This window comes from Kitasatospora sp. NPDC096140, from assembly GCF_040303045.1.
In the GTDB taxonomy this organism is placed as follows: domain Bacteria; phylum Actinomycetota; class Actinomycetes; order Streptomycetales; family Streptomycetaceae; genus Kitasatospora.
In genome coordinates this window covers 47481-105151 of sequence record NZ_JBEOUW010000022.1, presented here as the reverse complement: position 1 = coordinate 105151, position 57671 = coordinate 47481, and the positions used below count along the sequence as shown (strand labels likewise).

The 57671-nt window shown below is 74.3% G+C and carries 42 protein-coding genes and 1 pseudogene (1 of these 43 only partly in view); 36 read left to right on the top strand and 7 right to left on the bottom strand.

The features are described 5' to 3' along the window. The 5 genes from miaA to hflX all read left to right on the top strand — a co-directional run. A protein-coding gene (miaA, locus tag ABT048_RS23310) for a tRNA (adenosine(37)-N6)-dimethylallyltransferase MiaA (RefSeq protein WP_350523384.1) crosses the window boundary here: on the top strand, positions 1 to 235 show its 3' portion. It extends 710 nt beyond the left edge of the window; 235 of the gene's 945 nt are visible here — the last part of the coding sequence; its start codon lies beyond the left edge, outside the window; the stop codon is at positions 233 to 235. A gap of 227 nt (positions 236 to 462) precedes the next feature. Beyond that, complete coding sequence (locus tag ABT048_RS23305; protein ID WP_350523383.1) at positions 463 to 975, top strand: hypothetical protein; 513 nt, start codon at positions 463 to 465, stop codon at positions 973 to 975. Between the two features lie 32 nt (positions 976 to 1007). Then, positions 1008 to 1919, top strand: coding sequence for a diaminopimelate epimerase (gene dapF, locus ABT048_RS23300; protein WP_350523382.1), 912 nt, complete (start codon positions 1008 to 1010; stop codon positions 1917 to 1919). 192 nt (positions 1920 to 2111) lie between these two features. Next, positions 2112 to 4292, top strand: a complete 2181-nt coding sequence (locus tag ABT048_RS23295; protein ID WP_350523381.1) for a RelA/SpoT family protein — start codon at positions 2112 to 2114, stop codon at positions 4290 to 4292. Between the two features lie 271 nt (positions 4293 to 4563). Continuing rightward, a complete protein-coding gene (gene hflX / locus ABT048_RS23290; RefSeq protein ID WP_350523380.1) occupies positions 4564 to 6066 on the top strand; it encodes a GTPase HflX in 1503 nt (500 codons plus the stop codon). A 132-nt stretch (positions 6067 to 6198) separates the two neighbouring features. Here hflX and ABT048_RS23285 read toward each other — a convergent pair whose 3' ends face one another. Continuing rightward, entirely contained in the window at positions 6199 to 7317 is a 1119-nt protein-coding gene (locus ABT048_RS23285; RefSeq protein ID WP_350523379.1) for a trypsin-like serine peptidase, read from the bottom strand. 54 nt (positions 7318 to 7371) lie between these two features. Then, positions 7372 to 8574: a trypsin-like serine peptidase gene (locus tag ABT048_RS23280; RefSeq protein WP_350523378.1), complete on the bottom strand. Its 1203-nt coding sequence runs from the start codon at positions 8572 to 8574 to the stop codon at positions 7372 to 7374. 463 nt (positions 8575 to 9037) lie between these two features. Between ABT048_RS23280 and ABT048_RS23275 the strand changes: the two genes are divergently transcribed. The 5 genes from ABT048_RS23275 to ABT048_RS23255 all read left to right on the top strand — a co-directional run bounded on the left by ABT048_RS23275 (position 9038) and on the right by ABT048_RS23255 (position 16945). Continuing rightward, complete coding sequence (locus ABT048_RS23275) at positions 9038 to 10864, top strand: IucA/IucC family protein (protein WP_350523377.1); 1827 nt, start codon at positions 9038 to 9040, stop codon at positions 10862 to 10864. Further along, positions 10756 to 11427, top strand: a complete 672-nt coding sequence (locus tag ABT048_RS23270; protein WP_502894067.1) for a GNAT family N-acetyltransferase — start codon at positions 10756 to 10758, stop codon at positions 11425 to 11427. The genes ABT048_RS23275 and ABT048_RS23270 overlap by 109 nt, the downstream gene beginning before the upstream one ends. Before the next feature lie 153 nt (positions 11428 to 11580). Next, positions 11581 to 13002 carry a lysine N(6)-hydroxylase/L-ornithine N(5)-oxygenase family protein gene (locus ABT048_RS23265; RefSeq protein ID WP_350523376.1) on the top strand — a complete coding sequence of 474 codons (1422 nt, stop codon included), beginning with the start codon at positions 11581 to 11583 and terminating at the stop codon, positions 13000 to 13002. Beyond that, positions 12980 to 14803, top strand: a complete 1824-nt coding sequence (locus ABT048_RS23260) for an IucA/IucC family protein (RefSeq protein WP_350523375.1) — start codon at positions 12980 to 12982, stop codon at positions 14801 to 14803. Before ABT048_RS23265 ends, ABT048_RS23260 begins: the two co-directional genes overlap by 23 nt. Before the next feature lie 12 nt (positions 14804 to 14815). Continuing rightward, positions 14816 to 16945 (top strand): ATP-dependent DNA helicase, encoded by a 2130-nt coding sequence (locus ABT048_RS23255; protein ID WP_350523374.1) that lies wholly within the window; start codon positions 14816 to 14818, stop codon positions 16943 to 16945. A gap of 259 nt (positions 16946 to 17204) precedes the next feature. On the opposite strand, the gene lexA is transcribed toward ABT048_RS23255, so the two are convergent. Beyond that, entirely contained in the window at positions 17205 to 17900 is a 696-nt protein-coding gene (lexA, locus tag ABT048_RS23250) for a transcriptional repressor LexA (RefSeq protein ID WP_270150969.1), read from the bottom strand. A gap of 528 nt (positions 17901 to 18428) precedes the next feature. Between lexA and nrdR the strand changes: the two genes are divergently transcribed. The 15 genes and pseudogenes from nrdR to ABT048_RS23175 all read left to right on the top strand — a co-directional run bounded on the left by nrdR (position 18429) and on the right by ABT048_RS23175 (position 36135). Next, the gene (gene nrdR / locus ABT048_RS23245) at positions 18429 to 18929 is read left to right on the top strand and encodes a transcriptional regulator NrdR (protein WP_350523372.1); all 501 of its coding nucleotides are present in this window, start codon (positions 18429 to 18431) and stop codon (positions 18927 to 18929) included. A gap of 209 nt (positions 18930 to 19138) precedes the next feature. Beyond that, on the top strand, positions 19139 to 22012 hold the full coding sequence (locus ABT048_RS23240; RefSeq protein ID WP_350523371.1) for a vitamin B12-dependent ribonucleotide reductase: 2874 nt from the start codon (positions 19139 to 19141) through the stop codon (positions 22010 to 22012). Between the two features lie 162 nt (positions 22013 to 22174). Then, positions 22175 to 22942: an SDR family oxidoreductase gene (locus ABT048_RS23235; protein ID WP_350523370.1), complete on the top strand. Its 768-nt coding sequence runs from the start codon at positions 22175 to 22177 to the stop codon at positions 22940 to 22942. Positions 22943 to 23047: 105 nt separating this feature from the next. Continuing rightward, positions 23048 to 23284, top strand: coding sequence for an RNA polymerase subunit sigma-70 (locus tag ABT048_RS23230; protein WP_350523369.1), 237 nt, complete (start codon positions 23048 to 23050; stop codon positions 23282 to 23284). Between the two features lie 3 nt (positions 23285 to 23287). Beyond that, positions 23288 to 23854, top strand: coding sequence for a Clp protease N-terminal domain-containing protein (locus tag ABT048_RS23225; protein WP_350523368.1), 567 nt, complete (start codon positions 23288 to 23290; stop codon positions 23852 to 23854). Between the two features lie 277 nt (positions 23855 to 24131). After that, positions 24132 to 25949, top strand: a complete 1818-nt coding sequence (locus tag ABT048_RS23220; protein ID WP_350523367.1) for a sensor histidine kinase — start codon at positions 24132 to 24134, stop codon at positions 25947 to 25949. Further along, complete coding sequence (locus ABT048_RS23215; protein ID WP_350523366.1) at positions 25949 to 26401, top strand: roadblock/LC7 domain-containing protein; 453 nt, start codon at positions 25949 to 25951, stop codon at positions 26399 to 26401. Before ABT048_RS23220 ends, ABT048_RS23215 begins: the two co-directional genes overlap by 1 nt. Continuing rightward, on the top strand, positions 26398 to 26766 hold the full coding sequence (locus ABT048_RS23210) for a DUF742 domain-containing protein (protein ID WP_350523365.1): 369 nt from the start codon (positions 26398 to 26400) through the stop codon (positions 26764 to 26766). Before ABT048_RS23215 ends, ABT048_RS23210 begins: the two co-directional genes overlap by 4 nt. Beyond that, positions 26747 to 27385: pseudogene (locus ABT048_RS23205) on the top strand (GTP-binding protein); the annotation flags it as partial. The gene ABT048_RS23210 and the pseudogene ABT048_RS23205, both read left to right, overlap by 20 nt. 191 nt (positions 27386 to 27576) lie before the next feature. Continuing rightward, positions 27577 to 28821, top strand: a complete 1245-nt coding sequence (locus ABT048_RS23200) for a cytochrome P450 (protein ID WP_350523364.1) — start codon at positions 27577 to 27579, stop codon at positions 28819 to 28821. 139 nt (positions 28822 to 28960) lie between these two features. Continuing rightward, the gene (locus ABT048_RS23195) at positions 28961 to 30175 is read left to right on the top strand and encodes a cytochrome P450 family protein (RefSeq protein ID WP_350523363.1); all 1215 of its coding nucleotides are present in this window, start codon (positions 28961 to 28963) and stop codon (positions 30173 to 30175) included. A 322-nt stretch (positions 30176 to 30497) separates the two neighbouring features. Next, a complete protein-coding gene (locus ABT048_RS23190; RefSeq protein ID WP_350523362.1) occupies positions 30498 to 31889 on the top strand; it encodes an ABC transporter substrate-binding protein in 1392 nt (463 codons plus the stop codon). 303 nt (positions 31890 to 32192) lie between these two features. Continuing rightward, on the top strand, positions 32193 to 33230 hold the full coding sequence (locus tag ABT048_RS23185) for a carbohydrate ABC transporter permease (RefSeq protein ID WP_350523361.1): 1038 nt from the start codon (positions 32193 to 32195) through the stop codon (positions 33228 to 33230). 116 nt (positions 33231 to 33346) lie between these two features. Beyond that, the gene (locus tag ABT048_RS23180; protein ID WP_350523360.1) at positions 33347 to 34261 is read left to right on the top strand and encodes a carbohydrate ABC transporter permease; all 915 of its coding nucleotides are present in this window, start codon (positions 33347 to 33349) and stop codon (positions 34259 to 34261) included. A gap of 233 nt (positions 34262 to 34494) precedes the next feature. Continuing rightward, the gene (locus ABT048_RS23175) at positions 34495 to 36135 is read left to right on the top strand and encodes a DUF4153 domain-containing protein (RefSeq protein ID WP_350523359.1); all 1641 of its coding nucleotides are present in this window, start codon (positions 34495 to 34497) and stop codon (positions 36133 to 36135) included. Between the two features lie 248 nt (positions 36136 to 36383). Here the strand turns inward: ABT048_RS23175 and ABT048_RS23170 are convergent, their stop codons facing one another. Further along, positions 36384 to 37931 carry an MFS transporter gene (locus tag ABT048_RS23170; protein WP_350523358.1) on the bottom strand — a complete coding sequence of 516 codons (1548 nt, stop codon included), beginning with the start codon at positions 37929 to 37931 and terminating at the stop codon, positions 36384 to 36386. 434 nt (positions 37932 to 38365) lie between these two features. Between ABT048_RS23170 and ABT048_RS23165 the strand changes: the two genes are divergently transcribed. The 3 genes from ABT048_RS23165 (at position 38366) to ABT048_RS23155 (ending at position 40592) form a co-directional block, all read left to right on the top strand. Then, positions 38366 to 38917, top strand: coding sequence for a TetR/AcrR family transcriptional regulator (locus ABT048_RS23165; protein WP_350523357.1), 552 nt, complete (start codon positions 38366 to 38368; stop codon positions 38915 to 38917). Positions 38918 to 39099: 182 nt separating this feature from the next. Beyond that, positions 39100 to 39798: a ribonuclease HII gene (gene rnhB, locus ABT048_RS23160; protein WP_350523356.1), complete on the top strand. Its 699-nt coding sequence runs from the start codon at positions 39100 to 39102 to the stop codon at positions 39796 to 39798. A gap of 101 nt (positions 39799 to 39899) precedes the next feature. After that, positions 39900 to 40592, top strand: coding sequence for a hypothetical protein (locus tag ABT048_RS23155; protein ID WP_350523355.1), 693 nt, complete (start codon positions 39900 to 39902; stop codon positions 40590 to 40592). Positions 40593 to 40830: 238 nt separating this feature from the next. On the opposite strand, the gene ABT048_RS23150 is transcribed toward ABT048_RS23155, so the two are convergent. Both ABT048_RS23150 and ABT048_RS23145 read right to left on the bottom strand, forming a co-directional pair. After that, positions 40831 to 41535, bottom strand: a complete 705-nt coding sequence (locus tag ABT048_RS23150; protein WP_502894065.1) for a hypothetical protein — start codon at positions 41533 to 41535, stop codon at positions 40831 to 40833. A gap of 378 nt (positions 41536 to 41913) precedes the next feature. Beyond that, positions 41914 to 44109 (bottom strand): RecQ family ATP-dependent DNA helicase, encoded by a 2196-nt coding sequence (locus ABT048_RS23145; RefSeq protein ID WP_350523353.1) that lies wholly within the window; start codon positions 44107 to 44109, stop codon positions 41914 to 41916. A gap of 228 nt (positions 44110 to 44337) precedes the next feature. Between ABT048_RS23145 and ABT048_RS23140 the strand changes: the two genes are divergently transcribed. Further along, complete coding sequence (locus ABT048_RS23140; protein WP_350523352.1) at positions 44338 to 45858, top strand: DUF4192 domain-containing protein; 1521 nt, start codon at positions 44338 to 44340, stop codon at positions 45856 to 45858. Positions 45859 to 45889: 31 nt separating this feature from the next. Here ABT048_RS23140 and ABT048_RS23135 read toward each other — a convergent pair whose 3' ends face one another. Next, positions 45890 to 47203 (bottom strand): alpha/beta fold hydrolase, encoded by a 1314-nt coding sequence (locus ABT048_RS23135; RefSeq protein WP_350523351.1) that lies wholly within the window; start codon positions 47201 to 47203, stop codon positions 45890 to 45892. 677 nt (positions 47204 to 47880) lie between these two features. Between ABT048_RS23135 and ABT048_RS23130 the strand changes: the two genes are divergently transcribed. From ABT048_RS23130 to ABT048_RS23100, 7 genes are all read left to right on the top strand, one after another. Continuing rightward, entirely contained in the window at positions 47881 to 50004 is a 2124-nt protein-coding gene (locus tag ABT048_RS23130; protein WP_350523411.1) for an amylo-alpha-1,6-glucosidase, read from the top strand. 210 nt (positions 50005 to 50214) lie between these two features. Further along, entirely contained in the window at positions 50215 to 50973 is a 759-nt protein-coding gene (locus ABT048_RS23125; RefSeq protein WP_350523350.1) for an NUDIX hydrolase, read from the top strand. Between the two features lie 210 nt (positions 50974 to 51183). Continuing rightward, complete coding sequence (locus tag ABT048_RS23120; protein WP_350523349.1) at positions 51184 to 51462, top strand: hypothetical protein; 279 nt, start codon at positions 51184 to 51186, stop codon at positions 51460 to 51462. A gap of 265 nt (positions 51463 to 51727) precedes the next feature. Beyond that, positions 51728 to 53263, top strand: a complete 1536-nt coding sequence (locus ABT048_RS23115) for an ATP-binding cassette domain-containing protein (protein ID WP_350523348.1) — start codon at positions 51728 to 51730, stop codon at positions 53261 to 53263. 4 nt (positions 53264 to 53267) lie between these two features. After that, positions 53268 to 54173 carry a hypothetical protein gene (locus ABT048_RS23110; RefSeq protein WP_350523347.1) on the top strand — a complete coding sequence of 302 codons (906 nt, stop codon included), beginning with the start codon at positions 53268 to 53270 and terminating at the stop codon, positions 54171 to 54173. A 127-nt stretch (positions 54174 to 54300) separates the two neighbouring features. Beyond that, on the top strand, positions 54301 to 55233 hold the full coding sequence (locus tag ABT048_RS23105) for a FadR/GntR family transcriptional regulator (RefSeq protein ID WP_350523346.1): 933 nt from the start codon (positions 54301 to 54303) through the stop codon (positions 55231 to 55233). Between the two features lie 681 nt (positions 55234 to 55914). Then, a complete protein-coding gene (locus tag ABT048_RS23100; RefSeq protein WP_350523345.1) occupies positions 55915 to 57558 on the top strand; it encodes an RNA polymerase sigma factor in 1644 nt (547 codons plus the stop codon). Positions 57559 to 57671: the final 113 nt, after the last annotated feature.

The window sequence follows — 57671 nt, the reverse complement described above, 5'->3', positions numbered from 1 at the left end:
CTCCCGGGCGCTCGGCTACCAGCAGGTGCTCGACCACTTCGCCGGCGAGTGCACCGAGGACGAGGCGCGGGCCGAGACCGTCCGGGCCACCAAGCGCTTCGCCCGCCGCCAGGAGTCCTGGTTCCGCCGGGACGACCGGATCAACTGGCTCTCCCGACCGGCCGGCACCGACCCCTCGGAGCTGCTCGGGCGCTCCCTCGAACTGATCGAGCGTCAGGGAGTTCCGGCCGTCTAGGACGGGTTCCGGCCAATTCGGCGGTGCACCTGCGCGCGCAGGTGGGCGTGCAGGACGAACCGGCGGTCACGGCCCGATCACGTGATGGCCACGGATCACCCGCCGACCCCGGTCAGGCCCGGAACGCCCCCCTGGACATGCCATCATCGATGCCATAGGGGTCGGCCGAACGGGCCGACCGTGCCCGGCCGCGAGTCCGCTCGTGTCGAACAGTCAGGGGAGGCCGTGTGTCGACGGGTACCGGCCCCGAGCCCGGTCAGAGCGGGAGCGTCACCGCGCCGGCCGAGGAGTTCGACGAGTCGACGATGGGCGACCTCCCCGTGCTGACCGGACTGGAGGCGCCGACCTCGTACGCGGCCGCGGTGCCCGCCCTGGACACCCGCACCCCGCCCGGCGGCGCGGTGCACGAGCGGGAGATCCGCCCGCTGCGCCGACTGCGCTGGTGGCAGACGCTGCCGATCGCCCTGATGGGCACCCTCGGCTCGCTGATGTTCGCCTTCCCGCTCGCCTTCGGCTCGGCCGGCGCGCGCGCCACCATGGTCGGGATGCTCGGGCTGCTGCTCACCGCCGCCTCGGTCGGCTGGGGCGCGATGGCCGCCCGGCACGCGGGCTACACGTGGCCCGGGCTGCCGCGCCGGGGCTCCGGGCAGCGGGCCGGCTGGAAGGCGATCGTGGTCTACACCCTGATCGCGCTGACCGCGTGCGCGCTCGCGGTCTGGCGGGTCGCCTACCTGCGCTGAGCGCCTCCGCCCGGCTCAGTACCATCGGGAGGGTGAGCACATCCTCTCCCCGGCACGACGGCATCCCCTTCTTCAAGGGGCACGGCACCCAGAACGACTTCGTCATCATCCCGGACCCGGACGGCGCGCTGGAGATCGGTCCCGAGACCGTCGCCGCGCTGTGCGACCGGCGGGCCGGCATCGGCGGGGACGGGCTGCTGCGCGTGGTGCGCTCGGCCGCCGACCCGGCCGCCAGGGGGATGGCCGACCGGGCCGAGTGGTTCATGGACTACCGCAACTCCGACGGCAGCATCGCCGAGATGTGCGGCAACGGCCTGCGGGTCTTCGCCCGCTTCCTGGTCGAGGCCGGCCTGGCCAAGCCCGGCGAGCTGGCCGTCGCGACCCGCTCCGGGGTGCTCACCGCGACGGTCGCGGAGGCCGCCGAGGACGGCACGCCCGGCGACGTCACCATCGACATGGGCCGCGCCCGGCTGCCCGGGCCGGACGGCATCGAGGTCACGGTCGGCGAGCGGCGCTGGCCGGCGCTGAACGTCAACATGGGCAACCCGCACGCGGTGGCCTTCGTGGAGAGCCTCGACCACGCCGGGAAGCTGGTCGACGCGCCGCTCACCAGCCCGGAGGGCGTCTACCCGGAGGGCGTCAACGTCGAGTTCGTGGTGGACCGCGGGCCGCGGCACGTCGCGATGCGGGTGCACGAGCGCGGCTCGGGCGAGACCCGCTCCTGCGGCACCGGGGCCTGCGCGGTCGCGGTGGCCGCCATCCGCCGGGACGGCGTCGACCCGGCCGTCACCGGCGAGTCCGTCGCGTACACCGTGGACGTGCTGGGCGGCCGACTGGTCATCACCGAGCACCCGGACGGCGGGGTGCAGATGGCCGGGCCGGCGGTGATCGTGGCCGAGGGACGGCTGGACGGGCGCTGGTGGGAGTCCGTGCACCGCGGCTGACGGCCCGGTTTGCCCAATTCGTGCGGTGACGAATCCCCCCGATCGGGTGATACCGGTCGCGGACGGGAACCACGGCGTCGCGGAACGTGCTCTGCTCGGTAGCATGGACCACCGGGTCGATCACCCCTGGGAGGGGTAGCAGGATCACCCCCTCTGGAGGGGCCGCGCCCGGCGACGTTGCCGGAGGTGCCGATGACCATCGAAGCCGGGCAGTCCCTGACGGGGCAGCCGACGACCGTACGGCAGGCCGGGGCCAGGAGGCCCCTCGGAGAGCTCGGCCGGGCAGCCCTCGGCCGGGCCGGCCGGGCCGCGTTACTGGCCACCGGGCGGCCGCCCGTGCCGGACGCCCTGGAACCGCTCGTCCGGGTGCACCGCCGGCACCACCCGCAGGCCGACCTCGGCCTGCTCGCCCGGGCGTACCGGCTCGCCGAGGCCAGCCACCGCGGCCAGAAGCGCAAGAGCGGCGAGCCGTACATCACCCACCCGCTGGCCGTCACCATGATCCTGGCCCAACTCGGCGCCGGGACCACCACCCTGGTCGCCTCGCTGCTCCACGACACCGTCGAGGACACCGAGTTGACCCTGGACCAGGTGGGCGCGAGCTTCGGGCCCGAAGTCGCCTACCTGGTCGACGGGGTGACGAAGCTGGAGAAGGTCGACTTCGGCGCCGCCGCCGAGGCGGAGACCTTCCGCAAGATGCTGGTCGCCACCGGGGACGATGTCCGGGTGATGGTGATCAAGCTGGCCGACCGGCTGCACAACATGCGCACCATCCGGCACATGAAGCCGGCCAGCCAGGTGCGGATCGCCAAGGTCACCCGGGACGTGCTGATCCCGCTGGCCGAACGGCTCGGCATCCAGGTGCTCAAGGCGGAGCTGGAGGACATCGTCTTCGCCACCCTGCACCCCGAGGAGCACGCCCGCACCCGCGCCCTGATGGCCGGTCACGAGGCGGGGTCGGACACCGTGCTGGAGCCCTTCGCCCGGCAGCTGGCCCGCCAGCTGGCCGAGGCCGGGGTGGCCGCCGAGGTGACCGTCCGGCCCCGGCACTGCGTCTCGCTGCACCGGGTGCTGCTCGGACGGACCGGCGCGCCCGGACCGGACGGCCGGCCGCAGGGCCCGCGGCCGGCCGACTTCGGGCGGCTGCTGGTGGTGGTCGAGGAGAACGCGGACTGCTACGCCGTGCTCGGCGAACTCCACACTTGCTGGACGCCGCTGCCCGGGGAGTTCAAGGACTTCGTCGCCGCGCCCAAGTTCAACCTCTACCAGTCGCTGCACACCGCCGTGGCGCTGAGCGGCGGCGCGGTGGTCGAGGTGCTGGTCCGCACCCGCCGGATGCACGACGTCGCCGAGACCGGGGTGGTCGCGCTGGGCGACCCCTCCCCGGCCGCCACCGCCCAGGACGCCGACGAACTGGACCGCACCGACCCGGCCCGGCCGGGCTGGCTCAGCCGACTGCTGGAGTGGCAGCAGGAGACGCCCGACCCGGACGCCTTCTGGTCCGCGCTCACCGCCGACCTGGCCGGCGACCGCGAGATCACCGTGGTGACGGAAGGCGGCGAAACGCTTCAGCTGAGGGCCGGCGCCACCTGCGTGGACGCGGCCTACCTGCTCGGCGAGGAGACCGGCCACCGATGTATCGGGGTCCGGGTCAACGGGCGGCTCAGCGCGCTCTCCACCGTGCTGGAGGACGGCGACCTGATCGCGGTGCTCACCGAGACCCTGCCGGCGGGCGGCGGCCAGCCCTCCGGCCCCGCCCCCGAATGGCTGGCGCACGCCCGCACCCCCGCCGCCCGGCTGGCCATCGAGCGCTGGCTGGCCGACCCGCCGGCCCGGCCGCCGGCCGTCCGCACCGGCCCGGCCGCGGCCCAGCCCGCCCCGCCCGGCCGGCGCACCGCCGAGAAGCGGGCCGCCCCGGTCGCGGTGGCCGGACGGCCCGGGGCGACCGTACGGCTGGCACGCTGCTGCACGCCCGTCCCGCCGGACGAGGTGGCCGGCTACCCGATCCGCGGCGGCGCGGTGGCCGTGCACCGCACCGGTTGCCCGGCGGGGGAGCGGATGCGGGCCGACGGACGGGTCGCGCTGGAGGTCCGCTGGCAGCCGCAGGACGCCCCGGCGGCCGGGCACCGGGCCACCCTGCGGGCCGAGGCGCTGAACCGGCCCCGGCTGCTGGCCGACCTCACGGCGGCGATCTCCGCCCAGGGGGTCGGCATCGTGTCGGCCGAGGTCGAGCCGCCGCAGGAGTCGCGGGTCCGGCACACCTACACCGTCGAACTGCCCGCGCCGGGCGCCCTGCCGGGGCTGATGCGGGCGATGCTGCGGGTCTCCGGGGTGTTCGACGTCAGCCGTCCGCACGGCCCGGCGGGAGGGTAGGCGCCGGCCCGGGGGCACGGCGGGTCGGGCCGGGCCGACCCGCCGCGCTCCGGTGAAATGGGGATGACCCGCCCGCGCCGGGCGTGCGACCATCATGGGGAATTCACGGCCGGTCCGCGGCGTTCCCAGGGCACAGGAGCCCCGGGTGTCACCCGAGGACCCGAGGGGTAGCTCACCCCGCCCGGACGGTAGCCGGGGCGGCAGCTGGGCAGACTCCTGAGGGGACCGTCCGGTCCCCCGAGCCACCCGTACCAGCGAGCCAAAGGACAGAATGACCTCCACGTTCGACACCCGCGACCACGCCGACGCTCCGCGCCGCTTCGACGGTCTGCGGGCGGAAGCCCTCATGGACGAGGACCTCGCGGCCATCGACGAGGACCTCGGCCACCACTACGACGGCGACCAGTACGACCGCAGCGAGCGCGCCGCCCTGCGCCGGGTCGCCGGCCTCTCCACCGAACTCGAAGACGTCACCGAGGTCGAGTACCGCCAGCTCCGCCTGGAGCGCGTGGTGCTCGTCGGCGTCTGGACCGACGGCACCCTGGAGGAGGCGGAGAACTCCATGGCGGAGCTCGCCGCGCTCGCCGAGACCGCCGGCTCCGAGGTGCTGGACGGCGTCATCCAGCGCCGCGACAAGCCCGACGCGGCCACCTACATCGGCTCCGGCAAGGCGAAGGAGCTGCGCGACATCGTCGCCTCCAGCGGCGCCGACACCGTGGTCTGCGACGGTGAGCTCACCCCCGGCCAGCTGATCCACCTGGAGGACGTGGTCAAGGTCAAGGTCGTCGACCGGACGGCCCTGATCCTGGACATCTTCGCCCAGCACGCCAAGTCCCGGGAGGGCAAGGCGCAGGTCTCGCTCGCGCAGATGCAGTACATGCTGCCGCGGCTGCGAGGCTGGGGTCAGTCGCTGTCCCGGCAGATGGGTGGTGGCGGCTCCGGCTCGTCCGGCGGCGGCATGGCCACCCGTGGTCCCGGTGAGACCAAGATCGAGACCGACCGGCGCCGGATCCGCGAGAAGATGGCGAAGCTCCGCAGGGAGATCGCCGACATGAAGAAGGGCCGCGACACCAAGCGCCAGGAGCGCAAGCGCCACCAGGTGCCGTCGGTGGCCATCGCCGGGTACACCAACGCCGGCAAGTCCTCCCTGCTCAACCGGCTCACCGGCGCGGGCGTGCTGGTGGAGAACGCGCTGTTCGCCACCCTGGACCCGACGGTCCGCCGGGCCCAGACCCCGAGCGGGCGGGTCTACACCCTGGCCGACACCGTCGGCTTCGTCCGGCACCTGCCGCACCACCTGGTCGAGGCCTTCCGCTCGACCATGGAGGAGGTCGCCGACGCGGACCTCATCCTGCACGTGGTGGACGGCTCGCACCCCGAGCCGGAGACGCAGCTGGCCGCCGTCCGCGAGGTCATCGTCTCGGTCGACGCACAGAACGTGCCGGAGATCGTGGTGATCAACAAGGCGGACGCCGCCGACCCGCACGTGCTGCAGCGCCTGCTGCGCCGCGAGCCGCACGCCATCGTGGTGTCGGCCCGCAGCGGCGCGGGCATCGAGGAGCTGCTCAAGCTCATCGACGACGAGCTGCCGCGACCGGCCGTCGAGGTGCGGGCCCTGGTGCCCTACACCCAGGGCGCGCTGGTCTCCCGGGTGCACGCGGAGGGCGAGCTGCTCTCCACCGAGCACACCGGCGAGGGCACGCTGCTGCACGCCAAGGTGGCGGCCGAGCTGGCCGCTGAGCTGGAGCACTTCGCGGTGGCCCTGCAGGGCTGACGCGCGAGCGCACGGAGGGCCCCGGACCACAGCGGTCCGGGGCCCTCCGCGTGCTCGCGCGGGTCGTAGGCCGGGGGCCCGTCGGCCGGGGACCGTCGACCGGGGGCTCGCTGACGGGGCCGGCGGACGGGGCTAGCGGACGTTCTTGGCGAAGAAGTCGAAGGCCTGCTTCGCCTGGTCCTGCAGCGAAGGGCCGGCCTGGTACCCGGCCGGACCGCGGTCGCCGATCGCGCCGACGCTGATCAGGTTGGGTTTGCCGTCCCTGGTGACGAACCAGCCGCCGCCACTCGACCCGGCGGTCATGGCGCAGCCGATCACGTACATCGGCGGGCGGGTCGGGTCGAAGGAGAGGCGGCCGGGCGGGACCGGGGAGTCGCAGTGGTCCAGCTCCGTGCCGTCGAAGGGCCGCTCGGCCGGGTAGCCGTAGGCCGCGGCCGCGGTGATCCGGTCGCGCGGGGCGTTGAACCAGACCGGGACCGAGCCGCCGACCGTCTCCTCCAGGGACGCGCCGGAGCCGTTCTCGGCGCGCACCCGCAGGATCCCGTAGTCGAACTGGTTGTGGGCGCCGACGCCGCTCTCCTGGAGCCAGGTCGGCGACACCAGCGCGCGCACCGCCGTCCACCGGCCGTACGGGGCGCTCTGCGCGTCGGAGTGCGGCTTGCCGCGGGCCGCCTGGCCGTCCCGGTTGAAGCCGGGCACGAACACCAGGTTCTTCTGCCAGCCGCCGCCCTTGCCGTCGTGCAGGCAGTGCGCGGCGGTGTAGACGAGGTTGCTGCGCCCGGGGTTGAGCGGGTCGGCGACCACGGTGGCGGAGCAGGCCGCGTCGCCCTGCGGCGTGGTCATGAAGAGCCGGCCGACCACGGCGGTGGCCTGGCCGTACGGGTGCGGCTGGGGCTGGGCCGGGACGGCGGCGGGCGGGCCGTCCCGTTCGACGCCGGCGGCGGCTGGGGCGGTGAGCGAGTACTCCGGGGTGGGCCGGGGCTTGGCGGCGTCCATCCGGGCGGCCGACCAGAAGCCCGCCGCCGTCTCGTTGGCGAACCTGCTGTCGGCGACGTACTTCGTCCAGTCCTCCAGCTTCCAGCCCGTCAGGTCGCCCAGGCTGGTGGGCGCGGAGGTGGGGAGGGCGGGGGGCGGGGCGACCGGCCGGGCGGGACCGTCCGGGCCGCAGCCGGCCGCGGCCAGGGCGGCCGCGGCGAGCAGCGCGGCGACGGCCGTCCTGGCGCGGCGCGCCCGGCTGGTGTTCGTCGGCATGCTGGATCGTCCCCCGTGCTGTGCTGGTGTTTCCGTTCCGCCCCCCGGTGGCGGCTACTGCTTCCTGGAGATCCAGTCCAGGGCCTGCTTGGCGACCGTCTCCAGGTACGGGCCGCTGAGCGAGGTGTGGTCCTGGGTGCCGATCGAGGTGTTGCTGACCAGGGCGGTCTTCCCGTCGGGCATGGTGGCGAACCAGCCGCCGCCGCTGGAGCCCTGGGTCATGTTGCAGCCGATCGTGAGCATCGTCGGGCGCTTGGCGTCGAAGGAGAGCCGGGTCGGCTTGCCGCCGTCGCACTTGTACAGCTCCTGGCCGTCGAACGGCTTGAGCAGCGGGTAGCCGGCGGCCGAGACGTTCAGCTTGTCGCGCGGGGCGTCGAACCACACTGGGACGGCCGAACCGACCGTCTCCTCCAGGGACTTGCCGGTGTCGTTCTGGTTGTGCACGCGCATGACGGCGAAGTCGTACTGGTTGGCGGCGTCGCCGGTGCCGCCGCCCTCGACCATCCACTGCGGCGAGGTGGTGACCTGGTCGGCCCACCAGGTGCCGAGCGGGGCCAGTTCGGACAGCGGTGCGCGCTTGCCGCCGCTGGAGGCGCCCGAGTTGTTGTAGGCGGGCACGAACACCAGGTCCTTGTAGAAGCTGCCGCCCTTGCCCTCGTGCACGCAGTGGCCGGCCGTCCAGACCAGGTTGCTCCGGCCCGGGTGCTGCGGGTCGGCGATCACCGTCGCCGAGCAGTTGCCGCGGCCCCCCTTGGCGGAGAAGAACACCTTGCCGGAGGGCTGCTTGGTGTACGGGCGGGGCAGCGCGACGGCGTTGACCACCGGCGGTTCGGGGTCGGTCACGCCGTCGTCGGTGGCGGGCGCGGGGGTGGCCGGGGCGGGCTTGGTGGCCGGCGGGGCCGGCTCGGCGGGCTTGGAGTCGCCCATCGTGTCCGGGTCCCAGAAGTCCTTCACCACCGGGTTGTCGAAGACGTGCTTGGACGCCCACTTGTCCCAGTCCTCGAACTTCCACTTCTTCAGGTCGTCCCAGCTCCTCGGCAGGCCCTCCAGCAGGCTGGTCGGCAGACCGGAGGGGAGGGTGATCCCGCCGATCACGCCACCCCCGCCGCTGCCGCCGGTCGCCGCGGCCGAGGACGGCGGCGGCGCGGCGCTGCCCGGGCCGTCACCCGCCGGGCCGTCCGGCCCGCAGGCGCTCGCGGCGAGCAGGGTTCCGGCGACCACGGCGGCGGCCAGGGCTGATCGGTGGATCGTAGGCATCTGTGCGCTTCCCCCTGTGCTCGGTCGGTTCTGTGCTGGGTCGGTCTGTTCCGGGCCGGTCTTCGCATGGTCGTGCCGGGCCCGGCCGGTGTCGGCCTGCCCGGTGACGGCCCGGCCGGTGTCGGCCCGTCCGGTGACGGGTCGTCCGTGCGCGGCCGGTCCGCCGTGGGCGGGCCCGCCGTCCTGGAGTCTTCCATCGCGGACGAGGACGACCGTGTCCGCCCCCCGGTTGCGGGCCCGTCAGGAGGTCGCCGGTCCGTGACGCGGGACCGTCGGCTCGTTGGCACAGCAGGGCATTTCGCCCCGATGGTGGACAATCCCCGATCTTCACCCGGACGAGTGAGCCGTCCTTGTGATCACCCCTCAGGGATAGGTAACCCTTACCTGACGCGACGGTGAGAGCGCTCGCCGACCCCTCCACCACAGTGCGCGTCCGCACCCCCACGCGCCCCAAGGAGCAGCCTTGAGCACCGCCCTCACCGGAGCCCCGCCCGAACCGCCGCAGCCGGCGGAGCCCGTGCGCGAGGAGCACCAGCCCGGGCCCGACCCGCTGCTGCACCCCGACCCCGCCGTCGCCGCCGAACAGGCCGCCGTGGAAGCCCTGTTGCGCTGCTGGACGCGGGAGACCGGGGCCCGGCCCGGCCCGGACGGCCGGCTGCGGATCGCCGTCCTCGGCGGCGCCGCCCGGCTCACCGCCCCGGTCCGCTACTGGTCGCCCGGCGGCTGGCACCGCTTCGGTCCGGCCACCCTCGCGGCCGGCGCGGGCGGCGTCGTGGCGGAGGGGGCCGACGCCCCGGTGGACGCCGTCACCGCCGCCGCGCTGCTCGCCGCCGCGGCCGCCGAGCGACCCGACCCCGGACAGGTCGCCGACCTCGCCGCCCGGGTCGCCGACTCGGTCGTCCGCACCGCCGAGATCCTCGCGCACCGCCGCACCGCCGCCGTGCCCGGCGGACCGGAGCGCTCGCACTTCCTCGCCGCCGAGCAGTCCCTGCTCCTGGGCCACCCGCTGCACCCCACCCCGAAGAGCCGCGACGGGCTCGGCCCCGCGCAGAGCGCCGCCTACTCGCCCGAACTGCACGGCTCCTTCCAACTCCACTGGTACGCCGTGGACCGCGAGCTGCTCGCCGCGGGATCCGCCGTCGCCGAGAGCGCCGACCGGCTCACCGCCGGGCTGCTCGACGGCCGCCTCGCCCTGCCGCCCGGCACCGCAGCCCTGCCCCTGCACCCCTGGCAGGCCCGCGAGCTCGCCCACCGCCCGGCCGTCGCCGCGCTGCTCGCCGACGGACTGCTGCACGACCTCGGCCCGGCCGGCGAACCCTGGCACCCCACCTCCTCGGTGCGCACCGTCTACCGGCCCGGCACCCCCTGGATGCTCAAGCTCTCGCTCGGCCTGCGGATCACCAACTCCCGCCGGGAGAACCTGCGCAAGGAACTGCACCGCGGCCTGGAGATGCACCGGCTGCTGGAGAGCGGCCTGGCCGCCGAGTGGCGGGCCGCCCACCCCGGCTTCGACATCGTCCGCGACCCGGCCTGGATCGGCGTCGACCACCCGGCGCTCGGCGACCCGGGCGGCCTGGACACCGTGCTGCGCGCCCAGCCCTTCGCCCCCGCCGAGCGCGCGCTGTGCGTCGCCGGACTGGTCGCCGAACAACCGCTCGGCACCGGCGACACCGTGCCCTCCCGGCTCGGCGACACCCTGCGGACGCTCGCCGCGCGCTGCGGCCGCCCGCTGCCGACGGTGACGGCCGAATGGTTCCTGCGCTACCTGGACGCCGTGGTGCTCCCCATCCTGTGGCTGGACGGCCGGGGCGGCATCGCCCTGGAGGCGCACCAGCAGAACAGCCTCGTCCTGCTGGACGCCGACGGCTGGCCGAGCGGCGGCCGCTACCGCGACAACCAGGGCTACTACTACCGGGAGAGCGCCGCCGAACGGCTCACCGCCCGGCTGCCCGGCCTCGGCGCCGACAGCGACACCTTCCTGCCGGACCCGGTCATCGACCACCACTTCGCCTACTACCTCGGGATCAACCACGTCCTCGGCCTGATCGGCGCCCTCGGCTCCCAGCGGCTGGCCGACGAGACGGTGCTGCTGGCCGCGCTGCGCCGGTTCCTGGCCGGACCGCGGGTCGCCGCCACCGGCTCGGCGCTGCCCGCCCTGCTGCTGGACGCGCCCACGCTGCCCTGCAAGGCCAACCTGCTCACCCGGATCAACGGCATGGACGAACTGGTCGGCCCGGTCGCCAGCCAGTCCGTCTACGTGGACATCCCCAACCCGGTGGCGGGTGGCTGATGCTGGACGACCTGCCCGGGTGGGGCGCGATCCCCACCCCGGCCGGCGAGTTCCGGCTCAGCCCGGTCCGGCTGCCCGCCGACCTGGAGCTGCTCGCCGGATGGATGAACGACCCCGAGGTCGCGGCCTTCTGGGAGCTCGCCGGGCCGGCGGAGGCCACCGGCCGGCACGTCCGGGCGCAGCTGGACGGCGACGGCCGCAGCGTCCCCTGCCTCGGCCTGCTCGACGGCGAGCCGATGAGCTACTGGGAGGTCTACCGCGCCGACCTCGACCCGCTGGCCGCGCACTACCCGGCCCGGCCGCACGACACCGGCGTCCACCTGCTGCTCGGCCCCGCCGCCAGCCGCGGCCGGGGGCTCGGGGCCGTCCTGCTGGCCGCGCTCGCCGAACGGATCCTGCGCCGCCGCCCGGCCTGCGAGCGGGTCGTCGCGGAACCGGACGTCCGCAACCGGCGCTCGGTCCGGGCCTTCGAACGGGCCGGGTTCCGGGCGGCCGGCGAACTCGACCTGCCCGACAAGCGCGCCGCCCTGATGGTGCGGGCCCGGGCTCCCCGCGCCGTGTAGCCCCGACCCGCGGGGCCCGGGCAGCACCCGACCCGCCCGGGCCGACCACGCCCCGCCCCGACCCCTCCCGGCCCCGACCGATCCGCCCGGCCCGACCGATCCGCCCCCGGCCCCGGCCGATCCGCCCGGCCCCGACCCCGCCTAGGACACCCCGTGGACACCCCAGCACCGCCGCCGCCGTACGACCTGCTCGGCGTCGGCATCGGCCCGTTCAACCTCTCGCTCGCCGCGCTCGCCCAGCCCGTCCCCGGCCTGCGCACGCTCTTCTGCGACCAGCGCCCGGAGTTCCGCTGGCACCACGGGATGCTGGTGGACGGGGCCCGGATGCAGGTGCCGTTCCTCGCCGACCTGGTCTCGCTGGTGGACCCGACCAGCCCGTGGTCCTTCCTCAACTACCTGCGCGAACAGGACCGGCTGTTCCCGTTCTACTTCGCCGAGCGCTTCCAGCTGCCGCGCCGCGAGTACGACCACTACTGCCGCTGGGCCGCCGAGCGGCTGGCCAACTGCCGCTTCGGCACCGAGGTCACCGCCCTGCACTGGGCCGCCGCACCGGGGGAGGAGCCCTGCTACCGGGTCGAGCTGACCGACACCGCGACCGGCCGGCGGTCCACCGTACGGGCCCGCAACCTGGCCCTCGGCGTCGGCACCCGCCCGGTCCTGCCCGACGCCTTCGCCGGCCTCGCCGACCACCCGCGGGCCTTCCACTCCGCCGACTACCTGGACCGCCGCGCCGACCTGGCCGGCGCCCGGGACATCACCGTGATCGGCAGCGGGCAGTCCGGGGCGGAGGTCTTCCTCGACCTGCTCCGCCGCCACGGGGACGACGGCGTCCGGCTGCGCTGGCTCACCCGCACCCGGGCCCTCGCACCCATGGAGTACTCCAAGCTCGGCCTGGAGCACTTCACCCCCGACTACACCCGCTACTTCCACGGCCTGCCCGGACCCGTCCGGGACGCCCTGGTCACCGCCCAGTGGCAGCTCCACAAGGCCGCCAGCGCCGAGACCCTCGCCGAGATCCACGACCACCTCTACGAGCGCACCATCGGCCGCCCGATCGACGACGCGCCGGTCGAGATCACCCCCGGCACCGCCGTCACCGGCACCCGCCCCGGCCCCTGCGGCGGCCTCGAACTGCACTGCCGGCACACCGACTCCGGCGCCGAGCACCTCCTGCGCACCGACGCCGTCGTGCTCGCCACCGGCTACCGGGCCGCCCGCCCGGCCGCGCTCGAACCGCTCGCCGACCTCATCGACTGGGACGAGGCCGGGCGCTACCGCGTCGACCTGGACCACCGGGTCGCCACCCGGCCCGGGCTCACCGGCGGCCTCTACGTCCAGAACGCCGAACTGCACACCCACGGCGTCGGCACCCCCGACCTGGGACTCGGCGCCCACCGCGCCGCCGTGATCCTCAACGCCGTCACCGGGCGGACCGTCCACCGGCTGCCCGACCGCACCGCCTGGACCGGCTTCGCGCCGTCCGTCCCGGCACCGCCCGTCAGCGCACCCCTCGAACAGACCCCCGTCCTCCCCCGCCCCCAGGAGCTGACCCGTGCCGCAACCGTCGGCCGCTGAACCGCCGCTCTACCTGCCCCCGCACCTCACCGCCGGGCACTGGCAGCGGGCCGGCCGCGCCCTGCTCGCCAAGATGCTCGGCGAGTTCGCCTACGAGGAACTGCTCAAACCCGCGCCCGGGGCCCTCGACGGCGAGTACCTGCTGAAGCTGCCCGAGGTCGAGTACCGCTTCACCGCCCGGCGCGGCGCCTACGACGGCTGGCAGGTCGAGCCCGAGTCGATCACCTGCTCCCGCCCCGACGGACTGGACCCGCTGCGCTTCCTGCCGTACGCCCGGCAGACCCTCGGCATGCGCGGCGAGACCACCGCCCACCTGATCCGCGAACTCTCCGCCACCCTGACCTCCGACGCCCGCCAGCTCGCCACCGCGCTCACCGCCGCCGAACTCGCCGAGCTCGACCACACCGCGCTGGAGGGCCGGCAGGGCGGCCACCCCTGGATCGTCCCCAACAAGGGCCGGATCGGCTTCTCGGCCGGCGACGCCGCCCGCTGGACCCCGGAGGCCCGCAGCCCGCGCCCACTGCCCTGGATCGCCGTCCACCGCCGGCTCGCCGAGTACCGGGGCGTGCCCGGCCTGGAACACCCGGAGCAGCTGTACGCCCGCGAGCTGGACGACGTCGGGGCACTGCGCGCCGCCCTCGGCCCGGACGCCGACGACTACCTGCTGCTGCCCGTCCACCCCTGGCAGTGGGAGGAGACGGTCCTGCCCCTGTTCGCGCCCTGGATCGCCTCCGGCGAGATCGTCCCGCTGCCCTCGGACGGCGACCCACGGCTGCCCCAGCAGTCCATCCGCTCCTTCTTCAACACCGCCCACCCCGAGCGCTGCACCGTCAAGCTGCCCCTGTCCATCCTCAACACCCTGGTCTGGCGCGGCCTGCCCACCGAACGCACCCTGGCCGCGCCCGCCGTCACCGCCTGGCTGCACGGCCTGCGCGACGCCGACCCGTTCCTGCGCGACGAGTGCCGGGTGATCCTCCTCGGCGAGATCGCCTCCGTCACCGTCGACCACCCCGTCTACGGCGCGATGCCCGAGGCCCCGTACCAGTACAAGGAACTGCTCGGCGCGATCTGGCGCGAACCGCTCGGCCCCTTCCTGGACGGCGGCGAGCGCGCCCGCACCCTGGCCGCCCTGCTGCAGACCGGCTCCGATGGGCGGGCCCTCGCCGCCGAGCTGATCGCCCGCTCCGGCCTCACCCCGGCCGAGTGGACCGGCCGGCTGTTCGCCGCGATGCTGCCGCCCCTGCTGCACTTCCTCTACCGGTACGGGCTGGTCTTCTCCCCGCACGGCGAGAACGCCATCGTGGTCTTCGACGAGCGCGACACCCCGACCCGGCTCGCGGTCAAGGACTTCGTGGACGACGTCAACCTCAGCTCGCAGGACCTGCCCGAGCTGCGCGACCTGCCCGCCGAGGTCGCCGACGTGCTGCTGCGGGAGGGGGCGCAGGGGCTCTGCCAGTTCATCCACTCCGGGCTGTTCATCGGCGTCTTCCGCTACCTCGCCCCGCTGCTGGAGGCGCAGACCGGACTGCCCGAGACCGAGTTCTGGGCCCTGCTGCGCGCCGAGGTCCTGCGCCACCAGGACCGCTTCCCCGAGCTGCGCGAGCGCTTCGAGCTGTTCGACCTGTTCCGGCCCCGGATCGACCGGCTCTGCCTCAACCGCAACCGGCTGCTTCTCGACGGCTACCAGGACCGCCCGCACCGCCCGCACGCCGCCCGGTTCGGGACCGTGCCGAACGCGTTGGTGGCGGTGGACGTGCGGCTGCCCGCGCAACGGGACCGGATTGTCACCCCCGCCCCGTAGGGTGGGAGGGTCATGACGAACGACTCCGAATCCCACGACTCCGAATCCCAGCGGGCGGCGGACCTCGGCGACGACGCCGGGGAAGCCGTGGCCGTCCCGCGCTCGCGGATCCCCGAGCTGCTGCACGCCGCGGTGGCGGCCGTCGGCGGCGTCGAACGCCCCGGCCAGGTCCGGATGGCCGAGGCCGTCGCCGACGCCGTCGACCACGGCGAGCACCTGCTCGTCCAGGCCGGCACCGGCACCGGGAAGTCCCTGGCCTACCTGGTGCCCGCGCTCGCCCACGGGGACCGCGTGGTGGTCGCCACCGCCACCCTGGCGCTGCAACGCCAGCTGGTGGAGCGGGACTTGCCGCGCACCGTCGAGGCAATGCACCCGGTGCTGCGCCGCCGCCCGCTGTTCGCGATGCTCAAGGGCCGCTCCAACTACCTGTGCCTGCACCGGGCCAACGAGGGCACCCCGAGCGACGAGGGCGAGGGCCTGTTCGACCCGGTGGACGCGCTCGGCGGGCCCACCGGCAAGCTCGGGCAGGACGTGCTGCGGCTGCGCGACTGGGCCGAGGAGACCGAGACCGGGGACCGGGACGACATGAGCCCCGGCGTCTCCGACAGGGCCTGGGCCCAGCTGTCGGTCACCTCCAAGGAGTGCCTGGGCGCCACCCGCTGCCCGTACGGGCAGGAGTGCTTCGCCGAGAAGGCGCGGGAGCGGGCCAAGCTGGCGGACGTCGTGGTCACCAACCACGCGATGCTCGCGATCGACGCGATCGAGGGCGCTCCGGTGCTGCCCGAACACGGGCTGCTGATCGTGGACGAGGCGCACGAGCTGGTCAACCGGGTCACCGGTGCGGCCACCGCCGAGCTGACCGTCGGCGCGGTCAACCGGGCCGTGAAGCGGGCCGCCCGGCTCGCCAACGAGAAGGCCGTGGACGCCCTGCAGGCCGCGGCCGAGAACTACCACGGCCTGATGGAGACCGCCCAGCCCGGCCGGGTCGAGGAACTGCCCGAGTACCTGGCGTACGCGGTCACCGCGATCCGGGACGCCGCCCGCCAGGTGATCAGCTCGCTCGGCGAGACCAGGGACAAGGGGCTCAGCGACGAGGACGCCGTCCGCAAGCAGGCGATGGCCTCGGCCGAGACCCTGCACGAGACCGCCGAGCGGTTGCTGGAGGACTCCGAGTACGACGTGGTCTGGATCGAGCGCAGCGACCGCTACGGGCTGGGCACCGCCTCGCTGCGGGTCGCCCCGCTGAGCGTCTCCGGGCTGCTGCGCGAGGGGCTGTACAAGGAGCGCTCGGTCGTCCTCACCTCGGCCACGCTCAAGCTCGGCGGGGACTTCAACGGTGTCGCCGCCTCCGTCGGCCTGCCGTCCGAGACCCGGCTGCCGGACGTCCGGACAGCCGGGGACAACCCCGAGCCCGGCCCCGGTTTCGGCGAGGACGCGGTGCCGCACTGGCGCGGGATCGACGTCGGCTCCCCGTTCAAGTACCCCAAGCAGGGCATCCTGTACGTCGCCAAGCACCTGGCCGACCCCGGGCGCGATCCCGAACGGCCCGACATGCTGGACGAGTTGGCCGAGCTGATCGGCGCGGCCGGCGGTCGGACACTGGGCCTGTTCTCCTCGATGCGCGGCGCCCAGGCCGCCGCCGAGGCGATGCGGGAACGGCTCGACCAGCGGATCCTGCTCCAGGGGGAGGACACCCTCGGCGAGTTGATCCGCGAGTTCGCCTCGGACGCGTCCACCTGCCTGTTCGGCACGCTCTCGCTCTGGCAGGGCGTGGACGTGCCCGGTTCGGCCTGCCAGCTGGTCGTGATGGACCGCATCCCGTTCCCCCGGCCCGACGACCCGCTGATGAGCGCCCGCCAGAAGGACGTCGAACAGCGCGGCGGCAACGGCTTCATGGCGGTCGCGGCGACGCACGCGGCGCTGCTGATGGCGCAGGGCGCGGGTCGGCTGGTGCGCGCGGCGGACGACCGCGGCGTGGTGGCGGTGCTCGACCCGCGGGTGGAGACCAAGCGGTACGGGGGCTTCTTCCGCTCCTCGATGCCCGAGTTCTGGTACACCACGGACCGCAACCAGGTCCGCCGCTCGCTGGCGGCGATCGACGCCTCGGCGGCTCCGGTGCGGCCGGTGGTGAAGCGGGGCTGATCGCCGACTGACCGTCCCGGGCCGTGATGCGCCGGCCACTCGTGGTGCTCCGGCCGGCGTTCCCGGGCGGTGCGGGCCCAGGCGGCACGGCCCCGGTCGGTGCGGGCCCGGGAGGTGCGGGTCCAGGCGGCACGGCCCCGGTCGGTGCGGGCCCGGGAGGGAACGACGGAGGGGCTCCCCGCGGATCGCGGTGGAGCCCCTTCCCGTTGCCGTGGGCCGCCGGAGGGTGTCCGGGGGTCTCCGAGGGCGCCGGAGGGCGTCAGAGGCGGCGCAGCACCGCGACGACCTTGCCCAGGATGGTCGCGTTGTCGCCGTTGATCGGCTCGTACGCGGGGTTGTGCGGCATCAGCCAGATCCGGCCGTCCTCGCGCTTGAGCCGCTTGACCGTGGCCTCGCCGTCGATCATCGCGGCCACGATGTCGCCGTTCTCGGCGACCGGCTGGCGGCGCACGGTGACCCAGTCGCCGTCGCAGATGGCCGCCTCGATCATCGAGTCGCCGCGCACGGTGAGCGCGAACAGCTCCCCCTCGCCGACCAGTTGGCGGGGCAGCGGGAAGACATCCTCGACCGTCTGCTCGGCCAGGATGGGCCCGCCGGCGGCGATCCGGCCGACCAGCGGCACGTAGGAGGTGGACGGGCGGCCCGCCGTCTCGGCGGTGTTGGGGCGCGCCACCTCGACGCCGCGGACCTCGTACGCCCGCGGACGGTGCGGATCCCGGCGCAGGAAGCCCTTGCGCTCCAGGGCCATCAGCTGGTGCGCCACCGAGGAGGTGCTGGAGAGGCCGACGGCCTGGCCGATCTCGCGCATGGACGGCGGGTAGCCCCGGCGCTGGACGGAGTCCCGGATGACCTCGATCACCCGGCGCTGGCGCTCGGTGAGCCCGGCCTCGTCGGTGCGGATGCCGGGCGGGCGGCCCGGCATCGCGCGGGCGGGCGAGGAGTGGGTGTCGTCCATCGCCGAGGAGTGTTCGATCGGCTGGTCGGGCACGCGGTTGGAGCCGGAAAGGGCCGTGCCGGAGAGCCGGTGGTCTTCGCTGCGGTCCATGCTGATGTCCACGCTCTGCTGATTCGTGGTGCGCTGCCCCACCTTGAACTGGGAGTGTTCCTGCACCGGGATGGTGTTGCTTTCGATCGTGTTCACGGCGGCCCCTCTCGACGGCTGTCCTCTCCCTTTTCCAGCCCAACGCACCTCCTATCGAAAGGTTGCGCCAAACACACGTTCGAGTGAATTATTCGGGAGTTGGCTGACTCGATCAAGGCTTTGTTGTACATCGAGTAAATGTTCGACCGGAACCCGACTCCGGCAGTCTAATCGGCGTCGACACGCCAGGGGTGTCACTTCCCCCGAAGGCCTAGATGTAGTGGCTACAGTCCTCTCCGTGCCCAGTACTAGTGGTCGCCGCGCATGATCAGCTTGCCGAGGCCGGGGGCGCATCGCATAGACTCGACTGGTCCGCACGATCTGCCAGGGAGGGATCCCGAGGTGCACTGCCCCTTCTGCCGGCATTCCGACAGCCGCGTTGTCGACAGCCGGACCACCGAGGACGGCAGCTGCATCCGCCGCCGTCGGCAGTGCCCGGACTGCGGCCGCCGCTTCACCACGGTGGAGACGGCCGCGCTGATGGTCATCAAGCGCAGCGGCGTCACCGAGCCGTTCTCCCGGCAGAAGGTCATCACCGGCGTCCGCAAGGCCTGCCAGGGCCGACCGGTCACCGAGGACGCGCTGGCCCAGCTCGGCCAGCGGGTCGAGGAGTGCGTGCGCGCCAGCGGCAGCGCCGAGCTGACCACCCACGACGTGGGGCTGGCCATACTCGGCCCGCTCAAGGAGCTCGACGTGGTCGCCTACCTGCGCTTCGCCAGCGTGTACCAGGCCTACGACGGACTGGAAGACTTCGAGGCCGCCATCGCGGAACTCCGCGCCGAACGGCCCCGCACCCCGGAGACGGACGACGCCCGCGTGTCCGTCTCCGCCGCCGCGCCCTAGGAGGCGCCGGCGTCACCGGCCCCAGTCGGGGCTCGGCCGCATCACAAGGCCCCACGGGGCCCCGGCGTGCCCGGAAACGGGGCGCAGAACACTACAAACCGTGCGAAGGCAGGCAGCGTCCCCGCCTGCCCGCACACCGGAAGAACGAACCAGCGGTGCCCGGACTTTTCAGGGCACTTCGGGCGTTTGCCCAGGAGGAGGAGCGAGAAGTGACAGACACCACGAGCGGTTCCGCACGCGGGTCGAAGTCCGAGAAGGCCGCGGCCAAGGGCGCCAAGGCCCCGAAGGGCGGTCTGCGGATGGAGCGCATCCACACCACTCCTGGCGTGCACCCGTACGACGCGGTCCGCTGGGAGCGGCGTGACGTCGTCATGACCAACTGGCGTGACGGGTCGATCAACTTCGAGCAGCGCGGCGTCGAGTTCCCCGACTTCTGGTCGGTCAACGCCGTCAACATCGTCACGTCCAAGTACTTCCGCGGCGCCGTCGGCACCCCGCAGCGCGAGTGGAGCCTCAAGCAGATCATCGACCGCGTGGTGCTCACCTATCGCGCCGCCGGCGAGAAGCACGGCTACTTCGCCACCGCGGACGACGCCGAGATCTTCGAGCACGAGCTGACCCACGCCCTCCTCCACCAGGTGTTCAGCTTCAACTCGCCGGTCTGGTTCAACGTCGGGACCAAGCAGCCCCAGCAGGTCAGCGCCTGCTTCATCCTGGCCGTCGACGACTCCATGGAGTCGATCCTCGACTGGTACAAGGAAGAGGGCATGATCTTCAAGGGCGGCTCCGGCGCCGGCCTCAACCTCTCCCGGATCCGCTCCTCCAAGGAGCTGCTGTCCTCCGGCGGCAACGCCTCCGGCCCGGTCTCCTTCATGCGCGGAGCCGACGCCTCCGCCGGCACCATCAAGTCCGGCGGCGCCACCCGCCGCGCGGCCAAGATGGTCGTGCTCGACGTCGACCACCCGGACGTCGAGGCCTTCATCGAGACCAAGGTGAAGGAGGAGGAGAAGATCCGCGCCCTGCGCGACGCGGGCTTCGACATGGACCTCGGCGGGGACGACATCACCTCCGTCCAGTACCAGAACGCCAACAACTCGGTCCGCGTCTCCGACGAATTCATGACCGCCGTCGAGAACGGCACCGAGTTCGGCCTGCGCGCCCGGATGACCGGCGAGGTCATCGAGACCGTCGACGCGAAGAAGCTGTTCCGCAAGATGGCCGAGGCCGCCTGGGCCTGCGCCGACCCGGGCATCCAGTACGACTCCACCATCAACCACTGGCACACCTGCCCGGAGTCCGGCCGCATCAACGCGTCCAACCCCTGCTCCGAGTACATGCACCTGGACAACTCCAGCTGCAACCTCGCCTCGCTCAACCTGATGAAGTTCCTGCGGGACGATGACTCCTTCGACGCCGAGCGCTTCGCCAAGGTCGTCGAGCTGGTCATCACCGCGATGGACATCTCCATCTGCTTCGCCGACTTCCCGACCGAGAAGATCGGCGAGACCACCCGCGCCTACCGCCAGCTCGGCATCGGCTACGCGAACCTCGGCGCCCTGCTGATGGCCACCGGCCACGCCTACGACAGCGAGGGCGGCCGCGCCCTGGCCGGCGCCATCACCTCCCTGATGACCGGCACCGCCTACCGCCGCGGCGCCGAACTCGCAGGCGTGGTGGGCCCGTACGACGGCTACGCCCGCAACGCGGTCGCGCACCGGCAGGTCATGAAGCAGCACGCGGACGCCTCGCTCGACGCCGTCTCGGTGGACGAGCTGGACGCCCCGGTCTGGCTGGCGGCCAACAAGACCTGGCAGGACGTCGTGCGCATCGGCGCGGAGAACGGCTTCCGCAACGCCCAGGCCTCGGTCCTCGCCCCGACCGGCACCATCGGCCTGATGATGGACTGCGACACCACCGGCGTCGAGCCCGACCTGGCCCTGGTCAAGTTCAAGAAGCTCGTCGGCGGCGGCTCGATGCAGATCGTCAACGGCACCGTCCCGCGCGCCCTGGGGCGCCTCGGGTACCAGGACGAGCAGATCGAGGCGATCGTCGCCCACATCGCCGAGCACGGCAACGTGGTGGACGCGCCGGGCCTCAAGTCCGAGCACTACGAGGTGTTCGACTGCGCGATGGGCGAGCGGGTCATCTCCGCGATGGGGCACGTGCGGATGATGGCCGCGATCCAGCCGTGGATCTCCGGTGCCATCTCCAAGACCGTGAACATGCCCGAGTCCGCCACCGTCGAGGAGATCGAGGAGATCTACTTCGAGGCGTGGAAGATGGGCGTCAAGGCGCTTGCCATCTACCGTGACAACTGCAAGGTCGGCCAGCCGCTGTCGGCCAAGAAGAAGGACTCCGAGACCAAGGCCGACGAGGCCACGGCCCCCGCCGTGGTCGAGAAGGTCGTCGAGTACCGCCCGGTCCGCAAGCGTTTGCCCAAGGGCCGTCCGGGCATCACCACCTCCTTCACGGTCGGTGGCGCCGAGGGCTACATGACCGCCAACTCCTACCCGGACGACGGCCTGGGCGAGGTCTTCCTGAAGATGTCCAAGCAGGGCTCGACCCTCGCGGGCATGATGGACGCCTTCTCGATCGCCGTCTCGGTCGGCCTGCAGTACGGCGTGCCGCTGGAGACGTACGTCTCGAAGTTCACCAACATGCGCTTCGAGCCGGCCGGTCTGACCGACGACCCGGACGTGCGGATGGCGCAGTCGATCGTCGACTACATCTTCCGCCGCCTGGCGCTGGACTTCCTGCCGTTCGAGACCCGCTCGGCGCTCGGCATCCACTCCGTCGAGGAGCGCACGCGCCACCTGGAGACCGGCTCCTACGAGCCGCTGGAGGCCGAGGAGCTCGACACCGAGTCGCTCGCCCAGTCGGCCCCGGTGGCCGCCAAGCCGGCCCCGGCGGTCGAGGCGCCCAAGGCGGCCCCGAAGCAGGCCCACAACTCCACGGAGCTGATGGAGATCCAGCTCGGCCTCAACGCCGACGCCCCGCTCTGCTTCTCCTGCGGCACCAAGATGCGCCGCGCCGGCAGCTGCTACCTCTGCGAGGGCTGCGGCTCCACCAGCGGCTGCAGCTGATCGTGATCGACCCCGGTTCCACCCGATGAGGTGAAACCCGAGGCGGGGCGAGGACTTCGTGTCCTCGCCCCGCCTCTTTTCGTGCTCCGAATCCGCCGATGTCACGGATCGGGGCCGTGTCCGGTCCCTAGGGGGAAGGCAGTCGACGAGAGGAGCGGTGTGGTGAACGGGACTGTGCTGGTGACCGGGGCGACGGGGACGTTGGGACGGGAGGTGGTGCGGCTGCTGGTGGCGCGCGGGGCCGCGGTGCGGGGGTTGAGCCGGCGGGCGCGGAGCGGGGACGACGGGGTCGAGTGGGTGGTCGGGGACCTGGTGAGCGGGGCCGGGATCGCCGGGGCGATGGCCGGGGTCGAGGTGGTGGTCGACTGTGCGACCACGCAGAGGAAGGCGGACGTGGCGGCGGTCCGCACGCTGGTGGCGCAGGCGCGGGAGGCCGGCGTCCGGCACCTGCTGTACGTGTCGATCGTGGGGATCGACCGGGTGCCGATGGCGTACTACAACACGAAGCTCGCCTGTGAGCAGGTGGTCCGGGAGTCGGGGCTGGGGTGGACGGTGCTGCGGGCGACGCAGTTCCACGACCTGCTGCTGAGGTTCTTCGACGCCTCGGTGAAGCTGCCGGTGTTCCCCGTGCTCGGCGGGGCGCGGTTCCAGCCGGTGGACGTCCGGGAGGTGGCCGCGGCGGTCGTCGCCCTGGTGGGGGAGGAGCCCGCGGGGTTCGCGCCGGAGGTGGGCGGGCCGCAGGTGCGGACGTACCGGGAGCTGGCCGGGGCGTACCTGCGGGCGGCGGGCAAGCGGCGGGTGCTGCTGCCGTTGCGGGTGCCGGGGGCGGCGGGCCGCGGGCTGCGGGCGGGCGGGAACCTGGCGCCGGAGCGGGCGGTGGGCCGGGGGACCTTCGAGGAGGCGCTGGAGCGTCGGTTCGGCGGCCGCTGAGGCCCGGGTCGTCGGCCGGGTCGCCGGCGGAGTCGCCGACGGAGCCCTCGGCGGAGTTGTCAACCGGGGTTGACATCCGCGCGAGCGTCAACCAAAGTTGACAGCATGAGCGAGAGCGGAGAACTCGCGGCCGCGGCGAGCAGCCGTGACCCGGCCGTGGGGCTCCGGGCGGTCCGCGCCCTGCGCGATCTGGCGGACCGCCTGGAGGCCCTGCAGGTGGGCAACGCCCGGTCGCAGGGCTGGTCCTGGCAGGACATCGCGGTCTGCCTCGGGGTGACCAGGCAGGCGGTGCACAAGAAGTACGCCCGGCGAGGAACCGGCGGGGACCAGGACGGAGGCTGAGGGATGTTCGAGCGATTCACCGAGTCGGCGCGGCAGGTCGTGGTCGCCGCGCAGCAGGAGGCGCGGGAGCTGCGGCACGGCTACGTCGGCACGGAGCACCTCCTGCTGGCGGTCCTGGGCCGGTCGGAGGACCCGGCCGCCGGGGTGCTGACGGAGGCCGGCCTGGACCACGGGACGGCTCGGCAGGCGGTGCGCCGCCTGCTGGGGGAGACCGGCCAGGCGCAGGCGCTCGCCTCGATCGGGGTCGATCTGGACGCGGTGCGGGAGGCGGTCGAGTCGGTCTTCGGGGAGGGCGCGCTGGACGCCCCGCCCGAGGAGGCCCCGAAGCGTCGGGGCTGGTTCCGCTCCGGCGGCGCGAGGGGCGGGCACATCCCGTTCACGGCGCGGGCGAGGAAGGCGGTGGAGCTGTCGCTGCGGGAGTCGCTGCGGCTGAAGTCGGGGGAGATCGGGGTCGGGCACCTGCTGCTCGGCGTGCTCCGCGAGGGGGAGGGCCTGGGGGTGCGGGTGGTCGTCGACCACGGGCTGGATCCGAAGGCCGTCCGGCAGGCGGTCGAGCGGACGCTGGAGTGAAGCCCCGGTTGTGAACCGGGCCGCTCGGTCGTGCGGCGGTTGCGTCGTGAATCGGTGTACGGGTCGTGGATGGAGGAGACTGCCCGTCAACTGGCCGCTTGAGGCCAATGTCTGAATCGATATGATCGGCCGACAAGCGTGAACCGATCAGCCGCCCGGAGACGTTTCGCGACGTCGCCGGGCGGTCTGGTATGCGCCCCACCAGCTGTCGGCGGTCGCGACCGTCGCCGATCCGCCGCCGTGCCGCCGCCCGCCGACGTTGCCGAGGACCGCACCGATGAGAGAAGCCACCAGCCCCGACGGCCGGCCGCGCCGACGGCCCGCACCCCGTACCGTCGCCCTGACGGCGGCCGCCGTCCTGCTGGCGCTGGTCGCCGCACCGGTCGGCGTCAGCCGGGCGTTGGGCGCGCACCAGCCGCTCACCGCCCTCGCGGTGGGCGCCGTCACCGTCCTGTGGCTGATAGCCGTCGGCCTCGCCGCGACCGGCACCGAGCGCTCCCACAGGCTGGCCGAGGACGTGGAGGACCGGCACCAGGAGGCGATGACGGCGCTGGTCGTGGCCGGCGCCGCCCGGCAGGCCGAGGCGGCGGCCAAGGGCCGCACCGCAGCTGCGGAGGCCGAGCGGGACGCCGCTCGGGCCGAGCAGGCCCGGGCGGAGTCGGACGTCTCCGCCGCGCACGCCGAGCTGGCCCGGGTGCGGGCCGAGCTGGACGCCGAGCTGGCCGGGGTGCGGGCCGAGCTGGCGGCCGAGCGGGCCGGCCTGGAGACGGAGCGGGCGCGGGCCGAGGCCGAGCGCGCCGAGCTGGACCTGATCGCCGAGGGCGTCCTGCCCGAGGTGGTGAAGAAGCTGCGCGCCGGCGCCGCCGTGGACAGCGCGCTGGCCGCCCACCGCAAGCACCCGCAGTACGCGCTGCTGCGCGCCGTCGGTGAGGAGATCGGCCGGGGCGAGCGGCTGCGGGCCGCCGCGCTCGCGGTCTGCGCGACCGCCGCCGGGCGGGTCCAGGCGCTGGCCACGAGCATGCACGCCGAGCTTCGCGAGATGCAGCACCGGCACGACGAGGAGGTGCTCGGCGACCTGCTGAGCCTGGACCACTCGACCGCCCAGGCGGGCCGGATGGCCGACAGCATCGCGGTGCTCACCGGGGCCCGCTCGGGCCGCCGCTGGGCCAAGCCGATCGCGGTGGAGTCGGTGCTGCGCGGTGCGCTGGGCCGGATCGGCGCCTACCAGCGGGTGCGGCTGCACAACGCCAGCACCGCCGCGGTCGCCGGGTACGCCGCCGAGGGCGTCATGCACGCGCTGGCCGAGCTGCTGGACAACGCCACCAACTTCTCCGCCCCGCCGGCCGAGGTGCACGTCTACGTCGAGGAGGTGCCGGCCGGGCTGGTGGTCACCGTCGAGGACAGCGGGCTCGGCCTGAGCGACAGCTGGTTGCGCCGGGCCGAACGGGCCGTCTCCCCCGAGCCACTGGACCTGACGATGCTGTCCGCCGGTACCCGGCTGGGCCTCGCGGTGGTCGGTGCGCTGGCCCGCAAGCACGGGCTGCAGATCTCCTTCCGGCCGTCGGCGCGCGGCGGTACGGGGGTGGTGATGCTGATCCCGCAGCAGTTGGTCTCGCACCCCGCTCCGGCGCCCACCCCGGCGGCCGTCCCGACGCAGGCACCGGTCGCCGAGGCCGCGCGCCCGGCGCTCACCCCCGCACGCCCGGCCCCCACCCCCCTGCCGCCGGCGCCCGCCGCACCGACCGCGCTCACCACACCGACCGCACTGGCCGCCCCGACCGTACGCACCGCCCCGACCGCACTCACTGCCCCGGCCGCACCCGTCACCGCCGCCCCGCTCCCGCCCGCACCCGCCCGCGTGACCGACAGCGGCCTGCCGCAGCGTCGGCGCGGGCAGACGCTGGCCACCGCTCCGGCGGCGGACCGGGCCGCGAAGCCCGTCCGCACCGACGCGGCGAGCGCGGCCGCCCGGTTCGGCGCGTTCCGCCGGGCCGCCGCCCGTCCGGTGGAGGGCGAGCAGCACTCCACCGGGACGCCGACCACGGACACCGACACCACGCCCGACGCTTCCCCCGTCACCGAGAAGGACACCTGATGAGCAGCGCCCCCGACCGCGACCTCGACTGGCTGTTGGAAAACCTGCTGGCGGCAACCCCCGGCACCCGGCACGCCCTGGTTCTCTCCGCCGACGGCCTCAAGCTCTGTCACACCGCCGGGCTCGGCAACGACCAGGCCGACCAGCTGGCCGCGATCGCGTCCGGCCTGCAGAGCCTGGCGCACGGCGCCTCGATCGAGTTCGGCGACGGCAGCGGCGGAGTCCGGCAGTCGATGACCGAGTTCCACGGCGGCATCCTGTGCATCGTGGCGGCCGGCGAGGGCGCGCACCTCGCGGTGGTCACGGACGACGACGCGGACGTCGGCGTGGTCGGCCACAACATGCACGGCCTGATCGAGCAGATCGGCATCCACCTCAGCGCCCCGGCCCGCAGCACGGAGGACGGGGCGGCGGACGGGAGCGCCGCCACACCGGAGGGCACGGGGATATGACCGACGGGTCGGTGCTGCCGGGCCGTGACGACGACCCGGACCGCCTCTACACCATCACCAAGGGCCGCAGCCGCGCCCCGGAGAACGCCTTCGACCTGGTCACCCTGATCGTCGCCGAACGGCAGCCGACGCCCGGGATGCAGTCGGAGCACGTCCGGATCCTGCGGATGTGCGAGGCCCCGACCGCCGTCGTGGAGGTGGCGGCGGAGCTGGCGCTGCCCATCTCGGTGGTGAAGATCCTGCTCGGCGACCTGCTGGAGTCCGGGGCGGTCACCGCCCGCCACCCCCGGTTCGCGCCGAACAAGGCCCGGCTGCCCGACCTCGACACGCTGAAGCAGGTGCTGCATGGCCTCCAACGGCTCTGACGTCCGGCCCGCCGGGCGCACTCCGCTGCGGGCGACCGCCGACAACGCGCTGAAGATCGTCGTGGTCGGCGGCTTCGGCGTGGGCAAGACCACCCTGGTCGGCTCGGTCAGCGAGATCCGCCCGCTGAACACCGAGGAGGTGATGACCCGGGCGGGGGAGGGCATCGACCCGGCCGGTTCCTGGGGCAAGCGCTCCACCACGGTCGCCTTCGACTTCGGCCGGATCACCCTCTCCGAGCGCCAGGTGCTGTACCTGTTCGGTGCGCCCGGGCAGGAGCGCTTCTGGTTTCTCTGGGACCGGCTGTTCAGCGGCGCCCTGGGCGCGGTCGTCCTGGTCGACACCCGGCGGCTGGAGGACTCCTGGTACGCGATCGACCGGCTGGAGCACCACGGCACCCCGTTCATCGTGGCCCGCAACAACTTCGGCGAGCCGAGCCACACCCTGGAGCAGGTCCGGGAGGCGCTCGACCTGCCGGCCGAGGTGCCGCTGGTGGACTGCGACGCGCGTGACCGCGAGTCCGGCAAGCGGGTGCTGATCGAACTGGTCCACCACCTGGCGGCCCTGGCCGGTGCCGACGAGGCCTACCTGGCCGAGGCCGTCGAGGCAGTCGAGGCCGCCGGTGTCGCCGGTGTCGCCGGTGCCTACCCGGCTGGTGCCTACCCGGCTGGTGCCTACCCGGCTGGTGCCGACCCGGCCGGTGCCGACGCGGCCGGCCACCCAGCCGGTGCCCCTGCAGTCGACCCGACCGGCTCCGAAGAGGCTGCCGCCCCGGCAGCGGCCCCCACCGCGATGTACGAGGAGAGCACCCCGTGACCGAGCCCGCCGTCACCCCGCCGCCGGGCTGCCCGGCGCACGCCGGCGCCACGCCGCTGTACGGGCCGCGCTTCCAGACCGACCCGGCCCAGCTCTACCGCGAGCTGCGGGCCGCGCACGGCCCGGTCGCCCCGGTCGAGCTGGCCGGCGGCGTGCCCGCCTGGCTGGTCATCGGCTACCGCGAGCTGCAGCTGGTGACCGGTCAGCCGCAGCTGTTCGGCCGTGACTCCAGCCGGTGGAACGCCTGGGAGACGCTGCCCGCCGACTGGCCGCTCAAGCCGATGATGGCGCCCGTCCCCTCGATCCTGTACGCCGAGGGCGAGGAGCACGTCCGGCGTTCGCGCGCGGTCACCGACGCACTGGCCGGGATCGACCCGTACGAGCTGCGCAAGCACTCCGAGGAGATCGCCGACGGGCTGATCGACGAGTTCGCCGGCCGCGGCGAGGCGGACCTGGTCGCCGAGTACGCGCACCGGATGCCGCTGCTGGTGCTGTGCCGGGTGCTCGGCCTGGACGAGGAGCAGGCGCCGCAGTTGATCGCGGCGCTGCTGTCGATGCTGGACGGCGGTCCGGACGCGCCGGCCGGCGCCCAGCGGCTGCTGGAGCTGATGCTCGCCCTGGTCGAGGAGAAGGCCGAGCACCCGGGCGCCGACGTCGCCTCGCGGATGCTGGCGCACGAGGCCGGGCTGAACCACGACGAGGTGATGCGCGACCTGCGGGTGCTGCTGATCGCCGGCCACCAGCCGTCCTCGTACTGGATCTCCAACGCGCTGCGGCTGATGCTGACCGACGAGCGGTTCGCCGCCTCGCTGGCGGGCGGTCGGCGCAGCATCAGCCAGGCGCTGAACGAGGCGCTCTGGGAGGACACCCCGACGCAGATCTTCGCCGGGCGCTGGGCGGTCCGGGACACCCAGCTGGGCGGCCAGCGGATCGGTGCGGGCGACATGGTGCTGCTGGGCTTCGCCGGGGCGAACGCGGACCCGTCGGTGCGGCAGGCCGACGGCCGTCCGGCCGAGGGCAACCGGGCGCACATGAGCTACTCCTACGGCGAGCACGGCTGCCCGTTCCCGGCCCAGGAGGCGGCCGAGGTGATCGCGACGACCGCGATCGAGGTGCTGCTGGACCGGCTGCCGGATCTCCGGCTGGCGGTCGCCGAGCACGCGCTGGTGTGGCGGCCGTCGGCCTGGGTGCGCGGGCTGGTGGCGCTGCCGGTCTCGTTCACCCCGGGCCACCCGGCCTGATCCGTCGAACCCGTCGAACCCGTCGACACCCGTTGTCCGTCGTCGTCCGTCGCCGACTGTCGCCCATCGGTGCCGATCGTCTGCCGACCGTCGGCGGGTCCGGCCCCGTCGACACCCCGTCGTCCGAAAGAGAGTTGCGATGACCGCTGCCCAGGCCCCGATCGTCCTCGACCCGCTGGCCCGTGACAACGCGGCCGAGGGCGCCCTGCTGCGGGCCGCCGGCCCGGTGGTGCCGGTCGAGCTGCCCGGCGGCGTGGCCGCCTGGGCGGTGACCCGGCACGCGGCGGCGCGCGAGCTGCTGACGGACGCCCGGCTGGTGAAGGACGCCGCGCACTGGGGCGCCTACCAGCGCGGCGAGGTGCCGAAGACCTGGCCGCTGATCGGCCTGGCGGTGCCCGGCCCGAGCATGGTGACCACGGACGGCGCCGAGCACCGCCGGCTGCGGGCGCTGGTGGCGCAGGCCTTCACCCCGCGCCGGGTGGAGCTGATGCGCCCGCGCGTCGAGGAGATCACCCACGCGCTGCTGGACGCCCTGGCGGCGGGGGAGTCGGAGGTCGACCTGAAGACGGCCTTCGCCTTCCCGCTGCCGATGACGGTGATCTGCTCGCTGCTGGGCGTGCCGGAGTCGGACCACGGGGTGCTGCGCGACCTGTACGAGCGGTTCTTCGGCATCAAGCCGGACCCGGCGGGCATCCAGGCGACCATCGCCGGACTGAACGCCTTCGTCAACGACCTGGTGGCGCAGCGCCGTTCCGCCCCGGGCGAGGACCTGGCGAGCGTGCTGCTGGCGGCCGACACCGAGGGCGGGGCGCTGACCGACGCGGAGGCGGCGGCCACCCTGCGGGTGATCATCGCGGCCGGTCACGAGACCACCGTGAACCTGATCGGCAACGCGGTGCGGGCGTTGCTGGCGCACCCGGATCAGCTGGAGCTGGTGCGCTCGGGGCAGGTGTCCTGGGACGCGGTGGTGGAGGAGTCGCTCCGCTGGACGCCGCCGACCAGCAACTTCCTGTTCCGCTTCACCGCCGCGGACATCCCGGTCGGCGACGTGGTGATCCCGGCGGGCGAGCCGGTGCTGGTCTCGTACAACGCGATCGGCCGGGACCCGCTGCAGCACGGGGTGACGGCGGAGCTGTTCGACGTTACCCGGGACCCGACCCGGCACCTTTCCTTCGGCCACGGGCCGCACGTCTGCCCGGGTTCGCCGCTGGCCCGGCTGGAGGCGGGCGTCGCGCTGCCGGCGCTGTTCGAGCGGTTCCCGAAGCTGTCGCTCGCGGTGCCGGACGCCGATCTCCGGCCGAGTCCGTCGCTGGTGGTGAACAGTCTGCTGGATCTGCCGATCCGGCTGTTCTGACACCTCCCACATCTCTGACGCCTCTGACACCTCTGGCCTCTGACTGATCTGATGAGACGTCACTGAATGTGCCCCGTCCGGGTTTCCGGGCGGGGCCTTCGACTTCTGGTGGCGGTGGTTCGGATTCCGGCTGGTCGCGGGTCACGGTCGGGACACCGCCTTGTGAAGGTCGAACGTGGACCTTGGCGCCGGGCGGCTGCTGCGTTAACGTCTTCGATCAGTTCGGCCGCCGTCCGCCCGCGATCCCTGTAGGCCCGTCTCCGGTACAGCGCAATGTCGTTCAGCCACCGTCGGCAGCAATGCCCTGGCGAGGAGGACCGCATTGACCCTCAACCCGACCGCGCCGCAACCGAGTTCCCGCCGTCGGCGGCTGGCCGCCGTACCCGCCCTGGTGGCGGCACTGGCGCTGACCGCGGCGTGCTCCAACAGCTCCGGCGGTTCGGGTGACGGCGGGGGCGGCGCGACCCAGTCGCTGTCCGGCGACTGCGCCAAGTACCAGCCGTACGCCGGGCATTCGGGCACGACCGTGACGATGTTCGCCTCCATCCTGAGCCCGGAGTCGGACAACCTGGAGAAGTCCTGGTCCGAGTTCAGCAAGTGCACCGGGATCAAGATCAGTTACGAGGGCTCGAACGACTTCGAGTCGCAGCTCCCGGTGCGGGTGGCCGGCGGCAACGCCCCGGACTTCGCGATCATCCCGCAGCCGGGTCTGCTGGCGCAGATGGTGAAGAGCGGCAAGGTGGTGAAGCCGCCCGCCCAGACCGTCGCGAACCAGGACAAGTGGAGCCCGATCTGGAAGACCTACGGCTCGGTCAACGGCACCTTCTACGCGGCGCCGATGAGCGCCAACATGAAGTCGCTGGTCTGGTACTCGCCGAAGGCCTTCAAGGCGGCCGGCTACGAGGCGCCGAAGACGTGGGCGGACCTGATGGCGCTCAGCGACCGGATCGCCAGGGCGGGCGGCCCCAGGCCGTGGTGCGGCGGCATCGCCTCCGGTACGGCCACCGGCTGGCCGGCCACCGACTGGCTGGAGGAGGTGGTGCTGGGCAGCTACGGCGGCGAGGTGTACGACCAGTGGGTCGGCCACCAGGTGAAGTTCTCCGACGAGAAGATCACCACGGCGATGAAGACGGTCGCCGACTGGATGCAGAACCCGGCCTGGGTCAACGCGGGCTTCGGCGACGTGAAGTCGATCGCCACCACGACCTTCCAGGACGCGGGCACGCCGGTGCTGAGCGGCAAGTGCATGATGCTGCAGCAGGCCTCGTTCTACGAGGCGCAGTGGCCCAAGGGCACCAAGGTCGGCCCGGACGGGGACGTCTTCGCCTTCCACCTGCCCGCGGTGAACCCGTCCGTCGCGAACCCGGTCGAGGGCGGCGGTGAGTTCCTGGCGGCCTTCGCCGGCCGGCCTGAGGTGCAGGCGGTGCAGAACTACCTCTCCAGCTCGGACTGGGCGAGCAGCCGGGTGCGGACCGCGAGCGGCTGGGTCTCGGCGAACCAGGGCGTGGACAAGAGCCTGTACACCGACCCGATCGACAAGCTGTCGGCCGAGGCGCTGACCGACCCCGGGGCCACCTTCCGGTTCGACGGCTCCGACCTGATGCCGGCCGCGGTCGGCGCCGGGCAGGAGTGGAAGTCGCTGACCGCCTGGTTCGCCGAGGGGCAGTCGATCCAGAAGACCGCCGCCGACATCGACGCCGCCTGGCCGCAGTAACCGGCCCGCGGGCCCGTTCCGGCGCCGCGTCGCGGCAGGGCCGGAGCAGGGCGCACCCGAGGACCACCTGTCGAGGGGGGGGGGGGGGGCCCCCCCCCCCCCCCCCCCCCCCCCCCCCCCCCCCCCCCCCCCGCCCCGCCCCCCCGCCCCCCCCCCCGCCCCCGCCGGCGGCGCGCGCGCGGCGGGCGCGGCGGCGGGGGGGGGGCGGCGGGCCCCCCGCGCCCCCCCCCGGGGGGGGCGGGCCCCCCCCCCCCCCCCGCCCCCCCCGCCCCCTTCCCACCGCACCCGAAGGGACGCGCAGCCATGTCCGTACCCGGATCCCTGTCACCCGTCGCCGGGCCGGCCGCCGAGAGACTGGCGGTCGGCTCCTGGGGCGACGCGGCGGTCAAGTTCGGCAACACCTTCGGCGCCGTGGCGGGATTCCTCGGCATCCTGCTGGTGGTCTTCCTGGTCGCCGGGCGGGCCCGCGGCCGGCTGGCCCGTCCGCTGGCCGTCGCGGTGTTCCTCGGCCCGGCGGTGCTGCTGCTGGCGGTCGGCCTGGTGGTGCCGTTGATCCGCACGGTGTACCTGAGCCTGCTGAACGACGACGGCACCCGGTTCGTCGGCGGTGAGAACTTCGGCTGGGCCCTGACCACGGACTCGGTCCAGGAGGTCCTGGTCAACACCCTGTTGTGGCTGGTCGTCGCACCGCTGGTGGCGACCGGGCTGGGGCTGGTGCTGGCGCTGCTGGTGGACCGGATGCGCGGGCAGTCGGTCTACAAGTCGCTGATCTTCATGCCGATGGCGATCTCGCTGGTCGGCGCGTCGATCATCTTCAAGTTCGTCTACGAGTCGCGCGGGCCCGGGCAGCCGCAGATCGGCCTGCTCAGCCGGCTCGCCGTCGCGGTGGGCTGGGACGCCCCGCCGAACTGGATGCTCTCGCAGCCGCTGAACACCTTCCTGCTGATGGTGGTGATGGTCTGGGTGCAGACCGGCTTCGCGATGGTGGTGCTGTCGGCGGCCATCAAGGCGATCCCGGACGAGGTGGTGGAGGCGGCCAGGCTGGACGGCGCGAGCGGGGTGCGGCTGTTCTGGTACGTCACCGTGCCGATGATCCGCACCACGGTGATGGTGGTGCTGACCACCGTCATGATCATCACGCTGAAGGCCTTCGACCTCGTCCGCACCATGACGGGCGGGAACTTCGGCACCCAGGTGCTGGCCAACGAGATGTACTCGCAGTCCTTCGTGCAGTTCAACTCCGGGCGGGGCAGCGCCCTCGCGGTGATCCTCTTCCTCGCGGTCCTGCCGCTGGTGGCCTACAACATCGTCCAGCTGCGGAAGGAGCGTGAGGTGCGGTGACCTCGCTGCGGAAGTCCTCCGGCCCGAAGGTGTCCGTTTCGAAGGGGTCCGGCTCGACGACGTCGGCCCCGGAGGGGTCCGGCTCGAAGGCGTCCGTCCCGAAGGGGGCCCCGCGGGTGGCCGGCGGCCCCGGCAGTCCGGTCCGCAAGGCCTTCAGCAGTCCGTCGGCCTCGGTGTTCGTGATCGCGATGACGGTGCTCTGGACGATCCCGACGCTGGGTCTGCTGGTGACCTCGCTGCGGCCCAAGCAGGACGTGACCACCAGCGGCTGGTGGAGCGCGCTGCTCCACCCGGACTTCGGCCTCGGCAACTACCACTCGGTGCTGTTCGAGGGCGGCTCCGGCGCCTCCACCGGGCTGATGCCCTTCCTGGTGAACTCGCTGGCGATCAGCGTGCCGGCGACCGTCTTCCCGCTGGTGCTGGCGGCGATGGCGGCGTACGCGCTGGCCTGGGTGCGGTTCCGGGGCAGCGACGCGGTGTTCTTCACCGTGTTCGCGCTGCAGGTGGTGCCGCTCCAGATGGCGCTGATCCCGCTGCTGCGGCTGTTCTCCAGTGGCGCGCACCTGGGCCCGCTGACGCTGATCCCCGCAGTGGACCTGAAGGGCAGCTACGCGCCGGTCTGGCTGGCGCACACGATGTTCGCGATGCCGCTCGCGGTGTTCCTGCTGCACAACTTCATCGCCCAGCTGCCGCGCGACCTGATGGAGGCAGCCGTGGTGGACGGCGCCTCGCACTTCAAGATCTTCCGCTCGATCGTGCTGCCGTTGAGCGCCCCGGCGCTCGCCTCCTTCGCGATCTTCCAGTTCCTGTGGGTCTGGAACGACCTGCTGGTCGCACTGACCTTCGCGGGCGGCACACCGGAGGTGGCGCCGATGACGGTGCGGCTGGCGCAGCTGTCGGGCTCGCTCGGCGGCCGCTGGGAGCTGCTGACGGCCGGGGCGTTCCTGTCGATCATCGTGCCGCTGGTCGTCTTCTTCAGCCTGCAGCGGTACTTCGTCCGGGGGCTGCTGGCCGGGTCGGTGAAGGGGTAGTGGGTGGGGCGTCGAGGGGGCGGTAGGTGGAACGGTGGTTCTGAACGCGTTCAGAACCGATTTTTGAACCTGTTCAGAATGGTCTACAGTCGGCGGTGCGGCGCCCGGCGCGCCCGTCGGCGGACTGCCCCGAGGGCGGCTTCCGCATGCCTGTAGACCACTGAGGGGGACCCATGTCCGGTCTGTCCACGCCTGCCTCGGCCGATCCGCCACCAGCTCCGGAGCCGGGGACGATGCCGGGGTCGCCGGAGCCGGGCGGGCCGTACGGCTCCTGGGACCTGTACGACCCGGCCAGGCCCTGGCGCGCACCCGGCGCGCCCGGCACGCCCGGCACCTCTGTCGCGCCGCCGCCGAAGCGAGCGAGCCGCCTGCGAGCGAGCGACCCCGAGCGGCGGGTCGGGGCCACGCCCCGGGTCGTCCTGGCCGCCCTGCTCACCGGTTTGCTGACGGCCTGGCTGTTCTACGACGGCCTGGGAACCAACCTGCTGATCTGCGGGGGCGCGACCGCGGCCGGGGCGGGGTTCGCCGCCCGGGCGGCGGGCCGTCGGATCCGGCCCTGGACGGTCGCGTGGAGTCTGCTCGCGCTCGCCCTGCTGGCCGTCCCGGCCGTGTGGAGCGCCGCCTGGCCAGGCCTGTTGGCGATCGGGGGTGCACTCGCCCTGGCCTCACTGGCCGTGCACGGCGGCCGCCGTTGGACGGGTGTCCTGCTCGCCCTGCCCGGCATCCTCTGGCAGCCGGTGCCCGCCGTGCGGTGGGCCCGGCTCAGCATGCAGGGGCGCTCGCTGCGCGGCCGCGACCGGATCGTCCCGGTGCTCAAGGCGCTCGCGGTCGCCGCCGTCCTGCTGACCGTCTTCGGCCTGCTGTTCGCCAGCGCCGACGCCGCCATGGCGGACCTGCTGGGCGGCCTCAGCCCCGACCTCGACCTCGCCCAGCTCCCCGGGCGCGGAGTGCTGTTCGCGCTCGGGACGCTGACCGCTCTGGGCTTCGCGCACATCGCGGCCGGCCCGCGCCGCTGGGACCGGACCGAGGTCCCGCCCGGCCGGGAGCGGCGACGGCTGGAGTGGGCGCTGCCGCTGGCCGCGCTCAACCTGATGTTCGGCGTCTTCGCGGCGCTCCAGGCCGTGGTGGTGCTCGGCGGTGCGGACGCCGTACTGCGCAACACCGGGATGAGCCGCTCCGCGTACGCCCGGCAGGGCTTCTGGCAGCTCAGCGTGATCACCGTGCTGACCCTGGTCGTGGTGGCGGTCGCCAAGCGCTGGGCCCCGCGCACCACCGTCGCCGACCGCCGCCTGGCGCGGATCCTGCTCGGGTTGCTCTGCGTGCTGGCGCTGGCCGTGGTCGCCTCGGCGCTCGGCCGGATGTGGTTCTACGTGGACGCCTCCGGGCTCACCCGGCTGCGGCTCTGGGTGCTCGTGGTCGAGGTCTGGCTGGGCGTCGTCTTCCTGCTGCTGGTCGCCTCCGGGCTGACCCGCCGCACCGGCTGGCTGCCGCGCGTCGTCCTCCTCAGCGGGGTGCTCACCGTCGCGGTGTACGGCCTGATGGGACCGGACGCGATCGTCGCCGACCAGAACGTCACCCGCTACGAGCAGGCCCTGCGGACCGACCCGCACACCGCGGCCATCGACCTGCGCAACGTCCGGGACCTGTCGGCGGACGCGGTACCCGCCCTGGACCGGCTCCCCGAGCCGCAGCGCAGCTGTGCGCTGCAGCTGATCGCGCAGGACCTGCGCGGGGAGGCGCAGCCCTGGTACGCGACCGACCTCGCGGTCGCCCGGGCCCGGCGGATCCTCGCGGAGCGGCCGCCGGTGGACGACTCGCCGCGGGTCGGCCACCGGGCCTGCGACCGGGCGGGGTTCGAGGACAGGGACTGGTAGGAGCCGGCCGGGGTCGGTGCTGGTGCTGGTGCTGGGACGGGGGCGGGGCGGGGCGGGGCGGGGCCGGGACGGGGGCCGGCCCGGTCCCGGGTCGGGCCGGGGTCGGGACGGAAAGCGCCGGAACGCGCCGGAAGCGCGAAGGGCCGACCGGGAGCGTGCTGCTCCCGGTCGGCCCTTCGCGTCGTGCCGACTCGGTGCCGGCGTCGTGCCGACTCGCTGCCGACGTCGTACCGGCGTCCGTACCGGTGTCAGTGCATCGCGACGGCGGTGTCGCCGCTCGGCAGGTCGCCGGCCTTGGCCTTGATCGCGAAGACCGCGACCACCAGGGCGACCGCCGCGAGTGCGGCACCCACGATGAAGCCGTGCGAAATGCCCTGGGTGAGCACGGTGTTGGCGGCGTCCGTGCCCGGCGGGAACTCGTGGTGCTGCTGGAGGTAGGCCAGCTGGTCCGGGTTCGCGCTCTGCATGAACTTCGGCAGCTGCACGGCGGCCTCGGCCGTGGCGTAGTGGGCGAAGACCGTGGTCAGGATCGACAGACCGAGCGAACCGCCGATCTGCTGCATCGAGTTGAGCAGGCCGGAGGCGGCGCCGGTCTCCTCGCCCGGGACACCCGCGACGGAGAGCAGCATCACCGGGACGAAGATCATGCCCATGCCGAGGCCGAACACCACCGTGGGGCCGAGCACGCCGTCCAGGTAGCCGCTGTCCTTGCCCATCTGGGTCAGCCAGCTGAGGCCGACGGTCACCAGCAGCGCGCCGCCCGCCATGAACGGCTTCGGGCCGTACTTGGCCTGGAAGGTGGACGCGATCTGCGCGGCGATGATGATCGAGACGCTGATCGGCAGGAAGGACACGCCGGCCATCAGCGGGCTGTAGCCGAGCGGGCCCTGCACGAACAGCACCACGTAGAAGAAGATGCCGAACATGGCCGCGGCCAGGCAGAGCATCATCACCAGGCCGCCGGTGCGGTTGCGGTCGGCGAACAGGTGCATCGGGGTGATCGGCTGATCGGTGCGGCTCTCGATCACGAGGAAGGCGGCCAGCAGGATCGCCCCGGCCGCGAAGGAGCCGAGCGTGACACTGTCGGACCAGCCGTCCGAGGCGGCCCGGATGAACCCGTAGACCAGGCCGACCAGGCCGAGCGTCGAGGTGAACGCGCCGGGCAGGTCGAAACGGCCCGGGTGACGCTCGGACTCGGCGATGTAGCGCGGCGCGGCGATCGCGATCAGCACGGCGATCGGCACGTTGACGAAGAACACCCAGCGCCAGTTCAGGTACTCGGTGAGCAGACCGCCCGCGAGCAGGCCGATCGCGGCGCCCGAGCCGGCCACCGCCGAGAACACGCCGAACGCCTTGTTGCGCGCCGGCCCTTCCTCGAAGTTGGTGGCGATCAGGGCGAAGGCCGTCGGTGAACAGATCGCGCCGCCGATGCCCTGGAGGGCGCGGGCGGCCAGCAGCAGGGTGCTGTCCTGCGCGAAACCGCCGAGCAGCGAGGCCAGCCCGAACAGCAGGGTGCCGAAGATGAACACCCGCCGGCGGCCGAGGATGTCACCCGCGCGACCGCCGAGCAGCAGCAGCCCGCCGAAGGTCAGCGTGTAGGCGTTGATGACCCACGACAGGTCGGTGGTCGAGAAGCCCAGGGCGTCCTTGATGTGCGGCAGCGCGATGTTCACGATGGTCGCGTCGAGGACCACCATGAGCTGCGTGGCCGCGATGACGGCCAGGGTGATGCCCTTGCCCTGCCCCTTCGCGTCCTGCGGTGGTGAGTTCTTGCTGAGCGTGTCGGAGATAGCCACGAATGTGCCCCCTGCTGGCTATGTGCTCGGTGCTGTGGACCCGGCGGACCGCCGGTGTCCGGGTGTGGCGCTGCGCCCTTGCGCAGAGCGGGAAGGAACGGGATCGTTCACTAATCCGGACGATATCTTGGCTCGATTGTGAACGCAAGCGTTCCTTAAGGATGGTGGCGATGGAGCGGTTGGTGCGGCGCCTGGTGGCGGACCGGTCCGGTCGGCCGTCGGGGCGGTCGGCGGGCGGGTCGGCGGGTGGGGTGCCGGGCGGGGCGTCCTTGCGGGCGGAGCCTCCGGGTGCCCCGGACGGCTCGGGTGCCTCGGACGTCGCGATCGGCAGGCCGGGTGCGGTGGTTCCGGGGTCGGGTGCGGAGGCGGCTCTCTGCCCAGTGCGGGCCGCCCGTCAGGCCCTCACTCGGCCCGGAAGGCGACGGGGGAAGGAGTTGGAGAACGCGATCTTCGAGGCCACGCTCGACCAGCTCACCTCCGGCGGATACGCGCGGCTGACCATGGAAGGGGTCGCCGGCGCGGCGCGGACCGGGAAGGCCGCGCTCTACCGGCGTTGGGCCGCCAAGGACGAACTCGTCATCGACGCCCTGGACGCCACTCTTCCACGCCCTTACGACACCCCCGACCTGGGGGCGGCCCGTGACGAACTCCTGCAGCTCATCGGGGCGTTCACGGCCGCTGCGGCCTCCCGTGTGGGTGCGGCCCTCCACGCGCTGATGGTCGAGATCGACCAGGAGCGGGCGGAGGTGTTCAAGGGCTTCATCAACGACCGCGTCATCGAGCCGATGACGGCGACCATCCTGGAGATCCTCCGCCGCGGCGCCGAGCGCGGGGACGTGCGGCCCGGCGCGGCCACCCCGCTCGTGGCCGACGTCATCCCGGCGATGCTGCTCTACCAGGCCAAGATCCGAGGGTTCCAGGACCTGGGGCCGGACTTCGCCACCCGGCTGGTGGACGAGGTGCTGCACCCGATGATCCGCGCCTGAGGGCTGCCCGGGGCCGGCTGCCGGACGGGCGGTCGGACCGGCCGTCGGGACCGGCGCTGGGCCCTTCCGCCGCGACCGGCCGTCGGGCCCGGCCACCGGGCCCTTCCGCGGCGAGGGCGGCGGATCGGGTGGGCCCGGGACGGGCTTAGGCTGGAGGCTGCCCCAGTTGAACGGAAACCGCCATGCCCATCGTTCCGCCGACCCACTCCGTCGAACGCTCGCTCCGCCGGGCCGGCGCCAGGGTCGTCGTCGGCCTGGACGAGGTCGGGCGCGGCGCCTGGGCCGGTCCGGTCACCGTGGGTGCGGCCGTCACCGGCCTGCGCAAGGCGCCGGAGGGGCTGACCGACTCCAAGCTGCTCACCGAACTGCGCCGCCGTGCGCTCGCCCCGGTCCTCGCCGGCTGGGTCACCGCGTACGCCCTCGGGCAGGCCTCGGCGCAGGAGTGCGACGAGCTCGGCATGACGGCGGCGCTGCGGCTGGCCGCCGTCCGCGCCCTGGAGGCGCTGCCGGTCGAACCCGACGCGGTGATCCTGGACGGCAAGCACGACTACCTCGGCGGCCCGTGGCGGGTGCGCACGGTGATCAAGGGCGACCAGTCCTGCATCTGCGTCTCCGCCGCCTCGGTCCTCGCCAAGGTCCACCGCGACGGCCTGATGGCCGAACTGGGCGAGGGGTGCCCGGAGTACGGCTTCGCCGAGAACGCCGGCTATCCGTCCCCGGTGCACCGCGCCGCGCTGGAGGAACTCGGCCCCACCGAGCACCACCGGGTCTCCTGGGCATTCATGGACGGACTGCCGAAGTGGCGTCACCTCAAGCGCGTTCGGGAGGAAGTGGGCGAGGGCCGGGGATCCGCCGACGAACAGTTGACGCTCGGTTTCTGACGGTCCGTCTGGAATTGCCCCGGGTGGGGGCCGTGAGTGTTCGGTGTCCAATGGGTGGGGTGCCCGTGCGCGTCCGACCGGCATTTGATAGATATCCGGGTATGCCTGTCTTCCCCGAGGAGCCGGAGATTCACGAGAGCCTCCCGGGCCCCGGCGTTCCCTTCCCCCGCGAGTCGGACGCACAAGCCCTCAACGCGCCTGCCACCGGCGGCGCGCCCGCCACCGCACCCACCACCGTCGCCGCTCCGGCCACGGTGCCCGGCCCCCGCCCGGCGTCCCCTCGCCCGGCCCCGCCGCGCGCCGCCCGGCCCGGTCCGCCGCTGCCGATCCCCAAGCCCGGTCCGGCACCGCGTCGCCCCGCCCCCGCCCCCGCCGCGCCGGAGGTGGAGGTCCAGCGGATCGCCGCCACCCCGGCCCAGGCGCTGGAGCATGCCGACGACGCGATCGACCTGCTGCTGGACGCCGGCCGAGACCCGGGCACCATCCTGGTGCTGACGGTCGGCGAGGCCCACCCCTGGCAGCAGCACGAGCTGTCCTTCGGTGAGGAGCGCTACTGGGCGCAGCTCGCCGACGGCGGCGACGTGTTCTACGCGGACGCCGCGCTGGCCCGTCCGGTCCGCCGCGAGGTGGTCGTCCTGGTGGTCAACGGCGGAACGCCCGCCCGCGCCGCCGAGGCGTACACCGAGGCGCTCGGCCGTGCGACCGCCCTGCTGGTGGTCTGCGGTGAGGCCGGCCCGGCGGCTGCGGGGACAGTCGCTGCCGCGCCCGCGGCCGGCCGCCCCGTCAACGCCTGACCGCAGTCGTTCCGCTCCGGGCCCGGTGCCGTACGGTACCGGGCCCGAACTCCGTCCGGCGACGGGCCGGCTCCGCTCCGAGTCCGTCCGGCGACGGGCGCTGCCTGGGCCGCCGGGGCCGCCTGATCGGTGCCCGGAGGCCGTGCGTACGGCGGTCTCTGCGGTTGTCGCGGTCTCGGCCGACCGGGCGGGCCCTACCGGCTCGGCCGGATCAGCGGCCTCTGCGGCCTCTGCGGGCTCAGCGGGTTCCGGTACGGCGGCTCGGCTCGACCGCCGCGACCCGCGCGGGCATCCACGGGGTCTCGGACTGCGGGGAGCGCTGAGCGTCCGTGCCGTGCTCTCCCTGCTCGACCGGCGGTCGGTGGGCGCGCGGACCCCGCGGTGCGTCGAGCGCCGAGCGCGGCGGCAGTTCGGTCACGGTGTGCACCGGCCCGTCCGCCCACGAGCCCGCGTGCGGATTGCGTCCGCTCCGCCCGTCCCCGAGGACCTGCCAGCCCGCCGGGGTGAGCCCGATGTACGCGCCGCAGCGCAGTCCGTGCAGCACGGCCGCGTCCTGCAGTGCCCACATCCATGCGCCGTCCTGCTCCGTCCAGCCGGGCGCGCCGTCGCGGCAGCGCAGCACCACGACCGTGCGGGTCGGCTCGGGCAGGCGCAGGTCGTGCGGGACGATCCGGCGCAGGTGTGCCAGCAGCGCGTTCCGGTGCTGCCAGCCGTCGGTGTCGCGCGACCAGGGGGTGAAGGAGGCCGAGGCGGCGAGGTGGTGGAGCGCGTCCACGACGCCGACCACGACCGTGCCCGGCTGGGGCAGGTGGCGTTGGTGCAGCTCCAGGACGAACTCGCGGGGGTCGCGCAGCAACGGGATCCCCGAGGCGGCCCAGGTCTCCAGGTCCAGCACCCGTCTGGGTACCGAACTCCGGGAGAGGGGATGCTGACCTCGGTCGATACCGTTGATCACGATCCTCCTTCCTGACCCGTGGGCAGGTGGGTGCCTGGGTACGCCGAAGGGCGGGTCTGGCGGACCGAGTTTCGGGTACCCCCCAATTCTCGGGGCATCGGGGGCAGGGCGGCAACGATGAAATGATGAACGCCATCCGATAGCCCATGGTCTGCCGGATATGTTCCACCATCGCCCGGGCGTTGCCGGGATGTCGACACGCCTTGATCCACAACGTTCGGAGCACGAGGCGGGCCGTTGCCGGCACGGTGACCACCCCTTTCCCGAGCCGGCCGGCCAGTGTGATCGAAATCGCTTGGCTTGATCCTTTCTGTTAGGCCATTCGAGTGAAGGCCGTTGTTCCCTCAGCAGCCCTCGGCCGTCCTGTCACCCCTGCACGGCCAGCACCAGCGGCAGCACCGCGCCCGCTCCGGCCCGGCGCAGCAGCCGGGCGGCCACGGTGACCGTCCAGCCCGAGTCGACGAGATCGTCCACCAGCAGCACCGGCCCGCCGGCGGCCGCCACCGCCTGCTCCACCTCCGGCGGCAGGACCAGCGACCCGGCCAGTGAGTGCAGCCGTTGGGCGCTGTTGCTGCGGGCCCCGTGCGGCGGCAGCCCACCGGCGTACTCGATCCTGCCGAGCAGTGGCATCCGCCCGATCTCGGCGATCCGCGCGCCGAGGCTGCCGACCAGCTGGGGGCGGGTCGAGGAGGCCATGGTCACCACACCGACCGGCCGCTCCAGCCGGGTGCCCCCCGACGTCGCGGGGCCGGCCCAGCCGCCCGGCCCGCGGGCCCAGTCGGCGAGGACCGCCACCAGCGCGTCCACCGCCTCGCCGGGGACGGGCACGTCCGGCGCCTGCTCGGCGAGCAGGGTGCGCAGCCGGGTGCCCCAGCCGATGTCCGACAGCCGGCCCAGCGCCCGGCCGGTCTCGGCCTGCTCGCCCGCCGGGATGCGGCCCTTGAGCGGCACTCCGAGCGCGTCCATCCCGGTCGGCCAGAGTCGGCGCGGCTCGAAGCTCACGCCCGGGCGCCCGAGCGCGGCCCGGGCGGCGGCCAGCGTCTCGGCGGAGACGTCCGGGGTGTGCAGCGGCCCCGCGCAGTTGTCGCACCGCCCGCACGGTGCGGCCTGCTCGTCGTCCAGCTGTCGGCGCAGGAACTCCATCCGGCAGCCGGTGGCCGCCGCATAGTCGCGCATCGCCCGCTGTTCCGCCTCCCGGGAGGCGGCGACCTTGGCGTAGCGGGCGGCGTCGTACGCCCAGCTCTGCCCGGTGGCCGTCCAGCCGCCCTTGACCCGGCGGACGGCGCCGTCCACGTCGAGCACCTTGAGCATGGTCTCCAGCCGGGCCCGGCGCAGGTCCACCCGGGGCTCCAGGGCGGCGGTGGAGAGCGGCCGACCGGCCTCGGCCAGCGCGTCGATGGTGCGCCGCACCTGCTCCTCCGGCGGGAAGGCCAGCGAGGCGAAGTACCGCCAGATCGCCTCGTCCTCGCGCCCGGGCAGCAGCAGCACCTCGGCCCGGTCCACGCCGCGCCCGGCCCGGCCGACCTGCTGGTAGTAGGCGATCGGCGAGCTGGGCGAGCCGAGGTGCACGACGAAGCCGAGGTCGGGCTTGTCGAAGCCCATGCCGAGCGCGGAGGTGGCGACCAGCGCCTTGACCCGGTTGGCCAGCAGGTCGGCCTCGGCGGTGCGGCGCTCGGCGTCCTCGGTGCGGCCGGAGTAGGAGGCCACCGGGAAGCCGCGCTCGCGCAGGAAGGCCGTCACCTCCTCGGCCGCGGCCACCGTCAGGGTGTAGACGATGCCCGAGCCGGGGAGCCGGTCGAGGTGGTCGGCCAGCCAGGCCAGCCGGTGCGCCGGGTCGGGCAGGGCCAGCACGCCGAGGGTGAGGCTCTCCCGGTCGAGCGGCCCGCGCAGCACCAGGGCGTGCTCGTCGGAGCTGCCGGTGCCGAGCTGCTCGGCCACGTCCGCGGTGACCCGGGCGTTGGCGGTCGCGGTGGTGGCCAGTACCGGGACGCCGGGCGGCAGCTCCGCGAGCATGGTGCGCAGCCGGCGGTAGTCGGGGCGGAAGTCGTGGCCCCAGTCCGAGATGCAGTGGGCCTCGTCGACCACCAGCAGGCCGGTGGAGGCGGCGAGCTTGGGCAGCACCTGGTCGCGGAAGTCCGGGTTGTTCAGCCGCTCGGGGCTGACCAGCAGGACGTCGACCTTCCCGGCGGCGACCTCGGCCTGGACCTCGTCCCACTCGTCGGTGTTGGCCGAGTTGATGGTGCGGGCGTGGATGCCGGCCCGGGCCGCCGAGTCGACCTGGTTGCGCATCAGGGCGAGCAACGGCGAGACGATCACCGTCGGCCCCGCGCCCCGGGCCCGGAGCAGGGCGGTGGCGATGAAGTAGACCGCGGACTTCCCCCAGCCGGTGCGCTGGACGACCAGGGCGCGGCGGTGGTCGACCACGAGGGCCTCGATGGCCGTCCACTGGTCCTCGCGCAGGGCGGCGCCGGGGCCGGCGAGCTCGCGCAGGACGGCCTCGGCCCGCGCCCGGACCTCGGCGCGGTCGGCGGTGGCGGTGGTGTGGGTGTCGGGCTGCTGCATGGCGTCCATGTAACCCCGTACCGCCGACAAGGAGCGAATGCCGGGGTGCGGCGACGGGGGAAGGCGAGGTGTATTTCATCCGCTGATCCGCTGAACGGCGATCAAAAATCACCCCGTGGAGGGCGTGTCGCTTGCTCCGAATGAGCTAACGAAAATCAGGAGGCGGAGTTATCGACAGAAAAAATCGGGTTTCGGCGGCGTCCGCGGATTGCGTCCAGTCTTGCGGCCATGAACGCGATGAACAACGAACACGTCATTCTGTCCCTCGGCCCGGCCTCCGAGCACCGGCCGGTCGTCATGCGCGGTCCGGCCGACATGGCCGAGCTGCTGCCCTACTTCCTGGGCTTCTACCCCGACGACAGCATCGTCGCGGTCGGCCTCCAGGGCCCCGACCTGCACCAGGGCGGGGTGATCCGGGCGGACCTCCCGGACTCGCCCGCGCAGTGGCCGGCCGCCGCGGAGGAGACGGCCGCCCTGCTGGTCGCCCTCTCCGAGCGGCACGGCGCCCGGCCGCCCCAGGTGCTCCTCTACCTCTGCCAGGATCCCGGCGCGCCGCACGCCCCGCCGGTGGTGGACGGCCTGCGACCGCTGGCGGACGACCTCCGGGCGGCCTTCGGGCGCCGGGGCGTGGTGGTCAAGGAGGCGCTGTGCGTCTCGGGCGGCCGCTGGTGGTCCTTCCTCTGCCGCGGCACCGCGTGCTGCGATCCGGCGGGCAACCCGGTGCGGCGCGGTCCCGATCCGGGCCCGGCGGCCGCCGCCGCGACGGTCGCCGGCCTGGTGCCGCGCGGCAGCCGCAAGGCCATCATGGCCGGGCTGACCCCGATCGGCCCGCCGGGTGACGCCGCCCGGCGCGAGGCGCTCGTCCGGGCCGAGGCGGCCGTGGGCTCGGTCTCCCGGGAGCAGGGCATCGGGCTGCTCGACCAGGCCGTCGCCGAGTTCGCGGCCGGGGCCCGGGAGCTCGATCCGGAGCGGACGGCCCGGCTGCTGTTCGCCCTGCGCGACCGGGTCGTGCGGGACCGCGGCGTCGAGTACGCCCGGGCCGCCGAGCTGGCTCCCGCCGAACGCCTCTGGCGCTTCCTCGCCCGCCACGCCGTGCCGCCGTACGAGGGTTGCGCGGTGGCCCCGCTCACCCTGCTGGCCTGGGCCTCCTGGGTCGCGGGGGACACGGCGACGGCCCGGGTCGTGCTCGGCCACGTCCTGCGGCTCGACCCGGGCTACCTGCTGGCCGAACTGCTCCACGAGTCGCTCAACGACGGCATGGCGCCCGGGGCACTGCTGGCCGCCGTCGAGGCCCAGCGGCGGCGGCGCGAGCAGCACGCGCCCGCGTCGGCCCCGGCCGACGACCCCCCGCAGCCCGTCGGGGGAGCGGCCCCGGCGCCCGCGGCCCCGGCGGACGAAGCCCCCGGCGAGCGGCCGGGCCGGGCCGCCGGCGCCCGCCGACGCCGCCGGGGCACCCGCCGCAAGGGCTCGTCCACGGTGCCGGCACCCGCGGCCGGGCCTGCGCCGACCGGTCACGGTCCCGGCGACCCGGCGCCGGACGGGAGCACCCCCGGACCGGTGGCCGTGTCGTCGGCGCCCGGACGGGCCGCGGCGCCCGGGCGTGCCCGGCCGGCCGGGGAGCGCTCCGCCCGGAGCCCGCGGCTCGGCCGTGCGGCGGCGTGCCTGCCCGCGGCCGCACGCCCCGGGACCGGCCTGCACCGGTGCCGCGGGGTCCGGCGGGCGGCGAAGGGAGGCCGCCGTGTCCACTGAACCGCTCGCCGCCGCACCGGCCCCCGGTCCGCTACGCCTCCCCGTGCGCCATCTTGATCAGGCGGTCCAGCACCTTGCCGCCGCTCACCCGCAGGCCGTCGTGCTCCCACTCGTTGGTGATCCAGGTCCGCAGGCCGCGCACCGCGCGGGCGGTCTCCAGCGAGTCGGCGGTGTCCACGTACATGTCGTCGTGGTACACCGCCGCCACGACCGGCACGCTGTTGGCGGCCAGGCGCGCCCGGTCGTACAGGTCGGGCCAGTCGGTGCGGGCGGCGAGCAGTTCCGCGGTCTCCTTCAGCGGCCGCAGCGCCGGGTCGGTGTCGAACATCCAGGGGTAGATCATCTCCCCGGTGAACAGCACCGGCGTGCCGGACTCCAGCGCGGCCCGGGCGTCGAACTGCGGGAACTCCTTGCGGAGCCGCTCGGCGGACCAGGCGGTGCCGCCCTGGTCCACCGACCGCTGGCCGTAGATCGACTCGTGCAGCACGGCGTACAGCGGGCCGCCCGCGAAGGAGAGCTGCGCCTGGGTGCCGGCCAGGAAGGTGTCGGAGAGCTCGGGCCCGGCCGCGCCCTCCACCCAGGCCTCCTCCAGCAGGTAGTGCAGGACGCCGGAGCCGCTGCCGCCGCCGAGCAGCAGTCCGAGGGCCTGGAAGGCCTCGACGGTGAGCACCCCGCCGTCCGGCAGGGTCGCGGGGGAGTCCGCGAGGTGGGCGGCGATCGCCCGCACCGCTTCGACGTCCTGCGGGAACCGCGCGTAGTGGTCCTCGTTCTTGCCGACCACGCGCGGGTAGGCGGCGCGGTAGACGTCGTCGGCCGAGCTGCCCAGGCCGGCCAGGCCACCGGTGATGAAGGCCTCGGTCAGGCCCTCGGGAGCGATGGAGAGGTAGGTGAGGGTGCAGAAGCCGCCGAAGCTCTGGCCGAGCACGCTCCAGCGCCGGTCGGCGCCGAGCAGCCGGGTGCGGATCAGCTCGGCGTCACGGACGATCGAGTCCGCGCGGAAGCACGCGAGGTAGTCCGCCTGCTCCTGCGGGCCGCCGCGCCGGGCGAGGGTTTGCCGGGTCGCGGGCGTGGAGCGCCCGGTGCCGCGCTGGTCGAGCAGGAGCACCCGGTAGTCGTCCAGCGCGCGCTCCAGCCAGGCGTCCCGGCCGACCGGGCGGGCGGCCTTGCCGCCGGGCCCGCCCTGGAGGAAGAGCAGCCAGGGCAGGTCGTCCCGCTCGCGGCCGGCGGCCACCACCTCGCGGGCGTACACCTCGATCTGCTCGCCCTGCGGGGCCGCGTGGTCGAGGGGGACCTGGAACACGTGGTCGGTCGTGACGATCCCGGGCAGCCGGCTGACGGTGGACATGGAACTCCTCGGTCTCTGCTGGTCACAGCGGTGGCGTCGCGGATCACGGGGTCACCGGGTGCGGGGCCGCGACCCCCGCACCGTATCCTGGCGGCGATCGAGCGCCGGTTCGACCGCCCCCCGTCCGTCCGACCGGGCGGCCGACCGCGGCCGACGCCCGGTCCGAGCAGCACGGACGGCCGCCCGGGAAGTCCGGAACCGGACCCCGACCGCGGGGCGGGCGGCCCTCGGCAAGGCCCCGGCGGCACTCCGGCGCGAGCGGCACGACCGCCCGGCGGGGCCCGCCCCGGCCGGCGGCGGTCGCGGCGGGGCGTGACCTGGTGGCGGTGCACGGCGTTCACCCCGGGGGCCTCGTGTCCGGACGCCGGCCGACCGGCGCCCGGCCGGTCCGAGGAGCGGGCCACGGGGGCAGGGCGTCACCGGCAGGCCGGGAAACCGGACCTGACGGCGTGTCGGGCGCGGTGACGGGCTCGACGCGAAGGCGCGGCGCGCCGGTACCGGCCCGGTACCGGGCACTGCATGGCACGACCCGCCGCCGGGTACGGCCAGACACGGCACACCCGCCGACGGGAAACCCCGTCGGCCCGGCACCATCAGCACGCGATCGAGCATGCTCGCGGCCCACCGGCCTGACCCGGCCACCGGACCGCCGAGGGGAGGAGAGTCCGGTGACCGCCATGAGGCCACCACAGGCCATGCCGGCCGAGAGCGTGCTCGGCGCGCCGAGACCGGTCGGGCGTCCCGACCTGGTCCCGCCGGCCGGCCCCGGGAGCGCACCCGCCGGCCCCGGCCGGCCCACCGCCCCGCCGCGCCCCCAGCCGCCCGCGGTCCACCACGCGGTGATCTGCGTCAACGCCCCGGCGATGGCCGCCTCCGGCCCCGACGGCCAGCTGCGCGGTCAGGGCCTGCACGGCTTCTACCGCAACGGCGTCCGGGCGCTCGCCCGGATGGAACTGCGGCTGGGCGGCATGGAGCCGCTGCCCCTCCAGGGCGCCCTGACCAGCACCGCCCAGGCCCGCTTCCTCGGCGCCGTCCGCGTCCCCGGCGACCTCGACCCGGACCCGGCGCTCACCGTCGAGCGGCTGCGCCACGCGGACGGCGTGGAGACCGTCGTCGTGCGCAACACCGGACCGCGGCCCGCCAGGCTGCCGCTGGAGATCGCCGTCGGCACGGACCTCGGCCCGGTCGCCGAGATCGCCGCCGGGCACCGCCCGCCGGACCTGCCGGGCCAGGTGCAGTCCGCCGGACTGCGCTGGACGGGTCCCGTGCACAGCGCCGTGGTCAGCGCCAAGCCCTCCCCGCACGCGGTGCTGGCCGGCGCCGGGGTGCTCCGCTGGGACCTGGAGGTCCAGCCCGGCGCCCGCTGGTCGGTCGAGCTGCGCACCGAGCTGGAGGGCGCCGCCACCGGCCCGCGCCCACCCGGCGGCCGCGGCACCGGTGTCCCGCTGCCCTGGTCCGAGCCGGAGGTCCGCAGCGACGACTCCCGGGCCGCCCCGCTGGTCTCGCGCTCCCTGGACGCCCTCGGCGGACTGCTGTTCGCCGACCCGGACCGCCCGACCGACCTCTACCCGGCCTCCGGCGCGCCCTGGCGCTTCGGCCTCGCCCCGGCCGACGCGCTCTGGGCCGCCCGGCTGACCCTGCCGCTCGGCACCCGGCTGGCCGCGGGCACCCTCCGGGCGCTGGCCCGCCGTCAGCAGCTCGCCCCCGCCCCGGGCCGTACCGAGGGCCTGCTGCCCGGCGGCCTGCGGCACGGCGGCCCGGAGCTGCCGCCCACCTGCACCGCCACCGAGGCCACCCTGCTGTTCGTCACCGTGCTGGCCGAGGCCTGGCGCTGGGGCCTGCCCCGGGCGGAGGTCACCGAGCTGCTCCCGGCCGCCGAGCGCGCCCTGGCCGCCCTGCGCGACGGACTGGTCGACGGCTTCGTCACCGACCTCAGCCGTCCCGCCGAGGAGCGCTCCGCCCACCCGGTCGCCGCCCGTGCGGAGGTCCAGGCACAGGCCCACCGGGCCGCCCTGCACGGCGCCGAGCTGCTGGAGGCCTTCGGGCGCCCGGGCGCCGAGGGCTGGCGGAGCTGGGCCGCCGGGCTTCGCGGGCGCTTCCGCGAGCGGTTCTGGATCGACGACCTCTCCGGGGGCCGCCCCGCCGCCGGGCTGGCCCCGGGCGGCCAGCCCCTGCCCGCGCTCGCCTCCTGCCTGGTCCACCTGCTGGACCCCGGGCTCGCCGCCGACGGCGGCCGGCACGAGAGCCTGCTGGACCGCGAGCAGACCCGGCTGCTCGCCCAGCGCCTGGTCGCACCGGAGCTGGACAGCGGCTGGGGCCTGCGCACCCTCAGCGCCAAGTCGCCCCGCTTCAACCCGTTGGGCCACCGCGGCGGCGCGGTACGGGTGCACGAGACGGCGCTGGCGATCGCCGGACTGGCCGAGGCCGGCCACGAGAACGAGGCCGGCACCCTGCTGGAGGGGCTGCTCGCCGCGGCCGCCCACTTCGAGGGGCGCTTGCCGGAGATGTACGCGGGGGAGCAGCGGACCCCCGGCTGCCCGCCCGTTCCGCACCCGGCGGCCTGCCGCCCGGCGGCGGTCTCCGCGGCCGGCGCCGCACACGCGGTGTTCGCCCTCGCCGGGGTCCGCCCGGACGTCCCAGGCGGCCGGGTCCTGGTCCGCCCGGCCAGCACCGCGCCGCTCGGCGAACTGGAGCTGACCGGACTGCGGGTCGCGGGCGAGCCGTTCTCGGTCCGGGTGAGCCGGATCGGGGTGGCGATGGTCGAGGAGGCCTCCGCGGACCTGCAGCTCGTGGCCCGCTGACCGCGGGCTCCGGCCACGCCTCCCGGGCCGCGCCTCCCCGGCCCGGCCGCGCCGCGCCGGTGACACCACCGCAGTGACACCACCTCGGCGCCTCCGGGCCCGGAGGCAGCGCCCGCCCGGGTCCGGACCGTACCGGGCGGGCTACCGGCCTCGGCCGGGCCGCGCGCAGGGCCTGTGCTTATCGTCAGAGAGACGACTATGATCGTCGCCATGTCGCGTTACGATCCGTCGGCCTTCCCCCCGTTCGCTGTCACGGTTGACCTGGTGGTGCTGACGGTGCGCGACCACGCGCTCTGCGCCCTGCTGGTCAGACGGGGCGAGCCGCCGTTCCAGGGGTACTGGGCGCTGCCCGGCGGCTTCGTCCGCCCGGACGAGGGCCTGGCCGAGGCCGCCTCCCGGGAGCTGGCCGAGGAGACCGGCCTGCGCGCGCACTCGGCCCCGGGCCACGACGCGGTCGGCCCCGGTGCGGCCGGCGCCCACCTGGAGCAGCTCGCCACCTACGGCCATCCGCAGCGCGACCCGCGGATGCGCGTGGTCAGCGTGGCCTACCTGGTGCTCGCCCCCGACCTGCCGACGCCCCGGGCCGGCGGTGACGCCAGCAGCGCCCGCTGGGCCCCGGTCGGCGAGCTCCTCGGCGACAACCCGGCCGACGGCGTCCCGCTCGCCTTCGACCACGGGCTGATCCTCGCCGACGGCGTGGAACGCGCCCGCTCCAAGATCGAGTACTCCTCCCTCGCGACCGCGTTCTGCCCGACCGAGTTCACCGTCGGCGAGCTGCGCCGGGTCTACGAGGCGGTCTGGGGCGTGGTGCTGGACCCGCGGAACTTCCACCGCAAGGTCACCGGCACCCCCGGGTTCCTGCTGCCCTCCGGCGGCACGACGACCCGTCAGGGCGGCCGCCCGGCACAGCTGTTCACCGCCGGCGGCGCGACCGTCCTCAACCCGCCCATGCTCCGCCCGGAGTCCTGAGCACCGGCGCACGCGCCCGGGCCGCCCACGGCACAGCGCGTCCGGGTCGCTTCCCGGCGGGGCCCGGGCGGCGCCCGCGGTCGGGGGGCTCGGCTCCCCCCGGCGGCCGAATGGCCCGGCCCGGCTGCGCCCGCGGGGGCACCGACGCAGAGTGTCGGTGGACGCTTCGGCCGCCGGGTCGAAGGCCTCCCGGACCCCAGGAGCCCCCTGATGGCCCTCAACGACTGCGTGCACCAGCGATTCGTCATCGACGGGCTGGTGGCCGACTACAAGAGCCTGGACGCGACCACCACCGGGACGGAGAGGGAACTGGCCCGGCTGCTGGCCGAGCAGGCCGCACCCGAGACGATCGCCGCCGTGCAGGAGAGGCTGGCCGCCGAGCGTGAGCAGCTGGGCCAGCTCGCCGTCGGGGGTCAGCGTGCCGTCGACGAGTTCCGGGCGGTCTGCGGCGGCGAGAAGCTCCCTGAGCTGCCCTGGCCGACCCGGTAGAGCGGCGGTCGGGCGGCGCCGCGACCCTCCCACCGCTGCCCCCGCGGTGACCCGGCGGTGAGCGGTCCCGTGAATCGCAGGATCGGATTTTCCCCTGATCGGGTGAGGTGGGCAGTCGCCGGGCCTGTGCCGTTCCCGTAATGCCCGGAATAGCCTCCGCCGCCCCCTAGTGTGCTGGCGCGGAGCCGTGCGGCGGGCGAACGCCGGCCCACCAGGGGGTGCTCCGCGTCGAGCAGGCCGGCCGAGGGCATGGGAGCAGCCAGCGATGATCCAGATCACCGGACTGACCAAGGTCTACCGCAAGGGCGCTCCGCCCGCCGTGCTGGACCTGACCTTCGATGCCCGGCCCGGCACGGTGACCGCGCTGCTCGGCACCGAGGGCGCGGGCAAGTCCACCGCGCTGCGGCTGATGCTGGAACTCGAACGGGGCCAGGGCGTCACGCTCTTCGACGGCCGTCCCTACCGCCGGCTACGCCGCCCCGAGCGCGAGGTCGGCGTGCTGCTGCCCGGCCCGGGTGAGGGCGCGGCCGCGGTGGCCGGGCACCCGGGCCGCCGGGCGGACGGCCACCTGCGGATGCTCGCTGCTGCCGTCGGCGTCCCGGCCCGACGGGCCGACGAACTGTTGGAACAGACCCGGCTGGCGGCCGTCGCCGGGCAGCGGCTGCGGAGCTTCTCGCCCGGGATGCACCGCCGGCTGGCCCTGGCCGCCGCCCTGCTCGGCGACCCCGGCACGCTGCTGCTGGACGCGCCGACCGAGGGCCTGTCGCCGCGCAACATCGAGTGGTTCCACTCCTTCCTGCGCTCGTTCGCCGTCGCCGGTGGAACGGTCCTGGTGACCACCCGCACCCCGCAGGAGGCCTCCCAGCTCGCGGACCGGGTCGTCACCCTGGACCACGGCCGCCTGGTGGCCGACCAGCCGGTCACGGAGTTCCGCCGGACCAGGCTCAGCCCCGAAGTGGCCGTCCGGGGCCCGCAGATGGCGCGCCTGGCGGACCTGTTGGTCAGCCAGGGCGCCGAGGTCCGCCGGGACGGGAGCGTGGGACTCGCCGTGGCCGGCATCGACCGCACCGAGATCGGCGAACTCGCCTACCGCCACGGGATCCTGCTGCACGAGCTGGCCGACCGCGTGGTCGAGCAGCCCGCGCCCAGGGTCGTCCTGCCGGTCGCCTCGGGCCGCTCCGGCCACCTCCGGGTCCGTTCGGCGGCGGACACCGAACCGGGCCCCGGGCCGGGCCGTGAGGCCGTCGACGAGCCCGCGCGGCCCGCCGCCGGAGCAGCCCCCGCCGTCGTGCCCGTTCCCGCCGCCGTCCCCGTTCCCGCCGTCGTGCCCGTTCCCGCTGCCGCGCCGGCCACCGAATCCGACGGCGCGTCGGCCGCCGGCCCGGAGGGCACGTCGGCCACCGAGTCCGACGCGGAGGCGACCACTCCGCAGCGCCGGGCGCCCCGCCACCAGGCGCCGCACCACCAGGACGACGGGTCCCTGCCCACCCGCGCGCTGCCCGTCGCCGTGATCGGCGCCGCCCTCCCCGCACTCGGCACGCCCGCGCCACGGGCCGCGTCCGCCGGTTCCGGCCGGCCCGCCGAGCGCCCCGGGGCCGGCGAGCCGGCCCCGACCGTCGCCGTCGACCGGCTCTTCCGTGACGAGCCCGCGCCGGGCGGGCAGACCGCCCGGGCCAAGCCCCCGGGCCGCCGCGAGAACGCCGACGTCCTCGCCGACGACACCGTCCGTCTCCGCCGCCTCACCTCGGGCGTGACCGCCGCCCCGGCGCCCGCCATCACCGACGACCACCGGAGCGAGTGAACCCGTGCGTGTCCTGGCCTACGAACTGCGCCGTCTGCGCGGCCTGCGCTCCACCTGGCTGCTGCTCGCCGCCGTACTCCTCGGCGACGCCGCCGTGGCCGCCGTCCTGGCGAGCCAGACCCCGGGCGGTCCGCTGGCCGCCCCCGCCGGGGTGCGTCTGCTGACCGCCGCCGTCCCGCTGATCCCGCTGCCGTTCGCGGCCCTTGGTGCCGGCGTGCTGGGCGCGCTCTCGTACGGGCACGAGGTGTGCCACCCGGGCCTGCCGGCCTCGCTGGTGTCGTACCCGCGCAGGGTGCGGCTGTTGCTGGCCAAGCTGCTGGTGGTCGGCCCGGTGGCGGCGCTGCTGGCGCCGGCCACGCTGCTGCTCGACGCGGTGGCCGTGCACCTCGCGCTGCCGGACGGGGTGACGGTGGCGGCCTGGGCGGATCCCGGCGCGCTGTCGGACCGGGTGTCCGGGGCGGTGAGCGGCGCCGGACTGTCCGGGCTGTCCGACCTGCCGGCTGCCTTCGCCCCGTTGGCGCTGGTCGCCGGCCACGGGGTGCCGGCCGCTCTGCTGGCGTTCGTCCTGCTGACCGTGGTGGCCGCGTGGACCGGGGTGCTGGCCGCAGCGCTCACCCGCAGTGCCGCCGCCGGGATGCTGCTGCTGTGCGCGCTGCCGCCGCTGCTGGAGTCCGGAGTGGCCCTGCTGCTGCGCCGAACCGGTCGGCCGTGGCCGGTGCGGGCGGCCGGGCTGCTGCCGTTCCAGTCCGGGATCGAGTGGGCCTACGGCTGGGTGTACGGCGGCGCGCGCGGTGCGGCGGCCGGGAGCATGGCGCTGACCGACCCGGGGCTGCTGGCGGCGGTCACCGCCCCCGCAGCCGCCCTGCTGCTCGCCGCACTGCTCGTCCTGGCCCGTCGCCGCGCGCTGTAGTGCCTGCCGTCGCAAGCGCTCGGGGGCCGACCGCCCCGAAAAACCAAGATCGACCAGCAGTGACCGTATTGAGCGGTTCTTCCTGATAAGAAGTCAATTATCCAGTCACGGTCGATCACCCTTTCGTGTGCTTTTCACGAGAATTCTCAAGCCGCGCCTGCCGATCGCCGACAAAGGAGGCGTGAGTACCCTTGCGCACCCCACCATGACCCCCGCCCGTTCCGCCGATGGGCCGATCCACGGCTCCGGCGACCTGGACCGCTTCTCGTACGCCGACCGGCCGACCCCGCCGGCGCCCCGCTGGGAGGGCGCCGAGTCCGACATCTCCCGGGTCGGCCGCAAGACCACCAGCAGCCGCGGACGCGGTCTGCACGGCCAGCTGGTCCAGCAGCTCGGCCAGATGATCGTCTCCGGTGACCTCGGCGCCGACCGCCCGCTCGTCCCCGAGGAGATCGGCCAGCGCTTCGAGGTCTCCCGGACCGTCGTCCGCGAGTCGCTGCGCGTGCTGGAGGCCAAGGGCCTGGTCAGCGCCCGGCCGAACGTCGGCACCCGGGTCCGTCCGGTCGGCGACTGGAACCTGCTGGACCCCGACATCATCGAGTGGCGCGCCTTCGGCCCGCAGCGGGACGAGCAGCGCCGGGAGCTGTTCGAGCTCCGCTGGGCGATCGAGCCGCTGGCCGCCCGGCTCGCCGCCGGCCACGGCCGGGAGGACGTCCAGCACCGGCTGGTCGAGCTGGTCGAGATCATGGGCCACGCCGCCTCCCAGGCCGACCTCTCCACCTACACCCGGGCCGACGCCGAGCTGCACGGCCTGGTCCTGCAGATGGCCGGCAACCGGATGCTGGAGCACCTGTCCGGGATCGTGGCCTGCGCGCTGCAGGTCTCGGGCGGCCCGGCGATCTCCTGCGAGCGGCCCTCCGAGGCCTCGGTCGGTCTGCACGCCCGGCTGGTGGACGCCCTGGGGGCGGGCGACGGCGCCGCGGGCGAGGTCGCGATGCGGGCGCTGCTCACCGTCCACCCCGAGATCGAGCCGTCCGTCCCCGCGCCCCGGGAGCACTGAGCGGGCTGTTCCGACGAGCGGAGGCGCCGGGCCCGGCGGTCCGCTCCGCCAGGGCCCTCCGGCCGCACCGCGCGGCGCAGCCGGAGGGCCTCCGCATGCGGAGGCCCGCGGGGCTCCGGCCACCGCGGCCCCCGACCACCCGGCCCCTGCCCCCGACGGCCCGGCCCCGACGACCCGGCCCATGGCCCCCGAGCGCCCCGGTCTCCCCGCCCCCGCGTGCGTGGCCCGGCTCCCGCCGCCCCTGGTCCCCGGCGTGCGGCCTCGCCCCTGCCGCCCCTGGCCCTGGCCCTGGCCCCGGCCCCAGCCCCCGCTCCTTCCGCCCTCGCTCCTTCCGGCCCGCCCGCAAAGCTGCCCGAGCCATGACAAAGGTTTCGGCGCGAGTGCGCGATGATGGAATCCGGCCGCGTGGCCGTGGGCGCCGAGTGGTGTGACCCGCGACACGAAGGCCATGCGTAACACTTGACGAGTAGCAGCGATGTCTCCTGAGCGGGAGCAGCTCCGGAATACTCCAACATGTCAGAATGCTGTGTTGGTCCGCGGCGCTGCTGCCGTCCTGCAAACCCAGTCCTCAAGCCCGAGTCGGTCGGAATCGACACCGCGCGTCCGGCGCGCGATCTCCTTCCCCGCCCGCTCGGGCGGCCGGTACGGGTTCGAGTCCACTCATCGTCCGAGAGGTTGTTCGTGTCGGCCAGCACATCCCGTTCGCTTCCCCCCGAGATCGCCGAGTCCGCAGCTCTGCTGGCGCTCATCGAGCGGGGCAAGGCCCAGGGGCAGATCGCCGGTGACGACGTGCGCCAGGCGTTCGAGGCGGACCAGATCCCGGTCACCAAGTGGAAGAACGTCATGCGCAGCCTCAATCAGGTGCTGATTGAGGAGGGCGTGGACCTCATGGTCAGCGCGGCCGAACCGGCCGGCGCCAAGCGCAAGAGCGTTGCTGCCAAGAGCCCCACCAAGCGCACCGCCACCAAGGCTGTCACCACCCGGACCCCGGCCGCTCCGTCGGCCCCGACCAAGCCGCCCGTGCGGATCGCCCCCGGCGCTCCCGTCGCGGCTCCGGCCGTCGCGGCCGCCGCTGCGCCGGCCCCCACGGTCTCGGCCGACATCACCGTCGAGGGTGCGGCCGTCGCGGTCGCCGAGGTGAAGGCCGCCCCGGCGAAGAAGGCCGTTGCCGCCAAGAAGACCGCCGCCAAGAAGACCGCCGCGCCGGCCAAGAAGGCCGCCGCCAAGAAGACCGCCGCCGGCAAGGCCGGCAAGGGTGGCGACGAGGAGCTGCTCGGCGACGAGGAGCTGGTCGAGGACACGGCGCTGCCGGGCGACAAGGCCGAGGCCGAGGGTCCGGAGGAGGAGTCGGAGGGCTTCGTCCTCTCCGACGACGACGAGGACGACGCGCCGGCCCAGCAGGTCGCCGTCGCCGGTGCCACCGCCGACCCGGTCAAGGACTACCTGAAGCAGATCGGCAAGGTCCCGCTGCTCAACGCCGAGCAGGAGGTCGAGCTCGCCAAGCGGATCGAGGCCGGCCTGTTCGCCGAGGACAAGCTCTCGGCCGCCGACAAGCTCGCCCCCAAGCTCAAGCGCGAGCTGGAGATCATCGCCGAGGACGGCCGCCGGGCCAAGAACCACCTGCTGGAGGCCAACCTCCGCCTCGTGGTCTCGCTGGCCAAGCGCTACACCGGCCGCGGCATGCTCTTCCTGGACCTGATCCAGGAGGGCAACCTGGGTCTGATCCGTGCGGTCGAGAAGTTCGACTACACCAAGGGCTACAAGTTCTCGACCTACGCCACCTGGTGGATCCGCCAGGCGATCACCCGCGCCATGGCCGACCAGGCCCGCACCATCCGCATCCCGGTGCACATGGTCGAGGTCATCAACAAGCTGGCCCGCGTCCAGCGCCAGATGCTCCAGGACCTGGGCCGCGAGCCCACCCCGGAGGAGCTGGCCAAGGAACTCGACATGACCCCCGAGAAGGTCATCGAGGTCCAGAAGTACGGCCGTGAGCCGATCTCGCTGCACACCCCGCTGGGCGAGGACGGCGACAGCGAGTTCGGTGACCTCATCGAGGACTCCGAGGCGGTCGTCCCGGCCGACGCGGTCTCCTTCACCCTGCTCCAGGAGCAGCTGCACTCGGTGCTGGACACGCTGTCCGAGCGCGAGGCCGGCGTGGTCTCGATGCGCTTCGGCCTGACCGACGGCCAGCCGAAGACGCTCGACGAGATCGGCAAGGTGTACGGGGTCACCCGTGAGCGCATCCGCCAGATCGAGTCGAAGACCATGTCGAAGCTGCGCCACCCGTCGCGTTCCCAGGTGCTGCGCGACTACCTGGACTGATCGCCGGATCGGATCGGCAACGATCGTCGGGGCGGGAGGCCGGGCGCGAAACGGTGCGGGCCGGGGGGGGGGGGTGGGGCCCCGGGGTGGGCGGGAGCGGGGGGGGTGTGGGG

Bases quoted from the DNA above. Each gene is read 5' to 3' on its own strand.
- ABT048_RS23295 (WP_350523381.1), top strand. From the start codon at position 2,112: ATGACCATCGAAGCCGGGCAGTCCCTGACGGGGCAGCCGACGACCGTA.
- hflX (WP_350523380.1), top strand. From the start codon at position 4,564: ATGACCTCCACGTTCGACACCCGCGACCACGCCGACGCTCCGCGCCGC.
- ABT048_RS23285 (WP_350523379.1), bottom strand. From the start codon at position 7,317: ATGCCGACGAACACCAGCCGGGCGCGCCGCGCCAGGACGGCCGTCGCC.
- ABT048_RS23280 (WP_350523378.1), bottom strand. From the start codon at position 8,574: ATGCCTACGATCCACCGATCAGCCCTGGCCGCCGCCGTGGTCGCCGGA.
- ABT048_RS23255 (WP_350523374.1), top strand. From the start codon at position 14,816: ATGACGAACGACTCCGAATCCCACGACTCCGAATCCCAGCGGGCGGCG.
- lexA (WP_270150969.1), bottom strand. From the start codon at position 17,900: ATGGACGACACCCACTCCTCGCCCGCCCGCGCGATGCCGGGCCGCCCG.
- ABT048_RS23230 (WP_350523369.1), top strand. From the start codon at position 23,048: ATGAGCGAGAGCGGAGAACTCGCGGCCGCGGCGAGCAGCCGTGACCCG.
- ABT048_RS23225 (WP_350523368.1), top strand. From the start codon at position 23,288: ATGTTCGAGCGATTCACCGAGTCGGCGCGGCAGGTCGTGGTCGCCGCG.
- ABT048_RS23220 (WP_350523367.1), top strand. From the start codon at position 24,132: ATGAGAGAAGCCACCAGCCCCGACGGCCGGCCGCGCCGACGGCCCGCA.
- ABT048_RS23215 (WP_350523366.1), top strand. From the start codon at position 25,949: ATGAGCAGCGCCCCCGACCGCGACCTCGACTGGCTGTTGGAAAACCTG.
- ABT048_RS23210 (WP_350523365.1), top strand. From the start codon at position 26,398: ATGACCGACGGGTCGGTGCTGCCGGGCCGTGACGACGACCCGGACCGC.
- ABT048_RS23195 (WP_350523363.1), top strand. From the start codon at position 28,961: ATGACCGCTGCCCAGGCCCCGATCGTCCTCGACCCGCTGGCCCGTGAC.
- ABT048_RS23185 (WP_350523361.1), top strand. From the start codon at position 32,193: ATGTCCGTACCCGGATCCCTGTCACCCGTCGCCGGGCCGGCCGCCGAG.
- ABT048_RS23175 (WP_350523359.1), top strand. From the start codon at position 34,495: ATGCCGGGGTCGCCGGAGCCGGGCGGGCCGTACGGCTCCTGGGACCTG.
- rnhB (WP_350523356.1), top strand. From the start codon at position 39,100: ATGCCCATCGTTCCGCCGACCCACTCCGTCGAACGCTCGCTCCGCCGG.
- ABT048_RS23155 (WP_350523355.1), top strand. From the start codon at position 39,900: ATGCCTGTCTTCCCCGAGGAGCCGGAGATTCACGAGAGCCTCCCGGGC.
- ABT048_RS23145 (WP_350523353.1), bottom strand. From the start codon at position 44,109: ATGCAGCAGCCCGACACCCACACCACCGCCACCGCCGACCGCGCCGAG.
- ABT048_RS23140 (WP_350523352.1), top strand. From the start codon at position 44,338: ATGAACGCGATGAACAACGAACACGTCATTCTGTCCCTCGGCCCGGCC.
- ABT048_RS23135 (WP_350523351.1), bottom strand. From the start codon at position 47,203: ATGTCCACCGTCAGCCGGCTGCCCGGGATCGTCACGACCGACCACGTG.
- ABT048_RS23130 (WP_350523411.1), top strand. From the start codon at position 47,881: ATGAGGCCACCACAGGCCATGCCGGCCGAGAGCGTGCTCGGCGCGCCG.
- ABT048_RS23125 (WP_350523350.1), top strand. From the start codon at position 50,215: ATGTCGCGTTACGATCCGTCGGCCTTCCCCCCGTTCGCTGTCACGGTT.
- ABT048_RS23120 (WP_350523349.1), top strand. From the start codon at position 51,184: ATGGCCCTCAACGACTGCGTGCACCAGCGATTCGTCATCGACGGGCTG.
- ABT048_RS23115 (WP_350523348.1), top strand. From the start codon at position 51,728: ATGATCCAGATCACCGGACTGACCAAGGTCTACCGCAAGGGCGCTCCG.